The organism is Agrobacterium sp. FDAARGOS_525 (assembly GCF_003938925.1).
Taxonomy (GTDB): Bacteria; Pseudomonadota; Alphaproteobacteria; order Rhizobiales; family Rhizobiaceae; genus Agrobacterium; species Agrobacterium pusense.
Genome location: NZ_RKIU01000003.1, coordinates 1,653,809 through 1,711,479, shown reverse-complemented (window position 1 = coordinate 1,711,479; position 57,671 = coordinate 1,653,809). Strand labels below are relative to the sequence as shown.

Annotated in this window: 50 protein-coding genes and 1 tRNA gene (2 of these 51 running past the window's edge); 16 read left to right on the top strand and 35 right to left on the bottom strand. The window is 59.8% G+C overall.

All coding sequences use genetic code 11. From position 1 onward, the window contains the following. From EGT36_RS09665 to moaB, 4 genes are all read left to right on the top strand, one after another. A protein-coding gene (locus EGT36_RS09665; RefSeq protein ID WP_004440110.1) for a polyprenyl synthetase family protein crosses the window boundary here: on the top strand, positions 1–498 show its final stretch. The gene continues 519 nt to the left of window position 1, outside the view; only the last 498 of its 1,017 coding nucleotides appear in the window; its start codon lies off the left edge, out of view; it ends in the stop codon at positions 496–498. Positions 499–640: 142 nt separating this feature from the next. Next, on the top strand, positions 641–2,533 hold the full coding sequence (locus tag EGT36_RS09660) for a tetratricopeptide repeat protein (protein WP_037090857.1): 1,893 nt from the start codon (positions 641–643) through the stop codon (positions 2,531–2,533). A 6-nt stretch (positions 2,534–2,539) separates the two neighbouring features. Next, the gene (locus tag EGT36_RS09655) at positions 2,540–3,439 is read left to right on the top strand and encodes a 4-(cytidine 5'-diphospho)-2-C-methyl-D-erythritol kinase (RefSeq protein ID WP_037090858.1); all 900 of its coding nucleotides are present in this window, start codon (positions 2,540–2,542) and stop codon (positions 3,437–3,439) included. A gap of 26 nt (positions 3,440–3,465) precedes the next feature. After that, a complete protein-coding gene (gene moaB, locus EGT36_RS09650) occupies positions 3,466–4,011 on the top strand; it encodes a molybdenum cofactor biosynthesis protein B (protein WP_006699469.1) in 546 nt (181 codons plus the stop codon). A gap of 283 nt (positions 4,012–4,294) precedes the next feature. Here the strand turns inward: moaB and EGT36_RS09640 are convergent, their stop codons facing one another. The 5 genes from EGT36_RS09640 to EGT36_RS09615 all read right to left on the bottom strand — a co-directional run bounded on the left by EGT36_RS09640 (position 4,295) and on the right by EGT36_RS09615 (position 9,668). Next, positions 4,295–5,170: a dienelactone hydrolase family protein gene (locus EGT36_RS09640; RefSeq protein WP_037090859.1), complete on the bottom strand. Its 876-nt coding sequence runs from the start codon at positions 5,168–5,170 to the stop codon at positions 4,295–4,297. A 118-nt stretch (positions 5,171–5,288) separates the two neighbouring features. Further along, entirely contained in the window at positions 5,289–6,317 is a 1,029-nt protein-coding gene (adhP, locus tag EGT36_RS09635) for an alcohol dehydrogenase AdhP (protein ID WP_004440101.1), read from the bottom strand. 150 nt (positions 6,318–6,467) lie between these two features. Beyond that, entirely contained in the window at positions 6,468–6,869 is a 402-nt protein-coding gene (locus tag EGT36_RS09630; protein WP_034496309.1) for an MAPEG family protein, read from the bottom strand. A 112-nt stretch (positions 6,870–6,981) separates the two neighbouring features. Continuing rightward, the gene (gene guaB, locus EGT36_RS09625; RefSeq protein WP_037090860.1) at positions 6,982–8,487 is read right to left on the bottom strand and encodes an IMP dehydrogenase; all 1,506 of its coding nucleotides are present in this window, start codon (positions 8,485–8,487) and stop codon (positions 6,982–6,984) included. A gap of 179 nt (positions 8,488–8,666) precedes the next feature. Further along, a complete protein-coding gene (locus tag EGT36_RS09615) occupies positions 8,667–9,668 on the bottom strand; it encodes an MBL fold metallo-hydrolase (protein WP_037090947.1) in 1,002 nt (333 codons plus the stop codon). Between the two features lie 209 nt (positions 9,669–9,877). Between EGT36_RS09615 and EGT36_RS09610 the strand changes: the two genes are divergently transcribed. Then, positions 9,878–11,275, top strand: a complete 1,398-nt coding sequence (locus tag EGT36_RS09610; protein WP_004440092.1) for an MDR family MFS transporter — start codon at positions 9,878–9,880, stop codon at positions 11,273–11,275. On the opposite strand, the gene EGT36_RS09605 is transcribed toward EGT36_RS09610, so the two are convergent. The 3 genes from EGT36_RS09605 to EGT36_RS09595 all read right to left on the bottom strand — a co-directional run bounded on the left by EGT36_RS09605 (position 11,276) and on the right by EGT36_RS09595 (position 13,932). After that, positions 11,276–12,016 (bottom strand): RlmE family RNA methyltransferase, encoded by a 741-nt coding sequence (locus EGT36_RS09605; protein ID WP_037090861.1) that lies wholly within the window; start codon positions 12,014–12,016, stop codon positions 11,276–11,278. Then, positions 12,013–13,644, bottom strand: a complete 1,632-nt coding sequence (locus EGT36_RS09600; protein ID WP_037090862.1) for a Ppx/GppA phosphatase family protein — start codon at positions 13,642–13,644, stop codon at positions 12,013–12,015. The genes EGT36_RS09605 and EGT36_RS09600 overlap by 4 nt, the downstream gene beginning before the upstream one ends. A 211-nt stretch (positions 13,645–13,855) precedes the next feature. Beyond that, positions 13,856–13,932, bottom strand: a tRNA-His gene (locus tag EGT36_RS09595). A 314-nt stretch (positions 13,933–14,246) separates the two neighbouring features. Here EGT36_RS09595 and EGT36_RS09590 point away from each other — a divergent pair. Next, positions 14,247–17,990: an ATP-binding protein gene (locus EGT36_RS09590; RefSeq protein WP_037090877.1), complete on the top strand. Its 3,744-nt coding sequence runs from the start codon at positions 14,247–14,249 to the stop codon at positions 17,988–17,990. A gap of 79 nt (positions 17,991–18,069) precedes the next feature. Further along, on the top strand, positions 18,070–19,734 hold the full coding sequence (locus EGT36_RS09585; protein ID WP_037090878.1) for an ABC transporter permease: 1,665 nt from the start codon (positions 18,070–18,072) through the stop codon (positions 19,732–19,734). Positions 19,735–20,044: 310 nt separating this feature from the next. On the opposite strand, the gene EGT36_RS09580 is transcribed toward EGT36_RS09585, so the two are convergent. The 5 genes from EGT36_RS09580 to EGT36_RS09560 all read right to left on the bottom strand — a co-directional run bounded on the left by EGT36_RS09580 (position 20,045) and on the right by EGT36_RS09560 (position 25,739). After that, entirely contained in the window at positions 20,045–20,857 is an 813-nt protein-coding gene (locus tag EGT36_RS09580; RefSeq protein WP_004440083.1) for an ABC transporter permease, read from the bottom strand. 4 nt (positions 20,858–20,861) lie between these two features. Continuing rightward, positions 20,862–21,770: an ABC transporter permease subunit gene (locus EGT36_RS09575; protein ID WP_037090880.1), complete on the bottom strand. Its 909-nt coding sequence runs from the start codon at positions 21,768–21,770 to the stop codon at positions 20,862–20,864. Positions 21,771–21,781: 11 nt separating this feature from the next. After that, positions 21,782–22,939 carry an ABC transporter ATP-binding protein gene (locus tag EGT36_RS09570; protein ID WP_125270337.1) on the bottom strand — a complete coding sequence of 386 codons (1,158 nt, stop codon included), beginning with the start codon at positions 22,937–22,939 and terminating at the stop codon, positions 21,782–21,784. Positions 22,940–23,073: 134 nt separating this feature from the next. Next, positions 23,074–24,171, bottom strand: coding sequence for a polyamine ABC transporter substrate-binding protein (locus EGT36_RS09565; protein WP_037090882.1), 1,098 nt, complete (start codon positions 24,169–24,171; stop codon positions 23,074–23,076). Positions 24,172–24,323: 152 nt separating this feature from the next. Next, a complete protein-coding gene (locus tag EGT36_RS09560; RefSeq protein WP_037090883.1) occupies positions 24,324–25,739 on the bottom strand; it encodes a helix-turn-helix domain-containing protein in 1,416 nt (471 codons plus the stop codon). 256 nt (positions 25,740–25,995) lie between these two features. Between EGT36_RS09560 and aceA the strand changes: the two genes are divergently transcribed. Beyond that, positions 25,996–27,285 carry an isocitrate lyase gene (gene aceA, locus EGT36_RS09555; protein ID WP_022555644.1) on the top strand — a complete coding sequence of 430 codons (1,290 nt, stop codon included), beginning with the start codon at positions 25,996–25,998 and terminating at the stop codon, positions 27,283–27,285. Positions 27,286–27,369: 84 nt separating this feature from the next. Continuing rightward, on the top strand, positions 27,370–27,627 hold the full coding sequence (locus EGT36_RS09550) for an SMc00767 family acetate metabolism repressor (protein WP_004432604.1): 258 nt from the start codon (positions 27,370–27,372) through the stop codon (positions 27,625–27,627). A 65-nt stretch (positions 27,628–27,692) separates the two neighbouring features. On the opposite strand, the gene EGT36_RS09545 is transcribed toward EGT36_RS09550, so the two are convergent. The 4 genes from EGT36_RS09545 to EGT36_RS09530 form a co-directional block, all read right to left on the bottom strand. Then, complete coding sequence (locus EGT36_RS09545; protein ID WP_006698168.1) at positions 27,693–28,016, bottom strand: hypothetical protein; 324 nt, start codon at positions 28,014–28,016, stop codon at positions 27,693–27,695. A 142-nt stretch (positions 28,017–28,158) separates the two neighbouring features. Further along, positions 28,159–29,031, bottom strand: a complete 873-nt coding sequence (locus EGT36_RS09540) for a LysR family transcriptional regulator (RefSeq protein WP_037090884.1) — start codon at positions 29,029–29,031, stop codon at positions 28,159–28,161. A gap of 255 nt (positions 29,032–29,286) precedes the next feature. Continuing rightward, positions 29,287–29,421 (bottom strand): hypothetical protein, encoded by a 135-nt coding sequence (locus EGT36_RS30985; protein WP_257784217.1) that lies wholly within the window; start codon positions 29,419–29,421, stop codon positions 29,287–29,289. Positions 29,422–29,779: 358 nt separating this feature from the next. Beyond that, positions 29,780–30,964, bottom strand: coding sequence for a BaiN/RdsA family NAD(P)/FAD-dependent oxidoreductase (locus EGT36_RS09530; RefSeq protein WP_037090887.1), 1,185 nt, complete (start codon positions 30,962–30,964; stop codon positions 29,780–29,782). A gap of 123 nt (positions 30,965–31,087) precedes the next feature. On the opposite strand from EGT36_RS09530, the gene EGT36_RS09525 reads away from it, so the two are divergent. The 6 genes from EGT36_RS09525 to EGT36_RS09500 all read left to right on the top strand — a co-directional run bounded on the left by EGT36_RS09525 (position 31,088) and on the right by EGT36_RS09500 (position 39,675). Next, positions 31,088–32,527 carry a glutamine synthetase family protein gene (locus tag EGT36_RS09525; RefSeq protein ID WP_022555640.1) on the top strand — a complete coding sequence of 480 codons (1,440 nt, stop codon included), beginning with the start codon at positions 31,088–31,090 and terminating at the stop codon, positions 32,525–32,527. 12 nt (positions 32,528–32,539) lie between these two features. Next, the gene (locus EGT36_RS09520; RefSeq protein ID WP_037090888.1) at positions 32,540–33,826 is read left to right on the top strand and encodes an NAD(P)/FAD-dependent oxidoreductase; all 1,287 of its coding nucleotides are present in this window, start codon (positions 32,540–32,542) and stop codon (positions 33,824–33,826) included. 136 nt (positions 33,827–33,962) lie between these two features. Beyond that, a complete protein-coding gene (gene zwf, locus EGT36_RS09515; RefSeq protein WP_004440062.1) occupies positions 33,963–35,438 on the top strand; it encodes a glucose-6-phosphate dehydrogenase in 1,476 nt (491 codons plus the stop codon). Positions 35,439–35,448: 10 nt separating this feature from the next. Continuing rightward, a complete protein-coding gene (gene pgl / locus EGT36_RS09510) occupies positions 35,449–36,147 on the top strand; it encodes a 6-phosphogluconolactonase (RefSeq protein ID WP_037090890.1) in 699 nt (232 codons plus the stop codon). Between the two features lie 124 nt (positions 36,148–36,271). Next, positions 36,272–38,092 (top strand): phosphogluconate dehydratase, encoded by a 1,821-nt coding sequence (gene edd, locus EGT36_RS09505; protein WP_004440058.1) that lies wholly within the window; start codon positions 36,272–36,274, stop codon positions 38,090–38,092. Positions 38,093–38,310: 218 nt separating this feature from the next. Next, positions 38,311–39,675: a metallophosphoesterase gene (locus tag EGT36_RS09500; RefSeq protein ID WP_107340483.1), complete on the top strand. Its 1,365-nt coding sequence runs from the start codon at positions 38,311–38,313 to the stop codon at positions 39,673–39,675. Positions 39,676–39,695: 20 nt separating this feature from the next. Here EGT36_RS09500 and EGT36_RS09495 read toward each other — a convergent pair whose 3' ends face one another. The 6 genes from EGT36_RS09495 to EGT36_RS09470 all read right to left on the bottom strand — a co-directional run bounded on the left by EGT36_RS09495 (position 39,696) and on the right by EGT36_RS09470 (position 46,734). Beyond that, positions 39,696–40,052 (bottom strand): hypothetical protein, encoded by a 357-nt coding sequence (locus tag EGT36_RS09495; protein WP_034496014.1) that lies wholly within the window; start codon positions 40,050–40,052, stop codon positions 39,696–39,698. 237 nt (positions 40,053–40,289) lie between these two features. Next, a complete protein-coding gene (locus tag EGT36_RS09490; RefSeq protein WP_125270335.1) occupies positions 40,290–41,378 on the bottom strand; it encodes an ABC transporter ATP-binding protein in 1,089 nt (362 codons plus the stop codon). Between the two features lie 20 nt (positions 41,379–41,398). Continuing rightward, complete coding sequence (gene bglA, locus EGT36_RS09485; protein WP_037090955.1) at positions 41,399–43,054, bottom strand: beta-galactosidase BglA; 1,656 nt, start codon at positions 43,052–43,054, stop codon at positions 41,399–41,401. A 37-nt stretch (positions 43,055–43,091) separates the two neighbouring features. Continuing rightward, a complete protein-coding gene (locus EGT36_RS09480) occupies positions 43,092–44,252 on the bottom strand; it encodes a carbohydrate ABC transporter permease (protein WP_022555635.1) in 1,161 nt (386 codons plus the stop codon). Between the two features lies 1 nt (position 44,253). Next, entirely contained in the window at positions 44,254–45,267 is a 1,014-nt protein-coding gene (locus EGT36_RS09475) for a carbohydrate ABC transporter permease (RefSeq protein ID WP_022555634.1), read from the bottom strand. Between the two features lie 105 nt (positions 45,268–45,372). After that, positions 45,373–46,734 carry an ABC transporter substrate-binding protein gene (locus EGT36_RS09470; RefSeq protein ID WP_022555633.1) on the bottom strand — a complete coding sequence of 454 codons (1,362 nt, stop codon included), beginning with the start codon at positions 46,732–46,734 and terminating at the stop codon, positions 45,373–45,375. A gap of 274 nt (positions 46,735–47,008) precedes the next feature. On the opposite strand from EGT36_RS09470, the gene EGT36_RS09465 reads away from it, so the two are divergent. After that, the gene (locus tag EGT36_RS09465; RefSeq protein ID WP_004440041.1) at positions 47,009–48,034 is read left to right on the top strand and encodes a LacI family DNA-binding transcriptional regulator; all 1,026 of its coding nucleotides are present in this window, start codon (positions 47,009–47,011) and stop codon (positions 48,032–48,034) included. A 16-nt stretch (positions 48,035–48,050) separates the two neighbouring features. On the opposite strand, the gene EGT36_RS09460 is transcribed toward EGT36_RS09465, so the two are convergent. The 12 genes from EGT36_RS09460 to flbT form a co-directional block, all read right to left on the bottom strand. Beyond that, positions 48,051–48,950, bottom strand: a complete 900-nt coding sequence (locus tag EGT36_RS09460; RefSeq protein WP_022555632.1) for a bifunctional methylenetetrahydrofolate dehydrogenase/methenyltetrahydrofolate cyclohydrolase — start codon at positions 48,948–48,950, stop codon at positions 48,051–48,053. Between the two features lie 77 nt (positions 48,951–49,027). After that, on the bottom strand, positions 49,028–50,800 hold the full coding sequence (locus tag EGT36_RS09455; protein WP_125270333.1) for a GumC domain-containing protein: 1,773 nt from the start codon (positions 50,798–50,800) through the stop codon (positions 49,028–49,030). Positions 50,801–50,914: 114 nt separating this feature from the next. Beyond that, positions 50,915–51,589, bottom strand: coding sequence for a WecB/TagA/CpsF family glycosyltransferase (locus EGT36_RS09450; protein ID WP_037090895.1), 675 nt, complete (start codon positions 51,587–51,589; stop codon positions 50,915–50,917). Between the two features lie 208 nt (positions 51,590–51,797). Next, positions 51,798–52,337: a flagellar basal body-associated FliL family protein gene (locus EGT36_RS09445; protein ID WP_037090896.1), complete on the bottom strand. Its 540-nt coding sequence runs from the start codon at positions 52,335–52,337 to the stop codon at positions 51,798–51,800. After that, positions 52,337–52,705 carry a hypothetical protein gene (locus EGT36_RS09440; RefSeq protein ID WP_006698182.1) on the bottom strand — a complete coding sequence of 123 codons (369 nt, stop codon included), beginning with the start codon at positions 52,703–52,705 and terminating at the stop codon, positions 52,337–52,339. Before EGT36_RS09440 ends, EGT36_RS09445 begins: the two co-directional genes overlap by 1 nt. Positions 52,706–52,734: 29 nt before the next feature. Next, a complete protein-coding gene (locus EGT36_RS09435) occupies positions 52,735–53,292 on the bottom strand; it encodes a rod-binding protein (RefSeq protein ID WP_037090898.1) in 558 nt (185 codons plus the stop codon). 114 nt (positions 53,293–53,406) lie between these two features. Continuing rightward, the gene (locus EGT36_RS09430; protein WP_004440029.1) at positions 53,407–53,826 is read right to left on the bottom strand and encodes a hypothetical protein; all 420 of its coding nucleotides are present in this window, start codon (positions 53,824–53,826) and stop codon (positions 53,407–53,409) included. Positions 53,827–53,840: 14 nt separating this feature from the next. After that, positions 53,841–54,596: a flagellar biosynthetic protein FliR gene (gene fliR, locus EGT36_RS09425; RefSeq protein WP_125270331.1), complete on the bottom strand. Its 756-nt coding sequence runs from the start codon at positions 54,594–54,596 to the stop codon at positions 53,841–53,843. Then, entirely contained in the window at positions 54,593–56,680 is a 2,088-nt protein-coding gene (gene flhA / locus EGT36_RS09420; protein WP_006698184.1) for a flagellar biosynthesis protein FlhA, read from the bottom strand. Before flhA ends, fliR begins: the two co-directional genes overlap by 4 nt. Before the next feature lie 159 nt (positions 56,681–56,839). Then, positions 56,840–57,106 (bottom strand): flagellar biosynthetic protein FliQ, encoded by a 267-nt coding sequence (locus EGT36_RS09415; protein ID WP_003515115.1) that lies wholly within the window; start codon positions 57,104–57,106, stop codon positions 56,840–56,842. A gap of 48 nt (positions 57,107–57,154) precedes the next feature. Next, entirely contained in the window at positions 57,155–57,625 is a 471-nt protein-coding gene (flgD, locus tag EGT36_RS09410; RefSeq protein ID WP_004440022.1) for a flagellar hook assembly protein FlgD, read from the bottom strand. Continuing rightward, on the bottom strand, positions 57,616–57,671 hold the 3' end of the coding sequence (flbT, locus tag EGT36_RS09405) for a flagellar biosynthesis repressor FlbT (protein WP_004432543.1). Its footprint extends 394 nt past the window's final position; only the last 56 of its 450 coding nucleotides appear in the window; its start codon lies off the right edge, out of view; the stop codon is at positions 57,616–57,618. The genes flgD and flbT overlap by 10 nt, the downstream gene beginning before the upstream one ends.

Here is a 57,671-nt window from a genome sequence, read left to right as displayed (position 1 = left end):
GAGGACGATTATCTTCAGGTGATTCGCGCCAAGACGGCTGCCCTCTTCGCCGCCGCCGCCGAAGTCGGCCCCATCGTCGCCAAGACCGACAAGGCGACCCGCAGTGCACTGAAGTCCTATGGCATGAATCTCGGCCTCGCCTTCCAGCTGGTCGATGACGTCTTGGACTATGGCGGCAAGTCGGCTGATCTCGGCAAGAACACGGGCGACGATTTCCGCGAGGGTAAGATCACCCTGCCGGTCATCCTGTCCTATCGCCGCGGCACGCAGGATGAGCGCGCTTTCTGGCGCAATGCCATTGAAAATGGCGAGAGCAGCGACGAGAACCTCGAAAAGGCGCTCGGCCTGATCACAAAATATAACGGCCTCGGCGATACGATAGGCCGTGCAACGCATTATGGCACCATTGCCCGCGATGCGCTTGCACCGTTGCCGCAGAGCCCCTGGAAAAATGCGCTTCTGGAAGTGATCGACTTCTGCATCGAGCGTCTGAACTGACGCCGCAGGCCAGGCGAAAGGCGGATGGAACACAGCATCCGCCCGAGGTTGCGGGCCTTGCTCTCCGCGAGGCGTGATTGTGGCCGGGGCCATAATTTCTTGCGGGGTTGCTTCAAAAAAGCCATTCTGTAGTGACCAAACAATGGAAACTGATTTTTCCGTGCTTCTGCACAAAGGCAAAGGTTCCCTCATGCGGCGTAAACCAGCACTCCGTCTTCTCTGCAGCGCCGCTCTTGCCGCCGCTCTCGCAATCGGCGCGGGTGCAAGCCCCGGCTTTGCGGAGACGAAGGCGACACCGGAAGACAAGGCCGTTACGTTCGACCCCGGCAAGGTCAACACCTTCTCCGGCGCCTTCCTCGCCGGACGCAATGCCGATGTCGATCAGGATTATCCCACCGCAATTTCGCTCTACAAGAAGGCGCTGGAATTCGACCCTGCCAACTCGGAGATCCGCCAGCGGCTGATGATCGCCGAACTTCTGAGCGGCAACTTCGAAGCCGGCGCCAAGATTGCCGATTCGATGAAGGACGATACCTCGGTGGAACGCGTCACGACCATCGTGCGTGGCCTCGACGCCATCAAGGACAAGGAATTCGCCAAGGCCGAGAAAATCCTGAAATATTCCGGCCCGAACGATCTGGACCGCATGGTCAACACGCTTCTGACCGCCTGGGCGCGCGCGGGTTCCGGCAAGCCGAAGGAGGCTCTGGCGCTCGTCAACAACATGAAGGGCCCGGGCTGGATTTCGATCTTCCAGAAATACAATGCGGCAGCCATCGCGCTTGTTTCCGGCAACACCGAGGCCGCCCGCAAGAGCCTGAACGAAGCGGTAACCGACCGCGAAGGCGGAGCGACCGCCTCCGATACCTATATGCGCGCAGTGATGGCGCTCGCAAGGCTGGAGGCTTCCGCCGGCAACAAGCAGAAAGCGCTGGATGCGATCGCGGTCGGCGACACTTTCGCGCCGAATTACGCACCGCTGAAAGCGCTCCGCCAGTCCATCGAAAAGGGTGAGAAGCCGGAGCAGCAGATCACCAATGCCGTGGAGGGCGCCGCCAGCGTCATGTTCTCCATCGCCGGTGCGTTGAACCGCGAAGGCGCCGAAGAGATCGTCACGCTTTATCTGCAGACGTCGCGCGCGCTCGATCCGAAGAGCCCGGATACGCTCATTCTTCTCGGCGGACTTGCAGAAGCCATGAAGAAGCCGGAACGTGCCATCGCCTTCTATCGCGAAGTGCCGAAGGACTCGCCGATGTATCGCATCTCCGAGCTGCAGCTCGGACTGACGCTGGCGCAGACCGAAAAGGTGGAAGAGGCACGCAAACACCTCAAGTCGCTCCTCGAATCCGACCCCAAGGATATTCGTTCCTACCTCGCCTATGGCAGCGTGCTGTCCGATGCCAAGGACTACAAGGCCATGGCGGAGAATTACGACAAGGCCGTTGAAGTGATCGGCGCCGTGCCGCAGAAATCCGACTGGACGGTGTTTTTCCAGCGCGGCATCGCCTACGAGCGCCTGAAGCAATGGGACAAGGCCGAACCGAATTTCAAGCGGGCGCTGGAGCTGAACCCCGAGCAGCCGCAGGTTCTGAACTATCTGGGTTATTCCTGGGTGGACAAGGGCATCAATCTCGATGAAGGCATGAAGATGATCAGTCGTGCCGTCGAGCTTCGTCCGAATGACGGCTATATCGTGGATTCGCTCGGCTGGGCGCATTATCGCCTCGGCGATTTCGACGATGCCGTGACCGAACTGGAACGGGCAATCGAACTCAAGGCCGGTGATCCCACCATCAACGACCATCTGGGCGATGCCTATTGGCGCGTCGGCCGCAAGATCGAGGCGGTCTATCAGTGGAACCGCGCATTGATCGGCGACAGCGACGACGTGGACAAGGCCAAGGTGAAGGAAAAGATCGCCAACGGCCTGCCGCCAGTCGAAAAGGATGCCGAGAATACGGCCAAGAAGGACGTCGCGCCGCAGCCGCCGGCTCCTCCGGCCCCGGCGACCCCTGCTCCGGACAAGAAATCCTGACGCCACATGGCGATGCAGGGCATTTCCGGGGCGGCCGAGACAGTCGAGGCGGCCCCGGCCAAGGTTAATCTGGCACTCCATGTTACCGGGCAGCGGGCGGATGGCTACCATCTGCTTGAATCGCTGGTGGTGTTTACCGAAGCCGGCGACACGATCCATATCCAAGACGCCGATGTCGACAGCTTCTCCATCTCAGGACCGTTTGGCGATCTTCTACACGCCGGCGATGGCGGCGATAACCTCGTTACCCGGGCCAGAGATTTGCTGCGCAACGCGCTCGCATCAGTTGGTCAACCAGCGCCCCCGGTCGCCATTCATCTTGAAAAGAATCTGCCCGTTGCATCAGGTATAGGGGGCGGCTCGGCGGATGCGGCGGCAACGCTGCGGGCGCTTCTGCGCCACTGGCGTGCCGGGATAACACCGGATAGGATTTCGTCGATAGCGCTGAGGCTCGGTGCGGATGTGCCTATGTGTCTTGAAAGCCGATCGCTGATCGCGCGCGGCATCGGCGAGGACATCGAACCGATCAATGACCTGCCGGAACTGTTTCTGGTGCTGGCCAACCCGCTGAAGGCGGTCTCGACGCCGGAGATTTTCCGGCGATTGCAGAACAAGGCCAACCCGCCTTTGCCGACGCCAGCCAAGGTTGGCGAGGTGACAATCGGCTGGAAGGATTTTCTCGCGGAAAGTCGCAACGATCTGCAACCGCCGGCCCAGGCGCTTCTGCCTGACATCGGCGAGATCATCGGGTTGCTGTCTGAGGAGGGCGCCACCCTTGTGCGCATGTCCGGTTCGGGGGCAACCTGTTTCGGGATTTTTCATTCCTTCGATGCCGCCCAAAACGCGGAAACATCGCTTCGGAAGAAGCGCCCAGGCTGGTATTTTCAGGCAACGCGGACCATTTGAGGGCCGGATATTTCGAGGACAAAGCCATGGCAGGCGATAGACCCTTCATTCCCCTTGGCATTGCGGTTCTGACCGTTTCGGACAGCCGCACGCTGGAGAATGACAAGTCCGGCGATACGCTGGTCGCAAGGCTGGAGGAGGCAGGCCACAGGCTCGCCGCCCGCGCCATCGTGCCTGACGACAAGGCGGCGATCGCAGACACGGTGCGCGAATGGACGCTCACTGACGGCGTGGATGTGGTCATCACGACAGGCGGCACCGGCTTTACCGGCCGCGATGTGACACCCGAGGCGCTGGAACCGCTGTTCGAAAAGCGCATGGACGGGTTTTCGGCGCTGTTCCATCGCATTTCTTATGACAAGATCGGCACCGCCACCATCCAGTCACGCGCGACCGGTGGTGTGACGAATGCGACCTTCATCTTCGTGCTGCCGGGATCACCGGGGGCTTGCAAGGATGCCTGGGATGGCATCCTCAAGGCGCAACTCGATTATCGTCATCTGCCGTGTAATTTCGTGGAAATCATGCCGCGGCTGGATGAGCATTTGAAGCGTGGAGCTGGTGGGGTTTAGGGCACTTGATCGAGGGGGCGTGGGGCTTTACCCCCCTCTGCCCTGCCGGGCATCTCCCCCTCAAGGGGGGAGATCGACTTGAGGCGAGGTCTCGCCCATCTTAGGGCTTGAGAATAAAGTGGCGGTAGCGCCTCTTGCAGATCTCCCCCCTTGAGGGGGAGATGCCCGGCAGGGCAGAGGGGGGTGAGCCCGACGCGCCTAGGTTCGCTCTCAATGGACAACATCCAAAAGCATTTCCGCCTCCCCCACCGGCGAGAAGAACAGCTGCCCGCTCAAAACCCAATCACCCCAGATATTTCCTGAAAAATTCCACCGTCCGCCCCCAGGCGAGATCAGCAGCCGCCTTGTCATAGCGCGCCGCGGAGGTATCGTTGTTAAAGGCATGGTTGACGCCGTCATAGACGAAAATCTCGAAGGTCTTGCCGTTCTCCTCCAGCGCCTTCTTGTAAGCATCGATGCCGGCATTGATGCGCTCGTCGAGACCGGCGTAATGCAAAAGCAGCGGCGCCTTTATGGCCGGCACATCGGCCGCCGGGGCCTGCTGACCGTAATAGGCGACGCCGGCATTCAGACCTTCTGACTTGGTGGCGAAACGGTTGACCAGCCCGCCGCCCCAGCAGAAACCGATGGCGCCGACCTTGCCATTCGCCCCTTGCCTTGCCGCAAGCCAGACCCGTCCCGCTTCGGCATTGGCGACAGTTGCATCCATGTCGAGACCACTGAACATCTGCCGCGCCTTCTCCTCATCAGCGGGCGTACCACCCTGCGGCGAGAGGAAATCGACCGCGAGCGCCCGAAATCCGGCGAGCGCCACGCGTCTGGCCACATCACGGATATGGTCGTTGAGGCCACGGTTCTCGTGAATGACGATGACGGAACCGATGGGGCCGGACGCCGATTTCGGCGTGACGAGATAACCCTTCATCTCGCCGCCGGGCGCCGGATAGGTCACGTCTTCCGCGACAATGCCAGCATCGTCAGGCGCGACGATGGCGGCGCGGGCGCTGTTGGCGGAAAGAAGGGGCGCAATTGCCGCCGCCGCCGCGCCGGAGCCGGCCAGCACGGTGAGCTTTTCCATGAATTTGCGGCGATCAAGGCTGAGATGGGTATACTCATCATAAGCGTCGATCATGGCCTGCGTAATCTTGGGCTTGTCCATCGCTCTATCCTCCTTGGACGCACGGATGCGGGAGGATAACGCAGATCTAAGGGCGGGGAATAAGGCAGTCGGAAGGGGCGCCACACATTTGCGTGAGCGCCGCTTCCGGATTTTCACATCAGGCGGCGAGGTCCACGACGATACGGCCGTCGATCTTGCCCTCTTCCATGCGGTGGAAGATATCGTTGATGTTTTCGAGCTTATCCCACGAGAAGTGAGCAGCTACCTTGCCTTCGCCGGCGAAGGTCAGCGCCTCCTCCAGATCCTGTCGTGTGCCGACGATGGAGCCGCGCACCGTGATGCGCTTCAGCACGGTGTCGAATACCGGAATGGAGATGAAGCCCGGCGGCAGGCCAACAAGCGCCATGGTGCCCTTGGAGCGCAGGAAGCCATAGGCCTGTTCCATGGCCTTCGGCGATACCGCCGTCACCAGCGCACCATGGACACCGCCGGTCGCCTTCTGCACCTGCTCCACGGCGTCTGGCGCACGGCCGTTGACGACGACATCGGCGCCGAGTTTTTTGGCAAGCGCCAGCTTGTCATCGAAGATATCGGCGGCAACAACATGCATGCCCATGGCCTTGGCATATTGCACGGCCATATGGCCAAGCCCGCCAATGCCCGAGATGACCACCCATTCACCGGGCCTGACTTCGGTTTCCTTCAGACCCTTGTAGACGGTGACGCCGGCGCAAAGGACAGGTGCGGCCGGGCCGAAATCGAGATTATCCGGCAGGCGGCCGACGAATTTCGGATCGGCAAGACCATATTCGGCGAAGCTGCCGTTGACGGAATAACCGGAATTCTTCTGGCTCGGGCATAGCGTTTCCCAGCCCGTACGGCAGGGGATGCAGCATCCGCAGGCCGTATAAAGCCAGGGCGTGCCGGCGCGATCACCTTCCTTGATGCCCGTGACGCCAGCGCCGATCTTTGCGACATAACCGACACCTTCGTGGCCGGGGATGAAAGGCGGGTTGGGTTTGACCGGCCAGTCGCCGGTTGCGGCGTGCAGGTCGGTGTGGCAAATGCCCGTCGCCTTGTAGTTGATGAGAATTTCACCGGGGCCGGGATCCGGTATCGCCACTTCCTCGATGGTCAGCGGTTTTCCAAATGCGCGGACGACTGCCGCTTTCATTGTCTTAGCCATGACATACTCCCTAATCTCTGCTCGCCTGAAATCCTCGACGGCGAGGCAGAGATTAACGGGGATGGGGCATCATGGAATTGACCCATCGCAAATCGCACCATTTTGCAGGCCGGGATTGTCTCACTTATGAAGCAACCTCACGGTGCTGATTTACTCCAGCGCCAACCATATGGCGAGCCATCCCCACAGGCAGACGACCAGCGCAAAACCAATACCAAACAATGCGCCGCGCTGACGCAGGCGGTTGCTGGTGACGTGGACATAGGAATGAGCATAACGCGAAAGCACAAAAAGCCATGCCAGGACAACGGTCACGATATTGTCCGCATCCGTGATGTAGAGCAGCAGGCAGGCGATGTGGAACAGGACCGGCACTTCGAACTGGTTGGCGATGTTGCGGTTCACCAGACGGCTTTCGCGTGCCTCCTCGCCGTGATCCCGGAGGCGGATCGCCGATTCGCGATCCTTGAATGCATATTTGTTGCGCCGAACGATCAGAAGCGCGTAAAGCCAGAAGACCAGAACGACATGGGCGATCATCGGCCAGAACATTGCGGTCGTGGGTGACATGCTTTTCTCCAATCATGAAAACGCTCCCCGATCCGGCATGAATCGGGGAGCGCCAAATAACTAGCCTATCTTTTTACGGATTCGGCTCGAAAGATCAAACCGCGCCGGGGTAGTTCGGGCTTTCGCGGGTGATTGTCACGTCATGGGCGTGGCTTTCGCGCAGGCCAGCGCTGGAAATGCGCACGAAAGTGGCGCGTTCCTGGAATTCCTTGATGTTGCTGCCGCCAACATAACCCATGGCAGCCTTCAGTCCGCCGGCCAGCTGGTGCAGAACGCCGGAGACCGGGCCCTTATAGGGAACCTGGCCTTCAATGCCTTCAGGCACGAGCTTCAGTGTGTCGCGCACTTCAGCCTGGAAATAACGGTCGGCAGAACCACGCGCCATGGCGCCAACGGAGCCCATGCCGCGATAGGCCTTGAAGGACCGGCCCTGATACAGGAATACTTCGCCCGGGCTTTCATCCGTGCCGGCAAGCAGCGACCCGATCATGACGGCCGAGGCGCCGGCGGCGATCGCCTTGGCCAGATCGCCCGAAAACTTGATGCCGCCATCGGCGATGACGGGGATATCAGCCGCGTTGGCGACTTCAACCGACGACATGATCGCCGCAAGCTGCGGCACGCCGACGCCGGCGACGATGCGGGTGGTGCAGATGGAGCCGGGGCCGATACCGACCTTGACGGCGTCCGCGCCGGCATCGATCAGAGCCTTGGTGCCGTCGGCAGTGGCGACATTACCTGCGATGATGCGAACCGAGTTCGACATCTTCTTGACCTGAGAGACGGCATCCAGCACGCGCTGCGAATGGCCGTGCGCGGTATCGACAACCAGAAGGTCGACGCCGGCATCTATGAGGCGCTCGGCGCGCTCGATGGCGTCAGCACCAACGCTGATGGCGGCAGCGGCGCGAAGGCGGCCCTGCGCATCCTTAGTGGCATTGGGGTTCAGCTGCGACTTCTCAATGTCCTTGACGGTGATGAGGCCGACGCAATTGCCCTTGGCGTCCACCACGAGCAGCTTTTCAATGCGGTGCTTGTGCAAGAGGCGGCGTGCTTCCTGCTGATCGACGCTGCTTTCCTTGACCGTGACCAGGTTTTCGCGGGTCATCAGTTCGTAGATTTTCTGCTGCGGATCGGAGGCAAAACGAACGTCGCGATTGGTCAGGATGCCAACGAGGCGGCCGTTCTTGTGGCCGCCGGAACCGCCGTTTTCAACCACCGGAATACCCGAAATGCCATGCGCCTTCATCAACGCCTGTGCTTCTGCAAGCGTCGCATCCGGGCCGATGGTGACGGGGTTGACGACCATGCCGCTTTCGAACTTCTTCACCTGCCGGACTTCTTCGGCCTGTTCGATGGGGGTCAGGTTGCGGTGGATGACGCCGATGCCGCCGGCCTGGGCCATGGCGATCGCGAGGCGACCTTCGGTGACCGTATCCATGGCGGAGGAGAGGATAGGCAGGTTGAGATCGATATCGCGGGCGATGCGGGTGGCGATATTCGTCTGTCCCGGCATGACTTCGGAATGTCCGGGCTGCAGCAACACATCGTCAAATGTGAGAGCGTCCAAACCAGTGGGTGTTTGAATGATGCGTGCCATGACCAAATTCCTTCATACTGAAAATGCGTGGCCGCTCCGGAACGAAAAGTTCACCCCGGCGCCGTGCAAGGATTGCTTGGAAGTTGGCGAGGGCTGGTAACACGTTCATGACAGGAAGGGAATAGAAAAAACCCGGAATCGGCTTCCGGGCTTTTCCTGTTGCTGCATTGCAGCAGATATCAGATATCGAACTGGTAAGATTTCGGCACGAAACGATAACCCGTATCCAGCTTTTCTGCGTAACCGACAGACGGGAAAGGCATATGGTAGCCGAGGAAGGGCAGCCGGTCGGCGGCAATCATGTCGAAGACCTTCTTGCGGGTCGCAGCGGCTGCCGTCTTGTCCATGTCGAACTTAACCTCCCAGTCAGGTCTCTGCAGCGACAGGACGAAATGATTGGCCGTATCCGCCGTCAGGATCAGCTGCTTGCCTTCCGATTCGACACGGAAAATCATGTGCCCCGGCGAATGGCCGAAGGCTGCGATGCCTGTGATGCCAGACACCACATCTTGACCGTCGCCGATGAAGGTCGCCTTTTCGGCCAGCGGCTTCACGTTGGCGAGAACACCCTTGTGACCGCCCTCTGCCGGCGTGCCGACGCGCTTTTCATCCGTCCAGAAATCATATTCCGTCTGGCCGAAAACATAACGTGCCTTGGAAAAGGCCGGTGCGCCCTTCTCCATCAGGCCGCCGATATGGTCGCCATGCATGTGGGTCAGCACCACCACTGTCACATCTTCAGGTGCGTAACCGGCGGCTGCCATGCCCTCGATCAGGCGACCATTGCCCGCACCGCGCCCGGCCTCACCGAAACCGGTGTCGAACAGCACGAGGTCGGACCCTGTATTGACGAGGACGGGGGAGAAGGAATTGACGAACTGGTCCGTCGGCAGAAAATTGTCTTCCAGCAATTTACCGACCGTCTCGGCCGACTGGTCTGTGCCGAAGGTCTCGCCGGGATTGGGGGCCGCGCGCGCGCCATCCTTCAACACCAGCACTTCGAAATTACCGAGCTTGAAGCGGTTGGTTTCGGGCGGCATGGCGTGCTCTATCTCCATCGAGGTCTGCGGCTGGTTGGTCTGGGCATTTGCGCTGCGCGCCATCAAAAACGGCGCGCCGAGAACGCTCGCGCCGGCCGCACCGATGAGGCCGCGTCTGCTCATGTTCAAGGATTGGGTCATCATCTTGTCTCCGATATCGCCAACTGGCCGTGATTGCCAACTGAACTCACCCAACGGACAATAGAGCGAGAAAGTTGCAAGGAAACCGGCCTCACGCAGGTTTGATCGGAACATCAGAAATTGGTAATTAACGTGTTGGCAAGCCCGCTTATCAGGCGTAGGACGGACGGCGATATCCCTTGTCGCAGCGGAAAGCCGCAGGCAGCCTCATGAACCGCATCATTCCCCTCATCCTGGCAGTCGCTCTCTTTATGGAGCAGATGGACTCCACCGTCATCGCCACCTCGCTTCCGGCAATTGCCGCAGATCTCCACGTCGGCCCGATTACGCTCAAGCTGGCTTTAACGGCCTACATGGTGGCTCTGGCGATTTTCATTCCCATCAGCGGCTGGATGGCCGACAAATACGGCGCGAAGAAAATCTTCCGTTTCGCCATTGGCGTCTTCGTCGTGGGGTCGATCTGCTGCGCGGTCTCGTCTTCGGTGTTCGAATTCGTACTCTCGCGTTTCCTGCAGGGTATGGGCGGAGCGATGATGACACCCGTGGGCCGCCTTGTGCTTTTGCGCACGACGAAGCGCAGCGAACTCGTCTCCGCCATGGCGCTGCTGACAATACCGGGGCTCGTGGGGCCGCTGACCGGTCCGCCCATCGGCGGTTTCATCACCACCTATTTTTCATGGCACTGGATCTTCCTGATCAATGTGCCGATCGGCATCATCGGCATCTGGCTTTCGACGATCTTCCTGCCGGAAATCGAAACCACCAACCCGCCGCCAATGGACGGAAAGGGTTTCGTGCTGTCCGGCATCGCCGCCTCCGGCGTGGTGTTCGGCCTCTCCGTCGTCAGCCTGCCTGCGCTCCCGCCAGCCATCGGCATCGCGTCGACCATCATCGGTTTCATCTGCGGTTTTCTTTATATGCGCCACGCTGCGCACCACCCCGCCCCCATTCTGGACTTTCGAATTTTCCAGAACGCGACCTTCCGGGCAGCCTCCGTTGGCGGCACCATCTTCCGCATCTCCACGGGCGCCATTCCCTTCCTGATGCCGCTGATGCTGCAGATCGGTTTCGGATTGAACCCGTTCCAGTCGGGCATGATAACTTTCGCCGGCGCCATCGGGGCGATCACCACCAAGTTCATGGCCAAGCGGGTGTTTGCGGCGACCGGATTTCGCTCGACGCTGATCGGCGCGGGCATCGTCGGCGCGTTCACGACGCTCGCCAACAGTTTCTTCACGCCTGAAACGCCATACCCGTTGATCATGATCTTTCTTGTGACGGCCGGATTTGCCCGGTCCTTCTTCTTTACCGGATCGAACGCGCTCAGCTATTCCGATATCGAGGACAGTCAGGCGAGCCAAGCAACGTCCATGGCCTCCGTGCTGCAACAAATCAGCCTGGCGCTCGGCGTTGCATTCGCCGCTTCCATTCTGGAAGTCAGCAGCATGATGTCGGGCACGCATCTGCAGCTCGCCGATTTCCACATCGCCTTCACCATCGTCGCGCTGGTATCGCTCTTCGCCATCGTGCCGATCATCCGCATGGACGCACAGGCGGGTGCGGCCGTTTCCGGCCACCGCGGCAAGGTCTCGCAACCGGCGGAGTAATCAGTCTTTCGAGGCCTCTTCGGCTTCAGATGCATCCGCCGCCTCGGTCTTGCGACCCTTGAAGTGTTTGGCAAGCAGGAACATTTCCACCGATTCCGAGCGTGACGACGCCGGCTTGATGTGGAGAACCTGCTTGAAGTTCTTCTTCAGCATATCCAGCAGCTGCTTTTCCGTGCCGCCCTGGAAGGTCTTGGCAAGGAAATGGCCGCCTTCCGCAAGCACCTGAACGGCAAAATCGGCCGCGACTTCGCATAGGTGCATGGTGCGGATGTGGTCGGTTTTCTGGTGCCCGGTGGTGGGTGCTGCCATGTCCGACAAAACAAGATCGGGCGTGCCACCAACGGCCTCCATCAGCTTTTCCGGCGCGCTCGGGTCGAGGAAGTCGAGCTGCAGAATTTTCACGCCGGGAATGGGATCGATCTCGAGGAAATCGATCGCTGCAACGCGGATATCGTCCTCGGTCGAATCCGTCACCTTGGCGGCGATCTGCGACCAGCTTCCGGGGGCGGCGCCAAGGTCGATGATGCGGGTGGCCCCCTTCAAGATCTGGTGCTTGTCGTTGATTTCCAACAGCTTGAAGGCGGCGCGGGCGCGATAGCCTTCCAGCTTGGCACGCTGCACATAGGGGTCATTGATATGACGTTCGAGCCAGCGGCGCGACGAGGCCTTGAGCTTGGTCTTCTTGACCTTCTGGCCGATCTTGCGGCCGGTGCGATTGGTGCTTGTTGGCGCCTTGCTCATGTCAAACCTTCCGTCCTGTCCTGCCGTACCATCTGCATGCGCCTTATGCGGTTGCGCCGCCATGCGCCGTCATCCGCCATCATATCCGTCAGCAGGCCTTCGCGCAGACCGCGATCCGCCACGCGCATTCGGCGCGCCGGCCAGCGGCGGCGAATGGCCTCGAGAATCGCGCAGCCGGCGAGAACCAGATCGGCCCGGTCAGGCCCGATGCAGGCATTGGCGGCGCGGCCGGCGAAATCCCATGCCAGCAACTTGTCCTGCATCGCCGTCACCTCGGCATCGGAAAGCCAGAGACCATCCACCTTGCGGCGATCATATCGCGGCAGATCGAGATGAACGCCCGCGAGCGTCGTCACCGTGCCTGATGTGCCGATGAGGTGAAAATCCTCGTGATGCGTTTGCGGCGCGAGCGGCGGGCAATGGAAGGCGTCGAGCAGGCCTTCGACTTCCCGCACCATCGCGGCAAAAACGTCGGGCGTCACATCACGGCCGCCATGGCGTTCGGAAAGCGTGACAACGCCGACGGGCAGCGAGGTCCAGTGGGTGATGTGGTTGGCAAGCCGGTTCGAGCGGTTCTCCCCGACCTTGATGACGGCGATCTCCGACGATCCGCCGCCGATATCGAACAGCACGACGGAACGCGCTTCACGGCCGACGAGGGAGGCGCAGCCCGAAACCGCAAGGCGGGCTTCCGTCTCGCGGCTGATGATTTCGAGTTTAAGCCCCGTTTCCCGCGTAACACGCGCCAGAAACTCCTCGCCATTCGACGCAGCGCGGCAAGCCTCGGTGGCGATGAGCCGCATGCGCCGGATCGGGCGGCCGGAGAGTTTTGCGGCGCAGACCTTGAGTGCTTCAACCGCGCGGTCCATAGCATCATCGGAAAGCCGGCCGCTCGATACCAGCCCTTCACCCAGCCGCACGATGCGCGAAAACGCATCGACCACCCGGAACTGGCCGGGCCGCGTCGGCTGCGCAATCAGCAGGCGGCAATTGTTGGTGCCGAGATCAAGCGCGGCATACATATCCGCCGGCGCGTCCGGGCCATGCTCGTGCTGCCGCCCTGGGTGACGGGCTGATGTTTCCGATTGCTGCCGGTGCTGGTCCTGCGCGGAGCCGCCGGCGCGACCGTTCTGCTTGCCGACGTGTTTCGGTGCATGGCTGGGGACAAGCGGGCGGCCCTGCGGATCACGTCCACGCGGATCGCGATGCCCGCGTTTGCGGTTACGCGACTTACGCCCGCCACCGGGTGGTACGGAGGATGGATTGGCCGGGTCAATTGCAGCTGAAGCCTGGACCTGTGCAGGGGAAGCCGCAGATGCAGGCTGAGACGCACCCTTGCCTCGAGAACGCCTGCGACGTTTTCTCTTGCGCGGCTCGGCATCCGGCTCGAGCGCCGATACATAGGAGGAACCGGCCGGAACATCCGCGGCAACATCATGCAACAACACAGAGGCGTCACGGAGCTTACCGTCACGCTTGTGTTTCTTGCCACGACGGGAACGCTTCGCTTTCCCTTTGTTTGCCACCGACGCCCCTTGTTCCGACGGCTTTGGGCCGTTTCCGGGGTCGATCACTGTCTTGTCCATTTCGCCGCGCACAAGCGTAGACGCTATGCTGCAGGCTTTCATAAGGTTTCGTTGGGCAGACAATACCAGCGCAAGAGATTTTAGCCAAATGGTTTTTGCCGGACTGAAACCGCAGGGCCCCTAACACGACCCGCGCGCCGTGTGACCGCAAAGATTATTTTCCGGGAAAACGGGATATCTGACCAGCGGTGGAATAGACTTTCCCCTCTCCCGGTAAGTCCTTGTGACATATAAACTTACTGGGAGAGGGGAATGGTACGGTTGAGTGGGGTCGAACCACCGACCTCAGGTGCCACAAACCTGCGCTCTAACCAACTGAGCTACAACCGCACATCAAACGCCAAAGCGGCGCCACGGGGGGTCACATAAAAGGTGTTTTTCCCATTTGCAAGTCCCTATCCGAATTTTGCGAAAAAAGGCAGCGAAAGGCAAGCGCTTTTCCAGCGCGGGCTGACACCGGAAAGCCGGCATTGAGGCTGTTGATGTTAACTCTATTTGGTGATTCATAAGCCGGGCGGTGGACCCGGCGACCCTGTGAAGTTATTTAAAATTCTGTTAACGTGATGCCTCGGCGGGTTTACGTTTCGGTTTCATGAGGAAGCCGGGAGCCCGCAAGGTCCGGTAGTGCCAGAATAGGTTTCGACATGCCCGCCGTCCAGTATCCCTTTATCGATATCGCAGTGCATGAACGGGTGCGTGAAGGTTTCGGGCGCGGTGAAGCGATGGCTTTGTTCTCGCTCGATCTTGGACATGTTCTATGGGCCAATGGACGCGGCGCTGCCCTGTTTGGCACGCCGATGGTTTATGACTTTCTGGAACAGGGGCCGAAGCGGCAGGATGTGACATTCCGCCAACTGGCGGCCACGGCGGCGCGGCTTTCAAAGACCGGCGACAGCCTGCCCTTCACGATCCGCATCACCTCCGGTTTCCGCAGCATTGCCGCGACTGCGCGCGCGGAGATCATTGAGGCCGAGCCCGGCCAAACCGCGATACTCTTTTCTGCCCGCGCCGATCAGGCCGAGCCCGACATGGTGGAATGCGCCCGGCGCATGATCGAAGGTTTCGACGACCCCGATATCCATATGGCAGTCACCGATGGCGACAACCGGATCGTTGCCGCCTCGCCCGGCTTCTCTACACTCGGCATCACCCCGCATACGGCCAGAACACTGGTCGGAATGGCGGCGCGCCAATCGGGGCATCTCGTCAAACGCCCGGTACCCACCGGAAAGGGTTATCTGCCCGCAGCCGCCGGCCAAATCACCACCACGCCCGAACTCAACCTGATCTTCGTCGTCGAAACCGCACTGGGCACACTCGACCCCGATGGTTTTGCCGAGGACAAGCCGCAGGACGTCCCGGTCGCCGAACCTGCGTCGCCGGTTGCAGAGACGGCGCCTGTTGTCGCAACAGCCGCCTCTTTCGACGCCGTTCTCGATGCTGTTGCAGACATCGAAGAGGTGGAAGACCCGCAGGAGCAGCCGTCCGACGCGGAGGAAGAAGCGGTATCCGGACAGGATGAAGACAGGCTTCTGCCCTTTGCGGAAGAGAAGCCGGAGGCCCCCGCAGCGCTTTTCACGCAGGACGCCGATGCGGCTGCGGACGTGGCGATGACTGACGACATTGCCGATCTTTTTGAACTGGATGAGGATGAGGCGGAGGCGCCCTTCACCAAGAAGACGGACGACGAACCCGCCGAAGAGGCTCTCGATGCGGAGAGTTTCGTCGCAAAGGACGAGATAACCGAAAACGCGGCATCCCCGGTTGCGCCACCGGCGGACGAGGATGCTGCAATCGAGACCGAAGCAGTCGAACAGGCCCAGCCTTTTGCCTTCAACGCGGGCGCCCGTGCATCCCGTTTCGTCTGGAAAATCGACGCTGAAGGACGGTTCAGCTCCATCTCTCATGAATTTGCCGAGGCCGTGGGTGCCAGGGCGGCTGCGGTGGAGGGCATGGGCTTTGCCGACGTCGCCGCCCTGTTCAATCTCGATCCCGACGGCAAGATCCGTGAGCTTCTCGGCCGCCGCGACACGTGGTCGGGCAAGACAATCCATTGGCCGGTGGAAGGCACATCGCTGATGGTGCCGATCGATCTCGCCGCCCTGCCTACCTATACCCGCTCACGGGAATTTGACGGTTTTCGCGGTTTCGGCATCGTGCGCCTGGCCGACGCCACAGAGGACCCGCACGCCATCGGCCTTACCTTCTTGAAGGGCGAAGAGTCTGATCCGGCGGAGGCTTCTCCGGAGCCAACCGTCGACAGCACGAGCCATGAATTGCTGGCCTTCATCGATGAGGATGACGATGCGGAGGACACTCCCGGATCGGCTACTGACGATGAAATCCCGGCCGCGGAGGTCGGAGCGGCAGACGATGCAGCGGACGACGTTTCGACCGACGAACAGCATCATGATTACACCCCGCCCGAATTCGAAGCCCCGGCAACTGCACCGGAACCGTCTTCCTCCGACAAGATCGTTCGTCTGGAAGAGCGCCGTTCGCGCTCCCGCGAAGGCCTGACCGCCGGTGAGCAGGCCGCCTTCCGCGAAATCGGCCGCGCCCTGGCGCCAGCGGATACTGCTTTCGAAGACGGCCGGGAAACGGATGCGGAAACCGTTTCCATCGGTTCGGACACGCATGATATTAAACAGGACGTGGATGCGGATGCGCCTGACAGCGCACCTTCCGATACTGACCTCAAGGCCACGGCGCCAGCGCAGGACGACGATCTTTTTGCCGACTATGTTCGGGGTGAACAGCCTGCGGCCGTCAGCGAACCCGTAGCGGAAAGCGGTTCGGACGAAATGCAGCAGCAGGCCGTCGCCGAAGAGCGGCCGGTTGCCGAAGTCGCGGCAGCAATGGTCAGTCCTGTACCTCGCCCCGCCGACGCGCTGACGGCCGAGACGCTGGACCAGATGCCCGTTGCCCTTCTCGTGCATGCCGGCGACAGGCTGATCCATGCCAATCCGGATTTCCTGCGGCTGACGGGTTATGACTCTCTGGCCGAACTCGAAGAAGTGGGTGGGCTGGAAGCCCTGCTGCAGAGGCAGGAGCTCGAAGACATGCCTGACAATGAAGGCGGCATGGTGGTTGTCAGCGCCGAAAACGATATCATTCCTGTCAGAGCGCGGCTGCAATCCATCCGCTGGGAAGAGACGAAGGCGCTGATGCTTTCTCTCGTTCCGCTGGAAGAAAAAGCAGCGCCGGTTGCCGCCGCCAATGAAAACACTGCGGCGCAGAGCGCGCAAGCCGGCAGCATCTCCCTGCTTCAGGGCGAAGTCGAGGAACTGCACTCCATTCTTGAAACGGCCACTGACGGCGTGGTGCTTTTGGGCGACGAGGGCGAAATCCGCTCCCTCAACCGCTCGGCCAGCGCGCTGTTCAACTATGACAATGGCGAAATTGCCGGCAAGCCTTTCGTCGCGCTCTTTGCCCATGAGAGCCAGCGCGCCGTGCTGGACTATCTCTCCGGCCTCGCCAATAACGGTGTTGCGAGCGTGCTGAACGATGGCCGCGAAGTGATCGGCCGCGAAGCATCCGGCGGTTTCCTGCCGCTGTTCATGACCATCGGGCGGCTCAAATCCTCACATGGCTATTGCGCCGTAATCCGCGACATCACCCAGTGGAAGCGCACCGAAGAAGAACTGCGCAACGCCAAGCGCGCGGCGGAAACTGCCAATGCGCACAAGACCGACTTCCTGGCGCGCGTGAGCCACGAAATCCGCACGCCGCTCAACGCCATCATCGGCTTTGCGGACATGATGGCGACTGAACGTTTCGGGCCGATCGGCCATCCGCGTTATGTGGAATACGCCAATGATATCGGTCGTTCCGGCCGGCATGTGCTCGATATCGTCAACGATCTCCTCGATATATCCAAGATCGAGGCGGGGCAGATGGATGTCGACTTCATCGCCGTCCCGCTCAACGAAACGGTGGCCGAAGCGGTCTCGCTGGTGCAGCCGCAGGCGAACAACCAGCGCGTCATCATCCGCACGGCGCTTGCGCAATCGGTGCCGCAGATCGTCGCCGACCTGCGATCGATCAAGCAGATCGTGCTGAACATCCTGTCGAACGCCATTCGCTTCACCCCTTCGGGCGGGCAGATTGTCGTGTCCACCGCCTATGAGGCCAATGGCAGCGTGTCGCTTCGCATCCGCGACACCGGTATCGGCATGACGCGGGCGGAACTGGAACAGGCGATGAAGCCGTTCCGGCAGGTGGCTTCTTCCGGCAAACGTGTACGCGGTGACGGCACCGGGCTCGGCCTGCCGTTGACCAAGGCCATGGTGGACGCCAACCGGGCGAATTTCTCCATCACCTCGACACCCAACGAAGGCACGCTGGTGGAAATCACCTTTCCGTCACAGCGGGTCCTTGCCAACTGAGGTCATGCGGGCGTAGCAATGCGAAAGCCGCCGGCTGGAGAACCAGCCGGTCAAGGCCTATGCAGGACAGCAGGCTCGCATGCCCATGACGGTTCCCCTTCCCGCGACAAAACGCGTTTCTCTATTGCCGATTGCGGCCATCATTGTTTCGGCCATCGCCGCCATGCCCGTTCTGGCGATCTTCTGGCTGGCGCTGACCGGCAGCACGGAGGGGTGGCGACATCTTCTCGTGAACGTCCTGCCGCGAGCCGGATTTCGTACGTTCATGCTGCTCGGAGCAACGGCAGCGACGACCGCTTTCTTCGGCATTGTCTGCGCCTGGCTCGTCACCACGTTCGAGTTTCCGCTGCGGCGGCTGCTGTCGGCGGCGCTCGTCCTGCCGCTCGCCATTCCATCTTATCTCGCCGCTTATGCGTTCGGTGAGTTTCTCGACTTTACCGGGCCCGTGCAGAGCTTATTGCGTGCCGCTTTCGGTTATCACAGCATCCGCGACTACTGGTTTCCCGATATCCGTTCCCTCGGCGGTGCGGTCATCGTCCTGAGCTCGGTGCTCTATCCCTATGTCTATCTCTCGGCCCGTGCCGCCTTTTCCATGCAGGGGCGTTTTGCAGCCGAAGCCGCACGCACGCTCGGCGCAAAGCCTCTCAACGTGTTCTTCTCCGTACAATTGCCCATGGCGCGACCGGCGATTGCCATCGGGCTTTCTCTGGTCTTGATGGAGACCCTCAACGATATCGGCGCGGTCGAATATCTCGGCGTGCAGACGCTGACCTTCACCATTTACGAGACCTGGCTCAACCGCGGCAATCTCGCCAATGCAACGCAGATCGCCGCCGTCATCCTCATCATCGTCGGCGCGCTCATCGTAATCGAACGCAACGCCCGGGAAAAACAGCGCTTCGGCGCACCCAAGGCGACAAACATGACGCAGCGCCATCGGCTGAAGTCGCTGACCGGCTGGCGGCGCGGTGCGGCAACTGTTTTCTGCTTCCTGCCCGTGACGAGTGGCTTTCTCATTCCCGTCATCGTGCTGGGTGGTTACGCGGCCAAACGGTTCGATGCGCTGCTTGCGCCGAAACTTCTCAAGGCACTCGGGCACAGCCTCGAAGTTTCCTTTGCCACGGCCCTGATAACGCTGGTTGCGGCTTTCGTCTTTTCATACGCCATCCGCACGGGCCGGTCACGAACCTCGAAGTTTGCCGCCCGCTTCGGCTCCATGGGATACGGGGTGCCGGGAACGGTGCTCGCCATCGGCGTGCTCATTCCACTCGCGGCTCTCGACAACGGGGTGGACGGGTTCTTCCGTACACATTTCGGCTTTTCCACCGGCCTGCTGCTCTCCGGCACCGCCTTTGCCATCATCTATGCGCACGCCGTGCGTTTCATGACCATGGCGGAAGGCACGCTGGATGCCGGTTTCCAGAAGCTTTCGCCGCATATCGACATGGCTTCGCGAACGCTTGGGCGGAACCGGGCGCAGACGCTGTTCAGGGTGCTGTTGCCCAATATGCGGCCCGCGGCGTTGACCGCTTTCCTTTTGGTCCTGATCGAATCCATGAAGGAGTTGCCGGCAACCATCCTGCTGAGACCCTTCGGCTTCAATACGCTTGCCACGCTTGTTTACGAGAATGCCTCACGCTCCAAGGTGCAGGATGCCGCCGTACCGGCGATCATCATCATCATCGCCGGGCTTGTCCCCGTCCTTCTCGTTTCCAGATCGATGGATCATCCTGAAAACCGATGAACGTCCCGGCAATGAGACAAAAAAAGAAAGGCGGCCTTGCGGCCGCCTGGATAAGGTGTGCTTTTCAACGAGAGAAAGGGGGACAATCTCGCCAGATGGAAATTATCAATCCCGGCCATCAGTCATATGACGACCCTGCGTTGGGTTTACTTTCCGCCAACTCCCATTAACAAGCAGTTAAAACCAAAATCGATCAATCACCGACGAAAATTCCTATTCTGGAACCGTAAAGCCCCGAAACTAAATTACAGGTTTCTGATTTTATTGGCGTTTCAACAGTAACGCGAAGAAATCGGAGAATTCTCTCCGGTCAATTTCGCGCCGCGGCGTGTTCATCGCGCATCCGCTGCAACTCCGTGCGCTTCGAGGCGATTGAGGCGACGATGACGCCGACGGTCACAAGCCCGATCAGGATGGTGCAGATGGCGTTGATTTCCGGGGTCACGCCGAGGCGAACCTGCGAATAGATCTTGATCGGCAGCGTCGTCGCACCCGGTCCGGTGGCGAAGCTGGCAATGACGAGATCATCGAGCGACAGGGTAAAGGCCAGCATCCAGCCGGCAATAACGGCGGGAAAGATCAGCGGCAGGGTGATACGGAAGAAGGTCTTGACCGGTGGGCAACCAAGATCAAGCGCGGCTTCCTCGAGACTTCGATCAAAGGTCAAAAGACGCGACTGCACCACAATCGCCACATAACACATGGTAAAGGTGGTGTGCGCAATGACCACCGTCCAGAAACCGCGATCCACGCCGACGGCCACGAAGAGCAGCAGCAGCGACAGGCCGGTAATCACCTCCGGCATGACGAGCGGGGCATAGATCATGCCGGAAAACAGCACCCGGCCCGGAAAACGCGCAAAGCGCGTCAACGACAGCGCCGCGAGTGTCCCGAGGATGGTGCCGATGGTGGCGCTGAGGATACCCACGCGCAGCGTCACCCAGGCGGCATCCATCAACCCTTCATTCGACCACATGGACCTGTACCATTGCAGCGAGAAGCCGCCCCAGACGGTGACAAGCTTGGAAGCATTGAAGGAATAAACGATCAGGATGATGATCGGTATGTAAAGAAAGGCAAAACCGAGTGTGAGGACGGTGATGTCAAATTTTCCGCGCTTCATGGCCTCACCCCACCTTCTTTTGCTGGTTCTGGAAGATGGCGATAGGCACGACCAGCAACAGCAGAAGCAGCACGGCAACGGCTGATGCCAGCGGCCAGTCGCGGTTGCCGAAGAATTCCGTCCAGAGCGTCTTGCCGATCATCAGCGTCTGTGCGCCGCCGAGCAGATCGGGGATGACGAATTCACCTGTTATCGGGATGAAGCAGATCATCGAGCCGGCCACGACACCCGGCAGGGAGAGCGGGAACGTAATCTTCCAGAAGGCTTTCCAAGGCGGGCAACCCAGATCGGCGGCCGCTTCCAGCAGCGTATTGTCCAGCTTTTCCAGCGCGGAATAAAGCGGCAGTACCATGAAGGGCAAGTAGGAATAAACGATACCGATGAAGATCGCGGTTTCGGTGCGGAAGATGTTGACCTGCTGGTCCGGCCCGAGCAATCCAAGCCACTGGAACAGCACCGTCAGCAGGCCTTCCGGCTTCAAAATCCCGATCCAGGCGTAAACGCGGATCAGGAACGAAGTCCAGAAAGGCAGGATCACCAGCATAACCAGCGTCGGCCGCACGGAAGACGGCGCGCGGGCCATGGCCAGCGCCATGGGATAACCGATCAGCAAAAGCAGGAAGGTGGAAATGAAGGCGATGCGCAACGACGACAGATAGGCGTCGATGTAGAGCGGGTCTTCCGTCAGGAAGAGGTAATTTTCGAAATCCAGCTGCGAAAAGAAATCACCGAGCCTCGATAAGCCTTCGAAGACAGGGGTATAGGGCGGCATGGAGATCGCCGTATCCGACAGCGAGATTTTGAAGATGATGAAAAAGGGGGCCGCAAAAAACAGCAGCAGCCAGAAATAGGGAACCGCGACGACCAGCCAGCGCCAGGGGCTTTGCCGGTTTTCGGGAGTGGTGATCGCCATCGAAGCCTCCCTCAGCGCGTCAGGACGAGGCCGGAGTCCGGCTTCCAGTTCAGCCACACCATATCGCCGAAGATAATCGGGCGATCCACGAGACGCGAGACATTTGCCTGTGCGGCGCGGATGACGCGGCCATCGGCAAGCTTGACGATGAAGACCGAGAAGTCGCCCAGATAGCCGATATCCCATACCTCACCATAGGCGGAGTTGATGCTGCTATCGGCAGGCTGATCGAGCGAGATGCGCACCTTTTCCGGCCGGATGGCGAAAGCCACCTGGCTACCGGCGGCAGCGGCGCATTCCTGCTCAACCGCCACCTTCAGCCCGTCGCAATCCAGTGTCACGAGGCCGGGCCTGCCGATATCGGAAGCATTGGCGACGACATTGGCGTCGAAAATATTGATGTCACCGATAAAATCGGCCACGTAGCGGCTGTTCGGCGCTTCATATATCTCGGCGGGCGTCGCCACCTGCACGACAATGCCCTTGTCCATGACGGCGATGCGGTCCGACACCGTCATCGCCTCTTCCTGATCGTGGGTGACGATGAGGAAGGTGAGACCGAGATTGGTCTGGATATCCATCAGTTCGAATTGCGTTTCCTCACGCAGCTTCTTGTCGAGCGCGCCGAGCGGCTCATCGAGGAGAAGCACCTTCGGCCGCTTGGCAAGCGATCGGGCAAGCGCCACGCGCTGCCGCTGCCCGCCGGAAAGCTGGCTCGGCTTGCGTTTGGCGAATTCCGTGAGCTTGACGAGGCGCAGCATTTCCTCGACCCGGGCGACGATGTCCGCCTTGGGCAGGCCATCCTGCTCCAGACCGAAAGCGACGTTCTTTTCTACCGACATGTGCGGGAAAAGCGCATAGGACTGGAACATCATGTTGGTGGGCCGCTTGTAGGGCGGAACGCCGGAAATATCCTTGCCCTGCAGCAGGATGCGGCCCTCGGTCGGCTCCTCGAAACCAGCCAGCATGCGCATCAGCGTGGTCTTGCCGCAGCCCGACGGACCAAGCAGCGAGAAGAACTCACGCTCGTAAATATCAAGCGTCAGATTGTTGACGGCGACGAAATCACCAAAACGTTTGGTGACGTTTTCAAAGCGGATGAAGGGCACCGCATCGGGATTGTCCCAGGGGCTAAATTTGCGTTTGACCGGCCCTAGAGTTTTCGCCATTCACCCTACCCTCAAATCCCGTTGGTCTGTCGATCGATGCTTCGGGGCGGGCAATACCGGCAGGTAACGGACCTGCCGGCAAAGGATCAGAGGAACAGGCCCGCCGGCCGTTCCTCAACCAGCGGGCGGAGGTGTCAGCTGCCGGTCTTTATCTGCGTCCAGACGCGGTTCAGCACGCGCTGTTCCTTCGGTCCGTAAGGCGAGATCGTGAAGAGCTTCTTCATCGTCTCGGCATCGGGATAGACTGCCGGGTTCTTGGCGACAGACTCATCCATCAGCGCCTGCGAAGCAAGGTTGCCATTGGCGTACTGAACGTAGTTCGACGCCTTGGCAATGACTTCCGGCCGCATCAGATAGTTGATGAAGGCGTGCGCTTCTTCGACATTCTTGGCATCCGCCGGGATGGCAAGGTTGTCGAACCACATGTAGGTGCCTTCCTTCGGGATGACATAATTCACCTCGACGCCATTTTTGGCTTCCTCGGCGCGGCTCTTCGCCTGGAGGATGTCGCCCGACCAGCCGATGGTGATGCAGCTGTCGCCATTCGCCAGTTCATCGATATAGGCGGAGGAGTTGAAGGTCTTCACATAGGGGCGGATCTTCATGTAGACATCGCCGCCCGCCTCGAGATCGGCGGTTTCTTTGCTGTCCGGGTTCTTGCCGAGATAATTCATGGCAATGGCGAAGGTCTCGTCCGACGCATCGAGAATATTGATGCCGCAGGATTTCAGCTTTTCAGCATTTTCCGGCTTGAACAGAATATCCCAGCTATCGACCGGAACATCGCCCAGCGCAGCCTTCACCTTGGCGACGTTATAACCGATGCCGGTGGTGCCCCACATGTAGTTCACGGCATATTCGTTGCCGGGGTCGTATTTCGCCAGACGCTCGGAAACCTCGGGCCACATGTTTTTCAGATTCGGCAACTTGGACTTGTCAAGTTTCTGGAACACGCCGGCATTGATCTGGCGGGCGAGAAAGGGGCCGGTAGGCACGACGACATCATATCCGGAGCTGCCGGCCAGCAGCTTGGTTTCCACAAGTTCATTGCTGTCGAAAACGTCATAGACGACCTTGATGCCGGTTTCCTTGGTGAAATCGGCGAGGATCGATTCGTCGATATAATCCGACCAGTTATAGACGTGGACGACCTTTTCCTGGGCCATTGCCGAGCCTGCTGCAACGAGCGCGGTGGTGAGAGCCAAGGTCAGGCGGAGAGAACGGTTTTTCATGATGTCTCCTGTTAACGCATCCTCACGACGGGAGCGTGATCCCCTTTTTTCGGAGAGACTAGAAAGGAAAACAGAAGGGAGCAAGGGGGAAATGTGCAGCACAGCATTTTCAACCAAATGTGTTCCGATCGCAAAAAAGCGAATGAAAACACTTACTGGAAGTCGAAAACACTGAGGCCGGTGACCATTTCATCCAGCCCCAGCGGCCGCGTGAGCGGCGCTTCCGCCCGCGAAAGACAGCCCTGTCTTTCGCACAGCCGGCACGAAGGACCGACGGCGACGGGCGCAGCGCCCGAAGCGGCCGGGCCATAGACGGTCTCTGCCGCCTGAGCGAAATCGCAGCCCAGAAGCACCGCCGTTCGCCGCACCCTCTCGCCGAAACCAGCCTGCGGACCTTCCAGCGTGCGCGACACCGTGAGGAAAGCATCCCCGTCGGGCATCTCGACCGCTTCCACGAGCACTTGTCCCGGCTGGGCGAAAGCCGCATGAATATTGAGACGCGGACAGAGGCCGCCAAAACGCGCCCTTGGAAAACCGCCGGCCCCCGCAAGGCGAAAACGGTTACCGGCATTGTCGATTTCCATCAGGAAAAACGGGATCGCCGCGGCTGACGGCCGCTGCAGGCTGACGAGGCGATTGGCCGCCTGTTCAAACGATACGTTGAAGCGCGACCGCAAGACATCGAGATCGTACTTCGCCCGCTGGGCGGCGCCGAGGAATGCGCCATAGGGCATCATCAACGCATGAGCGGCGTAACGCGCCAGTTCGAAGCGGGCAATGCGTCTCGCCTCTTCCCCTTTCAGGCCAAGCCCTTCAAGCTCCGTACCGATTTCTTCGCGCAGCGCCAGAAGGCAGGTCTCCATCGCCATTTCCCTCAGCTGATCCGGCTGCGACAGGCGCTCGGATAAAAAAAGCCGCATGGAATGCCGGTCGTAACGTCGCCGGAGGTTCGGCATAGCGTGAACCGGCAGGGTGCGGACCACGATGCCGTGGTTTTTCTGGAGCCATGCGCGAACGCCGGAGGCGAGATCATCGCCCGTCGACAAATGTTTGTGGAGGTCTTCCGCAGCCGCATCGATGGAATGGAAGTAGGCCGGGCGGTTTTCAAAGACGTGTCGCACCTCGTCGATCGGCAGGCGGGTGGAGGAAAGCATCGTTTCATGACCCTCCCGCGCCAGAAGATCTGAGAGATCGGAGAGGCGCTGCGCCTGTTCCCGGTAAGCCCGGTATAGCTTGAGAACACCACTTGCCGCATTGGGCGCGGCATCGGCGACCTCAATCAGTTCCTGCGGCGACGGCACTTCGCCGACCAGCAGCGGATCGGCGAAGACCTCGCGCAGCTGCCCGGCGGAACCGGCGCTTTCGCCCTGCAGGTCATCCAGATCGACCTTGTACACAGAAGCGAGCTTCAAAAGCAGCTGCACCGTCAGCGGCCGCTGGTTGCGCTCGATGAGATTGAGATAGGACGGCGAAATCGCCAGCGCCTCGGCCATGGCCGTCTGCGTCAGCGCGAGACCATTGCGAATGCGGCGCACGCGCGGGCCCGCAAAAATCTTGTTTTCCGACACAGCCTTTCCCCTCCACCCCCGTCAACACATACAATTCCATTACAAAATCGACGGATCATACTCTTTTACAAAATTTACATTTTTACAGCGTCACTCTGTCATGCACACTACAGGATAACCTCTTTCAAGTCACTGTTTTTATGTTTGTTCTGGCGATCAAATCTCGAGAAATGTAAATGTAGTCACATCAAACGGCGCCATATGATGTTCAAGACGGCCCGCTACGAAAACCGCATTTATCATGGGAGAGAGAAGTATGACGGATTTTTACAAACTTGTTCCGGGCGCACCGCAGGGACGTTTCGACGGCATCGAGCGCACCTATACCGCCGCCGACGTGGAGCGGCTGCGCGGCTCTGTCGAAATCCGCCATTCGCTGGCCGAAATGGGTGCGAACCGGCTGTGGAAGCTGATCAACGAGGAGAATTTCGTCAATGCGCTGGGTGCGCTCTCGGGCAACCAGGCCATGCAGATGGTTCGCGCCGGGCTGAAGGCGATTTATCTCTCGGGATGGCAGGTTGCAGCGGATGCGAACACGGCCTCGGCCATGTATCCGGACCAGTCGCTCTATCCCGCCAATGCAGCGCCGGAGCTGGCCAAGCGCATAAACCGCACCCTGCAACGCGCCGACCAGATCGAGACCGCGGAGGGCAAGGGCCTTTCTGTCGACACCTGGTTCGCGCCGATCGTTGCCGATGCGGAGGCCGGTTTCGGCGGGCCGCTCAACGCCTTCGAGATCATGAAGGCCTTCATCGAGGCAGGTGCAGCAGGTGTTCACTATGAGGATCAGCTGGCATCGGAAAAGAAGTGCGGCCATCTCGGCGGCAAGGTTCTGATCCCGACGGCGGCGCACATCCGCAACCTGACGGCAGCACGGCTTGCGGCCGACGTTATGGGTGTACCAACGCTGGTCATCGCCCGCACGGACGCGGAGGCCGCCAAGCTTCTGACCTCTGACATCGACGAGCGCGACCGTCCCTTCGTGGATTATGATGCCGGGCGCACCGTTGAGGGCTTTTATCAGGTCAAGAACGGTCTGGAGCCCTGCATTGCCCGCGCGGTGGCTTATGCGCCCTATTGCGACCTGATCTGGTGCGAAACATCAAAGCCGGATCTGGAACAGGCGCGCAGGTTTGCTGAAGGCGTGCACAAGGTGCATCCGGGCAAGAAGCTCGCCTACAATTGCTCGCCGTCGTTCAACTGGAAAAAGAACCTCGACGACGCGACGATTGCGAAGTTCCAGCGCGAGCTAGGCGCGATGGGCTACAAGTTCCAGTTCATCACGCTCGCTGGCTTCCACCAGCTCAACTACGGGATGTTCGAACTGGCGCGCGGCTACAGGGACCGGCAGATGGCGGCTTATTCCGAGCTTCAGGAGGCGGAATTCGCAGCAGAGGCCAATGGTTACACCGCCACCAAGCATCAGCGCGAAGTCGGTACCGGCTATTTCGACGCCGTGTCTCTGGCGATCTCTGGCGGCGCGTCGTCCACCACAGCCATGAAGGAATCCACCGAGCACGACCAGTTCCGCCCGGCGGCCGAATAAATCAAGAAAACCGCCCTTCCCCATCGCGGGAAGGGCTTGCAAAGCAGATCAAAAACCCCTGACAATAACGAGAGGAGAAATGCCATGAACGCCCACAATCCCATCAAGACGCACGTCAAGGAACGCGCCGAGGAGCAATCCTCCGCCATGACGCAGGATCAGCAGGCTGCCATCCGCATGCTGGCCAATGACCTGCACCGCCTCAACCAGGCCGTCATGAAAGCCGTCGAGGCCGGCGTTTCCGTCGAGCTGGTCCGCTCGGCCCGCCACCATGGCGGCGGCGGCAACTGGGGTGATCTGCTTATCCCCGTCATCGTTGCGCAGGGGCGTGACGCCGCGTGAAACGAAAGACCGGAACATCATAATCGATGTTCCGGCCTTCAGTGCAAACGTCAGAAGTGGCCGCCTCAGAAGCTCGCCGACACGGAAACGCCGATGCTTACATTGACGCCCATCGCCTCCACGTTACCCTGGAGTTGGGGCGCATAGGGAGCGAAGCAGGCAAGTTGCGTCAGGGGAATCGGGTTCAGAACGGCCGGCGATTCCCACGCCAGATGCATCGCCACGCCTCCCACGAGCTTTTCCCAGCCTGCGATTTTGGTGCCTGAGGCTGCCGGCGCAATTGCCGTGACGGATTGCGAAAGAGCATCGGCAACAACTGCCGCGAGCCCCTTACTGACTGCTGCATAAAAGAGCTTTGCTGCTTCTTCCGGCGTTCCTGCTGCGGACATCGCATTTACGTATGATGCTGAAACTATCATGGCGGCCTCAACCTGAAAGGGTTAAACTTACAAAAGGCAACCTATGGATATTTTGATGCGCACGCAACTATAAATTATTAAAATTTATTTATACAACTGAATGTAATTTCATCTATGCCGGGCGGCTCTTGCGTCCGGCGTAGAGATCGGAATGGCTCTTGATCAGACGGGTCATCCGATCCGCCACTGTCCTGATATCGGGTCGGTGGCGATCGTCATTATTCATGACGATCCATTGATTGTGGCGCAGCGGTTCGATTTCGCCGCCCTCCCGGACGAGGCGCGCATCCGCATCGCCCACAAAACAGGGAAGCACCGCGATCCCCGCCCCTGACAGGACAAGATCGAGAAGCGCCGTTGGCCGGTTCACCGTTACGACGATCTCGTTGCTCCGGTTTTCATGCGGCCAGCGAAGATAGGTTGAAATGGCGTTTTCCTCGGCTACCGACAGCCAGCGGTCAGCGACAGTGGCGGCGGCATTGCGCAGCCTGTAGGGAGCGTAGGCAACCTCCCCCGTCTTGATGGCAGCGAGATTGCGCTCCTGCGGCTCGAAAGCGCGGATACCGATATCGTTTTCGCGATGCGCCAGAGACGCCCTCTGCTCGGCAATAAAAAGGTCGATGCGGAAATCATCGCGATCCGTGCAGATGGCGGAGAAGTTGCTGGTCAAGAGCCAGGCATTCCAGGTGCCCACGGCAATCCGCACGATGGACGAGGCCGATGACGCCTTCTGCCACCCCTCGATATCCCTGGCCGCATTCTCCATGGCCTGAAGTCTGTCGAACAACGCACGGCCGTCCACTGTGAGGGCGTATCCCGTCTGGCTGCGGTGGAACAGCGCCTTGCCGATCCGCTCCTCCAGCTCGACCATGCGCCGCCCTATGGTCGCGGGGCTTAAGCCCGTCAGCGCGGCGGCACCCGTCAGGCCACCGCTTCGTGACACATCGAGGAAAAGCTGGTAGGAATCCCAGGTGACGTTTTTCATAATTGAAAAACGTAGCGCATTTTCTTGCGCAGATAAATCAAAAAACGGCGTGCATCATGGCCCTCCGCAGTAAGAAGGAGAGCGAACATGCACGCGATTTTTGCAGCACGGGCCATTATTGAAAATCAGCGACCGCGCACACGGCGTGAAGCCATTCTGCAGGAAGAAAAGTTTTACAAGGATATGGCCGAGGCATCACGGATGTCACGGTTTTTCAGCGCGCTTATCAACTTTGTGAAGGCGAGAAGCCGTCGATCAATGGAAGAGGGCGATAAGGGCTGCGAGAGCACCGGCTGCGATGAGGCTCAGCCGAAAGGCCAACTGCCGGCTCCCGTTGTCAGTGCGGGCGATGGCAATGGCGCGAGGGCGGCGATGTGCAGATCTGTTCATGCGCGGGCTCCAGACGAAAAACTCAACCGACCCATGCCCTGTTAAGGGCTTCCAGCGTAACATCATGTGCAGCGGGATCATTGAGCGATCCGGCCTTGCTGGCATTTGGTCAGGATGACTCCTCCCCCGTTAACAGATTATTAAAAACGCGAGGAAGGGCCACAACTTTACCAACTGAAACTGGGTTGGCGAACAGGTCTCATCAGCTCCGTCACCCCGGACTAGTTCCGGGGTCGAGCGCGATCAAGTCCTTAATCGCGAAAGACTCCTTATGGCGCAGAAGCGCCATGGCTGGATGCCGGATCAAGTCCGGCATGACGAAGGAGAGAGATCCGATCTTTTCCACGGCCAGAGACGATCACGCGAATTCGCCGGCCGCCTGGCCGGACGCCCAGGCCCACTGGAAATTATAACCGCCGAGCCAGCCGGTCACATCGACACATTCGCCGATGAAATAGAGGCCGGGCACGGATTTCGCCGCCATGCTGCGGGAATCGAGGCCGGTCGTGTCCACGCCGCCGAGCGTGACCTCCGCGGTGCGATAACCTTCCGAACCGGCGGGCTTGATCTGCCAGTCCTGCACCTCTGCCGCCAGCTTCGCCAGAGCCTTGTCGGACATATCGGCAAGATGGCCGGTGAGGCCGGATTGTTCGACGACATGCTGGGCGAGCCGCTTCGGAAGGATCTCCGACAGGGCGGTCTGGGCGGACTGACGGCCGTTTTTCTGTTTGGCCTGCTTCAACACCGCGGCCAGATCGCGATGCGGCTCAAGCTTCAGGCGGATGGGATTGCCCTCGCGCCAGTATGAGGAGATTTGCAGTATGGAAGGACCGCTCAAACCGCGATGGGTGAACAATAGCGCTTCCTCAAACGAGGTTTTGCCATGGGAAACCTCAGCCGGAACAGCGACACCGGCAAGCGGGCTCAGCTTTTCCAGAAGACCGGGATCAAGCGTCAGCGGAACGAGGCCGGGGCGGGTTTCAATGAGCTTGAGGCCGAACTGTTCGGCGATCTGGTAGGCAAAACCCGTCGCGCCCATCTTCGGGATAGACTTGCCGCCTGTCGCGACGACGAGGCTCTCCGCCTCGATGACGCCACCCGAGGTCGACACCCGAAAACGGCCGCCGTCATGGGTCACGGCGGAGACTGACGTTTCGAGCCGAAGCTTCGCATTCACCGCCTGCATTTCAGCCAGCAGCATGCGGATGATATCCTTGGCGCTGTCATCACAGAAAAGCTGGCCGAGCGTCTTTTCGTGCCAGGAGATACGGTGTTTTTCGACAAGGGCGATGAAATCGCGCGGCGTATATCGGGCAAGCGCGGATTTGGCGAAATGCGGGTTGGCAGAGAGATAATTCCTCGGCCCGGCGTGGATATTGGTAAAGTTACAGCGACCACCGCCGGAGATGCGGATCTTTTCGCCCGGCGCTTTCGCATGGTCGAGAACGACGACGGAGCGGCCGCGCTGGCCGGCGCGGATGGCGCACATCATGCCGGCGGCGCCCGCCCCCAAAATCAGCACGTCACATTTATCTGCCATCATTCCATCCGTTTCGTTTCCTTTCCTCTTTTCCAAGTGCCGCCGCTTGTCAATGGCGCTTTCCCCCTCGCCAATTGCCAAACTACGGTTATGATGGCGACAGTCGAAACACAGACCCGGTGATACATGCCCGCCAAGAAAACCATGCTCCGCCCGAAAAAACAGGCAACCATGGCAAAGAAGACCCCTCCCCTCGACCTTTCCTCCACCCGTGGCGTTTCCTCCTGGCGCGAAGCCGCGCAATGGCTGAGGGCGCGTGGGATAGAAGACATAGAATGCATCACGCCCGACCTTGCCGGCGTACCGCGCGGCAAAATGATGCCGACGGCGAAATTCACGGGCGATACCTCGCTTGCTCTACCCTCGGCGCTCTACCGCCACACGATATCGGGCGAATATCCCGATGAGACCGCCAATTTCCGCTACGAGCCGCGCGACAGCGATCTGAAGCTGGTGCCTGATCTTTCCACCCTCTCCGTCGTGCCCTGGGAAACCGACCCGACCGCGCAGGTGATCTGTGACGTGGTGGATGCGGAAGGCAATTTCGTGCCATACACGCCGCGCAACGTTTTGAAGAACGTGCTTTCGCTCTATACCGAAAAGGGCTGGAAGCCGGTTGTCGCACCGGAGATTGAATTCTACCTCGTCGCCATGAATGACGATCCGGACTATCCGCTGCATCCGCCAAAGGGCCGGTCGGGACGGTCCATCGTTGGAGGTCAAAGCTATTCCATCGCCGGCATCAACGAGTTCGACGAACTGATCGACGATATCTATCACTTCTCCGAAAAGCAGGGTCTGGAGATCGATACGCTCATCCATGAGGAAGGGCCGGCACAGCTGGAAATCAACCTGCGCCATGGCGATCCGATCGAGCTTGCCGACCAGGTGTTCCTGTTCAAGCGCACCATTCGCGAAGCCGCGCTGAAGCACGGCATCTATGCCACCTTCATGGCCAAGCCCATGCAGGGCCAGCCGGGTTCGGCCATGCACATCCACCAGTCGGTGGTAGAAATCGATAGCGGCCGCAACATCTTCTCCAATGAAGATGGCAGCCCCTCCAAAGAATTCTTCTCCTTTGTCGGCGGCATGCAGCGTTACGTTCCGAATGCGCTGGTCATGCTGGCGCCCTATGTGAATTCCTACCGCCGCCTGACGCCTGACATGGCCTGCCCGGTGAACAATGCCTGGGGTTACGACAACCGCACGACGGCCTTCCGCGTGCCGATTTCCGGCCCGCAGGCGCGGCGCGTCGAAAACCGCCTGCCGAGCTCGGACGCCAACCCCTATCTGGCGCTCGCGGCCTCGCTCGGCTGCGGCTGGCTCGGCATCGTCAACAGCATCGAGCCGACCGAACCCACCGCCGATACGGCCAATGAGGGCTCTATCGACCTGCCGCGTGGCCTGCTTGAAGCGGTCGCCTTGCTGGAGGGCGAAGCACAGTTCGACCGGATCTTCGGTCACGAATTTGTCGGCCTTTATGCCGGTCTGAAGCGGGGGGAATTCGAGACCTTCATGCAGGTCATCAGCCCCTGGGAGCGCGAGTTCCTGCTTCTCAACGTGTAAGGAATCCCGAGCATGACATGGCAAAGCCCGATTGCGCCGGGACTATCCTGGTATCAGGCAACCATCGGTGAGCGGCCGGACTATCCCGCGCTCGATGGGTCGAAGCAGGTGGATGTCGCGATCATCGGCGGTGGTTACACCGGTCTTCAGGCCGCCTGTAATCTCGCTGAAAACGGCGTCTCGGTCGCCCTCATCGAAGCGCATCGTTTTGGCGATGGCGCTTCCGGCCGAAATGGCGGCCAGTTCGGCACCGGCCAGCGCTCTTTCCCCGATGAGCTTGAGGAAGAGATTGGCTTCGAACAATCGAAGCTGCTGTTCGACATCGCCGAAAACGCCAAAAATTATGTGCGCGATTTCGCAAGCAGCCGCGGCATCGACATGGATTATCTGCCGGGCCAACTCTATGTGGCGCACAAGGCAGGTTACGAGGACGACTATCGCCGCAGCGTCGATGCGATGAACAACCGCTACGGCTATCCGCATATTTCCTACATGGAGCGTGGCGAAGCGCGCAAACGCGTCGGCTCCACTCATTATTTCGGCGGCACCCGCGACACCGGCACCGGCCATATACACCCGCTTAAGCTGCTGGTCGGGCTTGCGAAAGCCGCGAAAGATGCGGGTGCTCAGATTTACGAGATGACGCCTGCGAAATCCATCCGGCAAGTGGGCGGCAAGACCATCATCGAAACCCCTTTCGGCACCATCACTGCGCCACGGGTGTTGATTGCGACCAATGCCTATATCGGCAATCTGGAACCGATAACGGCAGCCCATATCATGCCGATCCGCTCCTTCATCGGCGCAACCGCACCGCTGGATGCCTTCCCCGGCATCATTCCAGACCGGGAGGCCGTGGCGGATTCACGGTTTGTGGTGCGTTACTTCCGCAAGACGGCCGATAACCGGCTGTTGTTCGGCGGCCGCGAAGCTTACACGGCAGATACGCCGCGGGATATTTCCAGCCACATACGCCGGCAGATCGCGGAAATCTATCCCGAGCTGAAGGATATCGACATCACCCATTCCTGGGGCGGCTCCGTCGGCATCACTCTACCGCGCAAGGTCTTCGTGCGTGAGGTCATGCCAGGTGTCACCTCCATCGGCGGATATTCAGGCCACGGCGTGATGCTGTCGAATTATTGCGGCAAGCTTTATGCCGATCTGGTGCTCGGCAAAAAGGACATGCTGGCGCCATTCGCGCGGCTGAAAGTGCCGGCCTTTCCGGGCGGAAAGTCACTGCGCGCGCCGCTGCTTTTCCTGGCGCTTTCGTGGTTTGCATTGCGAGACAGGTTTTAGTCCAATGTTTACAGTCCATTACCGGCGGCAAGCACACCGGCAAAAGCAAAATTCATAATTTCACATAACTGAGTCTGGCATTTTTAAATCGATTAGATTATTGATGCCCCAACCCTTGAAGATCGAGAGAATCGATATGAGCAGTCAGATCATTCCTGTTGAACCTTTTGATTGTGTCGTTTTCGGCGGCACGGGCGATCTTGCCGAGCGCAAGCTTCTGCCGGCCCTTTATCACCGGCAGATCGAAGGGCAGTTCACGGAGCCGACCCGCATCATTGGTGCGTCGCGTTCGGTCATGACCCATGAGGAATATCGCAAATTCGCACAGGACGCCCTGAAGGAGCATCTGAAGGCCGGCGAGTATGACGACGCGCAGGTTGCCGTGTTCCTGAACAGGCTTTTCTACGTGCCCGTTGACGCCAAGGGCAACAATGGCTGGGACGTGCTGAAGAAGCTGCTGGACGAAGGTAAAGAGCGCGTGCGCGCTTTCTATCTCGCTGTCGCGCCCGGAATTTTCGGCGATATCGCCGACAAGATCCGCGAACACAAGCTCATCACCCGCTCGACCCGCATCGTCGTTGAAAAGCCGATCGGCCGCGACCTCGCCTCGGCGCAGGAACTCAACGACACCATCGGCCATGTCTTCAAGGAAGAGCAGATCTTCCGCATCGACCACTATCTCGGCAAGGAGACGGTGCAGAACCTGATGGCGCTGCGTTTCGCCAACGCGCTTTACGAGCCGCTGTGGAATTCCGCGCATATCGACCACGTGCAGATCACGGTTGCCGAGGCAGTCGGTCTCGAAGGTCGCGCCGGTTATTACGACAAGGCCGGCGCGTTGCGCGACATGGTGCAGAACCATATTCTCCAGCTGCTCTGCCTCGTCGCCATGGAGCCGCCGGCTTCCATGAACGCCGAAGCCGTGCGCGACGAAAAGTTGAAGGTTCTGCGTTCGCTGAAGCCGATCGACACCAGCAACGTCGAAAAGCTGACGGTTCGGGGCCAGTACCGCGCCGGCGCTTCCGCAGGTGGCCCTGTCAAGGGCTATCTGGAAGAGCTGGAAGGCGGCGTTTCCAACACCGAAACCTTCGTCGCCATCAAGGCTGAGATCGCCAACTGGCGCTGGGCGGGCGTTCCCTTCTACATCCGCACGGGAAAACGCCTCGCGACCCGCGTTTCGGAAATCGTCGTCACCTTCAAGCAGATCCCGCACTCGATCTTCGACGACGCGGCCGGCAAGATCGAGGCCAACAAGCTGGTCATTCGTCTGCAGCCGGATGAAGGCGTCAAGCAGTCGCTCCTCATCAAGGACCCCGGTCCGGGCGGCATGCGCCTGCGCCAGGTGTCGCTGGACATGAGCTTTGCCGAAGCCTTCAACGTGCGCAGCCCCGACGCCTATGAGCGCCTGCTGATGGATACCATCCGGTCCAACCAGACGCTGTTCATGCGCCGCGACGAGGTCGAGGCCGCATGGGACTGGATTGACCCAATTCTCAAGAGCTGGGAAGAGCTTGGTCAGGGCGTGCAGGGTTACACGGCAGGAACCTGGGGGCCGAGCGGCTCGATCGCACTGATCGAGCGTGACGGTCGTACCTGGCACGATGCCGACTGAGGGCGCGCGGATGAGCGAAACAATCCACGCCTTCGATAGCGCCTCCGATCTTGCCAATACGCTTGCGGCTGATGTCGCCCAGCGGCTCGACGCGGCAACCAAGGAACGGGGGACCGCAAGCATTGCGGTCTCTGGCGGCTCTACACCGAAGCTGTTCTTTCAGGCGCTTTCCCAGCACGATCTCGATTGGCCCAACATCAGCGTGACGCTGGTGGACGAGCGCTTCGTGCCGCCGGAAAGCGATCGCTCCAATCATCGTCTCGTCGCCGAGAATCTTCTGCAAAACAAGGCGAAGGCGGCTTATTTCGTGCCGCTGTTCCAGCCGGCGGCCTCGCCGGAGGATGCGGCAACGCTTGCGACCGTCAAGACCGAAGCGATCTGCGATCCCTTCGATGTTGTCATTCTCGGTATGGGAACGGATGGCCACACGGCCTCGTTCTTTCCCGGTGGAGACAATCTCTACGAAGCGCTTGATCTCGATGAGCCGCGCGGCGTTTTGACCATGGCGGCCGAGAATGCCGGCGAGGAGCGGTTGACCTTCAACTTCTCCAGCCTGCACGATGCCGATTTCCTGGTGCTGCATATCGAAGGCGCCGCCAAGAAGGCGACGCTGGAGAAGGCGCAGTCGGGCGAGGATGAGGAAGAAATGCCCGTCCGTGCCGTGCTGAACCGGGCAGAAACGCCAGTGGATATTTACTGGGCGCCATAAGCCGACGCGACGGCCGCTCCTGCGGCCCGCGACAAGCGCCCCGAAGACATGAAGACTGAAACACGACAACCGGCATTCGCCTCCCGGAACGCCGGTTGTCGCCCAACGAACAGGATGAACGCCCATGTCCGCCGATTCCCGCATTCAGGCCATCACCGCCCGCATCGTCGAACGTTCCAAGCCCTATCGCGAGACCTATCTCGAGCGGCTGCGGCTGCAGGTCTCAAAAGGCGTTCACCGTTCCGTGCTTTCCTGCGGCAATCTTGCACACGGGTTTGCGGTCTGTTCCCCCGCCGACAAGGACATCCTTGCCGGCGACCGGGTTCCCAATCTCGGCATCATCACCGCCTATAACGACATGCTCTCGGCGCACCAGCCCTATGAGACCTTCCCGGCAATCATCCGCGATGCAGCCAAGGAAGCGGGCGGTATCGCTCAGGTTGCCGGCGCCGTACCTGCCATGTGTGACGGCGTCACCCAGGGGCAGCCCGGCATGGAGCTTTCGCTGTTTTCCCGCGATGCCATCGCCATGGCTGCGGGGATCGGCCTCTCACACAACATGTTCGATGCGGCTCTCTATCTCGGGGTGTGCGACAAGATCGTGCCCGGCCTCGTGATCGCCGCACTCGCCTTCGGTCACCTGCCCGCGGTCTTCATTCCTGCCGGTCCGATGACATCAGGCCTGCCGAATGACGAGAAGTCGCGTATTCGCCAGCTTTACGCCGAAGGCAAGGTCGGTCGCGCGGAGTTGCTGGAAGCGGAATCCAAATCTTACCACGGTCCCGGAACCTGCACCTTCTACGGCACCGCCAATTCCAACCAGATGCTGATGGAGATCATGGGCTTTCATATGCCCGGTTCCTCCTTCATCAATCCCGGCACGCCATTGCGTGACGCGCTGACCCGCGAGGCTACCAAGAGAGCGCTCGCCATCACCGCGCAGGGCAACGAATTCACCCCCGCTGGCGAGATGATCGACGAACGATCCATCGTCAACGGCGTCGTGGGTCTGCATGCGACCGGTGGTTCCACCAATCACACCATGCATCTGATCGCCATGGCGCGCGCCGCAGGCATCATCCTCACATGGCAGGATATTTCCGATCTCTCTGACATCGTGCCGCTGCTGGCCCGCGTTTATCCCAACGGGCTGGCCGATGTGAACCATTTCCACGCTGCCGGCGGTATGGGCTTCCTCATCAAGCAGCTCCTGAAACAGGGCTTCGTGCATGACGATGTGCGCACCGTCTTCGGACAGGGTCTGGCCGCCTACACCGTGGATGCACTACTGGACGAGAAGGGCGCGGTCACCCGCCAGCCCTCCCCTGAACAGAGCCACGATCCGAAGGTGCTTTCCAGCATTGAAACACCGTTCCAGCCCACCGGCGGTCTCAAGATGCTGACCGGTAATCTCGGCAAATCCGTCATCAAGATTTCCGCCGTCAAGCCGGAGCGCCATATCATCGAAGCCCCCGCGATCGTCTTCCACGACCAGCAGGAGCTTCAGGACGCCTTCAAGGAAGGCAAGCTTAACCGCGACTTCATTGCGGTCGTCCGCTTCCAGGGGCCGAAGGCGAATGGCATGCCTGAACTGCACCGCCTGACACCGCCGCTCGGCGTGCTGCAGGACCGCGGCTTCAAGGTGGCGCTGGTGACCGACGGGCGCATGTCCGGCGCATCCGGCAAGGTACCAGCCGCGATCCATGTTACGCCTGAGGCTTCCGATTGCGGGCCGATCTCGCTCATCCGCGATGGCGATATCATCCGTCTCGACGCCGTTTCCGGATCGCTCGAAGTGCTGGTGTCCGCCGCCGAACTGTCAAAACGCGAACCGGCGCGCGCTGATCTCTCCGGCAATGAATGGGGTATGGGCCGCGAACTTTTCGCCCCCTTCCGCCGTAATGCCGGTCCTGCCGATCAAGGTGCCAGCGTCCTGTTTCATTGATTTCCAAAAGGCGAAGGCTGGATGCGGCTTTCGCCTTTAAACCCCGCTCTGCGGCATCGTCACACCGCACTTTCACGCCCGGGACGGGCGGACGCAGAAACAGCTTTATTTCCCATGCCTTAAACGCCAAACTTGTCATGCGGCTGCGATGATCGCCTCTTAAGGCGTTCCCGACCAGCCGTGGGATGACGGCGCAGTTTCGGATAATGGGACATGACATGACGATTTTTTCAAGCAACCGCCGCGATGTGCTGAAGCTTATGGCGGGCACCGCCATGCTGCCGCTGACGGTAGCGGCCATGCCGGCAACGGCGCAGGATGTAGCCCTGCGTGCCATCGTCATCTCCGATCTGCATTCGGCCTATGAGCGTATTGGCCAGCTTCTCGCGGCCATCGAAACGCGTATCGCGGCCGACAAGGCGCCCCACATCATCCTGCTAAATGGCGACCTTTTCGAACTCGGCAACGCCGTGGCCACACGTTCGGCCGGCGAAATCGAATGGACCTTCCTTGCGGCGCTCGCCAAGCTTGCCCCCACGGTCATCAATATCGGCAATCATGAGCCCGATATCGACAATGACCTCGCCAATTTCGTCAGCCGTGCTCAAGCCCTCGGCATCACCGTGCTTTCCAACATCATCGACAAGCGAAGCGGCAACCCCTATGCGCCGTCCAGTGCCGCGGTGAAGGCCGGCGAACGGGCGGTCATCGTCGCGGGCCTCGCGACCAATGCGATCAATACCTATCCGAAGGCGACGCGCGAGATGCTGGACATTCCTCAGCCGGTGGAATGGGCGAAGGCCAATCTGCCCGAAATCGTCAAAGCGGATGCGATCAATATTGTTCTGAGCCACGCCGGCGTTGTCGCCGACCGCGATATTCTGCCGGTGCTGCCTGACGGCACGCTGCTGGTGGGCGGCCATGATCACCTGAATTTCGTGCACGAAGAGGGCGCGACGCGCTATGTCCACACCGGCTCCTGGTGCACCTCCATGACGGTCGCGACAATTACCGGTCCCGGCAAGGCCGCCGCCATTGAGACGGTCACCATCGATCGTGATGCTCCCGCCTCGCCGGCTCTCAAGACTCTCATCGAGCAGACGCTTGAAAAGCACCTGACCGCAGAAGAACGGGAAGTTGTCGGCAAGGCCGCCAAGGCGATGACCGTCGACGAAGCAGGGCGCCATGTGGCGCATCTGATCGCCGCGAAGACCGGCGCCGATGTCGGTTTCATCGGCCACACCTCTTTCGGCGCAGGCCTGCCTGCAGGCGATATTCGCCGTTATGATTTCAACGCCTCGCTGCGCTTCGACGGCAAGCTGATGGTGACCGAAGTGGACAGCGAAACGCTCGTCCAAATCCTCAAGCGATGCAATCAGGACAGCAACATTCCGCTCGCCGCACGCACGGGCGACTATCTCTACGCCATGCCGGAAAAGCCGGAGAAGAAAGGCCGTTACAAACTGGTCTGCAACGACTGGTCCGCCACCAACCAGAAATCCTATTTCGGCCGCAGCGATCTCGCCTTCATCGAAGTGCCGGATGTGAAGCTGAAGCAGACGGTTCTGGGCGGGCTTTCCTAAAGCCGCAAATCGTCAGGGTCTTAGAACGACCGGATATCCAGCTTGCGGTCCTTGTGGGCCGGGTGCGTGCTGAACACGAAAATTCGATCCAGCTCCTTCTGTGTCAGCATACGCAGGAAGCGGACATGGATGGTGTTGTTGGCGTTGACGCGCAACATCACGCAGCCGATCTTGGTGATGCGGGCATCGGGGATATCGAGATAGAACTGGTTCGGCAGGTTGTATTTGGTCAGTAGCGCCAGCACGGCCTCTGTCTGGGAGATGCGAATGACGTCGCAGCGGCGTGCCGCCATGTGCATCACGGCCTTTTCGGTATATTCGATGCGCGCCGCGTTCATGGTGTCTTCCATGCGGAACCGGCTTTCGCGGTCATACATGAAGGACTCTTCCTTGCTCAGATAATGATTTCTGATGACACCCGCACCGCTCTGCACGCCCGAACTCCCAATGCTTACCAATAGGACGAGACTAGGCCATAGTCTTTAACAATTCATATCAGCGTCAGCTTAAACAGGACGGAAGCGGGACATTTCCGACGTTTTTCCACACGGCTGATAAGCAGTAAAAAGCCCCGGAACAGACAGTTCCGGGGCTTGTTTCAGTATCGCCACTGTTTACTTGCGGTAGGCTTTGCCTTCCGCATCGAAAAGATGAAGCTTCTCCTGCAGGGCGGCAAAGCGCAGGGTTTCACCCTTACCCACGGAAACAATGCCCGGCACCTTTACGATGATCGGCTCCTGGCCCTTGGGCGCTTCGAGATAAAGCAGGGTCACCTCACCCAGGGCCTCCACGATCGCGACTTTTCCCTCGAATAGATAGTCGTCGCCCGTCGCGATGCTCAGGTCTTCCGGCCGAACGCCAAAGCTTGCGGCCTTCCCCTGCTCAGATGCGGATGTGGGAACATCGACGACCAATGTCTTGCCGCCGGCAAGTTCGATGGAGGTCCGTTCACCCGTGCCGGTCGCTTTCGCACCGATAATATTCATGGCGGGCGAGCCGATGAAACGCGCCACGAAAAGATTGGCCGGCCTCTCATAAAGCTCAAGCGGCGCGCCGACCTGCTCCACCCGCCCCGCGTTCAAAACGACGATGCGGTCAGCGAGCGTCATCGCCTCCACCTGGTCGTGGGTAACGTAGATCATCGTTGTATCGGCCATCTGCTCGTTGAGCTTGGCGATTTCAATGCGCGTGGCAACACGCAGAGCCGCATCGAGGTTCGAGAGCGGCTCATCGAACAGGAAGACCTTGGGGTTGCGGCAGATCGCGCGACCGATGGCGACACGCTGACGCTGGCCGCCGGACAGCGCCTTTGGCAATCGCTCCAGATATTGCGTGAGCTGCAGGATTTCGGCGGCGGCGCGAACGCGGCGGTCGATCTCCTGCTTGCTTTCCCTGGCAATCTTCATGCCGAAGGCCATGTTGTCGTAGACAGTCATGTGCGGATAAAGGGCATAGGACTGGAACACCATGGCGATGCCCCGACGCGAAGGCGGGATTTCGTTGACAAGCTGGCCGTCAATATACATCTCGCCGCCGGTGATTTCCTCCAGCCCGGCGATCATGCGCAGCAGGGTCGATTTTCCGCAGCCGGAGGGGCCAACAAAAACGATGAATTCGCCCTGTTCGATATCGAGATCGATGCCGTGCAGCACCTTCACCTGCCCGTATGATTTACGGATATCCTTGAGAACGAGACTTGTCATGGGTGTTCCTCCCTCATCTGTCAGGCGTAACGGGCGAAGAAAGCGCCCCATGCCGGAAGTTCGACGCTTCTGCCCTTTAGTCCGCTTGCAAAGCCATGGCCTTCAAGAACCTCCCAGTTCCCTTCCGGCAGCGTGGCCTCTGCTGGCGTCGCTGATAAGTTAAAGACGCAAAGAACGGTTTCGTTGCCCAGCTTGCGGGTATAGCTCAACACCTCACCCTGCACGGGCTGAAATTCGATGCCGCCTTTTGCCAGAGCCGGGTGCTGCCTGCGGAACGCGAGAAAGCGGCGGTAATGCTCCAGCACCGAAGCCTCATTGCCCTGCTGGGCGCTCACGGCGCGCTGCTTGTGCTCGGTCGGAATCGGCAGCCACGTCTTGTCGGCCGTCGAGAACCCGGCCTGCGCATGGCCGGCGTCCCATACCATCGGCGTACGGCAGCCGTCGCGGCCCTTGAATTCAGGCCAGAACTGAATGCCGTAAGGATCCTGCAAATCTTCGAAAGCGATATCGGCTTCGGTGAGGCCGAGTTCTTCGCCCTCATAGATGCAGACGGAACCGCGCTGGGTCATGAGAAGTGCCGACAGCACCTTCGCGAAAGCATCCTTGTCCTCGACATGCTCGCCCCAGCGGCTGACATGGCGCACGACATCATGGTTGGAGAAAGCCCAGCAGGCCCAGCCTTCCGGTGCAGCTCTCGCAAAATCCGCCTGTACATCGGCAACACGCTGCGGGGTCAGCGCATCGGGCGCGAGGAATTCAAAGGCGTAGCACATCTGCATCTTGTCATCGCCGGACGTATATTCGCCGACGATTTCGAGGCCACGCTGGCTGTCGCCCACTTCGCCGACGGCGGCGATATCAGGGAATTCGTCCAGTACGGCGCGGAAGCGCTTCAGGAAGGCGATGTTTTCCGGGCGGTTCTTGTCGTAGAGATGCTCCTGGAAGTTATAGGGATTGACCGCAGGCGCGGTGGAGGCATTGCGCCGTTCCGGCGCCAGCGCCGGATTATCGCGCAGCTCAAGGTCGTGGAAATAGAAGTTGATGGTGTCGAGGCGGAAACCATCGACGCCGCGCTTCAGCCAGAAGCGTGTGATATTCAGCAGCTCTTCTTGCACTTCCGGATTATGCAGGTTGAGGTCCGGCTGCGAGGTCAGAAAGTTGTGCATGTAATATTGCATGCGGGTCGGATCCCACTGCCAGCCCGAGCCGCCGAAAATCGACAGCCAGTTGTTGGGCGGCGTGCCATCCGGCTTGCTGTCCGACCAGACATACCAGTCGGATTTTGCATTGTTGCGGCTGGCGCGGCTTTCCACGAACCAGGGATGCTGGTCCGAGGTGTGCGACAGAACGAGATCGATCATGACGCGGATGCCGAGACGGTGGGCTTCGGCAATCAGCCCGTCAAAATCCGCAAGCGTGCCGAACATCGGGTCGACATCGACATAATTCGAGACGTCGTATCCAAAATCCTTCATCGGCGAGGTGAAGAAGGGCGAAATCCAGATCGCATCGGCACCGAGGCCTGCGATGTGATGGAGGCGATCGGTAATACCCTTGAGATCGCCGATGCCGTCGCCATTGGAGTCCTGATAGGAGCGCGGATAGATCTGATAGATAACAGCGCCGCGCCACCAGTCCTTGTTGGGCGTCAAAGCGGAAGTCACCGAAGCGGTCATGGAAGTGTCCTGTGTGGTATGGGCGTTCATGGAATGATCAGCCTCCCTTGACGGAGCCCGCCAGCAGGCCACGCACGAGATAACGTTGAAGAGCGAAGAAAACGCCGAGCGGCACGACGATTGTGACGAAGGCCGAGGCAGTGAGAATTTCCCAGTTGCCGCCGCGCGAACCGAGCAGCGCGTTTAAGGCGCCTGTCAGCACCAGCTCATCCTTCTGCGTGCCGAGGAACACCATGGCGACGAGCAGGTCGTTCCAGGTCCACAGGAACTGGAAGATGGCGAAGGAGGCGAGCGCGGGGAAAGAGAGCGGCAGGATGATCTTGACGAAGATTTCGAAATCGCTTGCGCCATCGACACGGGCGCTTTCGATGATCTCTTTCGGCAGGCCGGAAATATAGTTGCGCAGCAGATAGATGGCGAGCGGCAGGCCGAAGGCGGTGTGCGCCAGCCAGATGCCTGCATAGGTCTTGGACGGCACGCCGAAAATGGTGCCAATTTCATTATACAGTCTCAGAAGCGGGATCAGCGACATCTGCAACGGCACGACGATCAGGCCCACCACCATGGCGATCAGCAGATTGCGGCCAGAAAAGTTCATCCATGACAGGGCATAGGCGGCAAAGGCGGCGATGAGTATAGGGATGACGGTTGCAGGTACGGCGACCGTCAGCGAGTTGACGAAGGACTGGCCGATGCCTTCCGATGTTAGAACCGTACGGTAGTTGTCGAGGGTGAAGACGGGCGGCGTTGCGACAGAGATGTAGACGCGCTTGCCGCGCGAACCCTCGAAGCTTGCGGCTTTGCTATATTCGTAAGTGCCGTCTTCATTGATAAGCAGCGTCTCGCCATCGCCGATGTCAGCGGCTTCACCTGCCTTGAAAGCTGTCGGCTCCTGCACGCGCACACCGAAGGCCGCAACCTTTCCGCCCTGGCCGTTTTCGAAGACATTGCCTGATATGACGTAGCGGCTGCCATCCTGCTTCTGAGCCGAGGCATCGGCCAGACGAACGGCTTGCGTTTGTTCGGAGCTCGAAAACGCGGTCCACCAGCCCGACACCGTGATCTGATCCTTGTCGCGCAGCGAACTCACGAGAATGCCGAGCGTTGGCAAGAGCCAGAGCAGCACGACGATCAGAACGCTGGCGTGAACGATGAGCCGCGGCAGGCCGACGCGGCGGAGGCGTTTGACAATATCCATCTCAGCGGCCCTCCATCTCGCGGTTTGCCTGGCGGATGTTCCAGACCATGATCGGGGTGACGGCCGCCATGATGATGAGCGCGATAACAGCACTTCGGCCGCTATCACCGCCGCCGCGGAACATCCAGTCGAACATGAGATTGGCCAGAACCATGGTGTTCCATTGCCCGTTGGTCATGGTCAGCACGATGTCGAAGACCTTGAGCACGAGAATGGTGATGGTCGTCCAGACGACGGCGATAGTGCCCCAGATCTGCGGAACCATGATCTTCCAGAAGATCTGCCAGCCATTGGCGCCATCGATGACAGCCGCCTCGATGGTTTCTTCCGGAATACCGCGCAACGCCGCCGACAGGATGACCATGGCGAAACCGGTCTGTATCCAGATGAGGATGACCATCAGGAAGAAGTTGTTCCAGAAGGGCATGGAAATCCAGACCTGCGGATTGCCACCGAAAAACTCGACGATGGCGTTCAGCAGGCCGATCTGCACCTGACCTTCGGCGCGGTATTCATAGATGAACTTCCAGATGACGGAAGCGCCGACGAAGGAGATCGCCATCGGCATGAAGACGATGGACTTGGCGATGTTGCCCCACCAGATGCGGTCCGTCATGACGGCGATGACGAGGCCAAAGAAGGTGCAGGCGGCCGGCACGACGGCGAGCCAGAGAATGTTGTTAAAGATCGACTGGCGGAAACCGGCGTCGAAAAACGCCCAGCGATAATTGGCGAGACCGACGAATTCACTGCCCGTCCGGTCGTAAAAGGAGAGGATCAGCGTCGCTATGACGGGATACACAAGATAGACGAGCAACAGGATCAGCGCCGGGCCGATGAACAGCCAAGGCCGGACGGCGGCACGGCGATTGAGATTGCGGGATGCGTGAATGACGTCTCCCGAGCGGACTGGAAAGATTGCCTGCAACGCCTTGTCGGATAGCCAGTAATAGGCAGCACAGGCAAAAACGCCCGCTACCATGACGCCGATGGCGGACACCAGTTGTTGAGCCATGTTCCCTCCCTGATCCTCTCCGCGCCGCGTTGATTTATGCGGCTGTCGGGCCGTTCCTGCGGAAGAGGCCCGGCAGCGAGCCGCCAGGCCTCGTCTTAATCCGTGTTACTTCAGGCCGTCCCAGGCCTTCTGGATATCGGCGGCGACCTGATCGGCAGACTTGCCACCGACGAAATCGATCATGCCGGTCCAGAAAGCGCCGGCGCCGATCTTGCCAGGCATCAGGTCGGAACCGTCAAAACCGAAGGTCGTCGCGGTGGTCAGGATTTCACCCTGACGCTTCATCTGCTCATTGGCATAGGTTTCGACGTTCACACCCTTGTACGGCGTCAGGAAGCTGGACTGCGCCATCCACACTTCATGGGCGATCGGCGTCTGCAGGAATTGTACGAATGCCTTGGCAGCGGGCGCTTCCTTAGTGATGGTGACGAGCGTGCCGGCACCGAGAACCGGCTTGCCGAGGTCAGGCTTTGAGGCATAGGTCGGCATGTAAAAGAAATCCGCATCCGTTCCGACCTTGGTGCCCTCAGGGAAGAAGGAGGGAATGAACGATGCCTGATGGTGCAGGTAGCACTTCGGCGGAATGTCGAAGAGGCCCTTGGGGCTGTCGCGGAAGTCGGTGGAGGCTACGGCCGCAACGCCGCCACTCACATATTTTTCGTTCTTGGCGAATTTGCCGAATTCGTTGATCGCGGCAACCACGGCCGGATCGGTGAATTTCACCTCGTTGGTCGTCCACTTCTGGTAGACATCCAGCGGCTGCGTGCGCAGCATCAGGTCTTCCACCCAGTCGGTTGCCGGCCACCCGGTCGCACCACCGGAGCCGAGACCAATGCACCAGGGCGTGCCGCCATCAGCGACGATCTGATCGGTGAGCTTGAGCAGGTCTTCCATGCTCTCGGGAACTTTATATCCCGCTTCCTCGAAATTCTCGGGCACATACCAGACGAGCGACTTCACGTCGGCCTTGAAGGGGAAAGCGAAATAGGCCTTGTTGCCGTCCTTGCCCTTATAACTGCCGAGATCGACCCAGGATTTACCCGCGCCGTAATTTTCCTCGACCCATTTGGCCGTGTCGTCGCCGAGCGGCACAAGAAAACCCTTGGCGGCGAGATCGGCGAGAAGGCCAGGCTGCGGCAAAATGGCAATATTGGGCGGCGAGCCGGCCTGTGTGTCGATGACGATCTGCTGCTCGTAGTTTTCCGACGAGGAATAACGGACATTCACGCCCGTCGCGTCAGCAAAATAGGCGAGTACGGACTGGAACAAAGCCTCGTCCTCACCACGCCACGGGCCAAAAATCGTCAGCGTCTGGCCTTTAAGGTCAGCATGGGCCGCTTTGAAATCTTCGTAGCTTTTCCAGTTGAACTTGGCGTCCTGGCCCGGCGCGAATTTCAGATCGGCGGCAATGGCCGAACCCGACAGCAGCACGATTGAAGCAGCCGTCGCCAAAAGGGTCTTCCGCATGTGATTTACCTCCCATCACATAAAAGGCTCAAAGCGTCCTCTCCAATCAAAGCGCTTTGGCTGCCTATTCATCTCATTGTCATCAAGATGGAGTCAAGAGGCTCTTTATTCGGAAACGCTGCCTAACCTTCAAAATAGTCATATTGATTTAGGAAGGCGGCTATCATTTTCGATTGAGAAAAGCGGATGGGGCTGTTAAAAATCTAAAGCGCTTTGGGAAAATGAGGAGTGGCTTTTGGCCTTTTCCGGGCGCGCGCATGGAGGAATGACAGACATGAACCTGAAACAGCTGTCGCAACTGCTGGGCATTTCGCAGACGACCATCAGCAGGGCGCTCAACGGCTATCCCGAGGTCAGCGCGGAAACGCGCCGCCGCGTCATGGAAGCCGCGGAGAAGACGGGATATCGCCCCAATGCCGCGGCACAGCGGCTGGCAACCGGCAAGGTCGGCTCCATTGGGCTCGTGATGCCGATTGGCGAACATCACCGTTCGGATGTACATTTCGGCGAATTCCTGAGCGGCCTTGGCGAGGAAGCCTCGCGCAGCGGCTTTCATCTCGTCATCATGCCCACCGAGCCGGAAAAGGAACGCGAAGCCCTTCGCGGGCTCGCCGCTAGCGGCAGCGTCGACGGCATCTATCTCGCTTATATGAAGAATAACGATCCGCGCATCGCCATGATGCAGTCGCTTTCCCTGCCCTTCCTCGTGCATGGCCGCTCCATCGGCGTGGAGGAGGATTATCCCTATCTCGATGTGGACAATGAAGGCGCCTTCCGTGACGCGACCCAGCTTCTGCTTCAGCTTGGCCATACGCGCATCGGCCTGCTGAATGGCCCGGAAGGCTATGATTTCACCTATCGGCGCTGTCTCGGGGTGGAAAAGGCGCTGGCGGCAAACGGCCTGGCCTTGCATGCGAGCAATAAGAGACACGGCAGCATGACCGACGAGGAAGGTTATCTCGGCATGGAGGCCCTGCTTTCACGCCCCGAGAAACCGACCGCCATTCTCTGCGCCAGTACCGCGCTCGCACTTGGCGCGATCCGCTCGCTCAACCAGCGAGGCCTGAAACCCGGCAAGGATATTTCCCTCATCGCCCATGACGATGTGCTGCCGCTTTTGAAACCCGATAATTTTTCCGTGCCGCTCACCACCACGCGCTCGTCGCTGAGAGCGGCAGGCGTCCGCGTGGGCCAGCGCCTGATCAATCGTATCAAGAACGACCAGACGGAGCCGTATCAGGAACTCTGGAAGGCGGAACTGGTGGTCCGCGCCTCGACGGGGCCGGCTCCGAAAGCGTAGCCGGCCGTTTCAACGCCTAGAACTTCGGTGCCGCCAGGCCTTCGGCGCGATGAGCGGCGATGACGGTGTTGGCCATCAGCATCGCGATCGTCATCGGGCCGACACCACCGGGAACAGGGGTGATGGCCGCGGCAACGGCGCTTGCTTCATCATAGGCGACGTCGCCCACCAGCTTGGTCTTGCCTTCACCCTTTTCGGGTGCGGGAATGCGGTTGATGCCGACGTCGATGACGGTCGCGCCGGATTTCACCCAGTCACCCTTCACCATCGCCGCGCGGCCAACCGCCGCCACCAGAATATCCGCCGTCTTGCAGATGCCGGCCAGATCCCTGGTGCGCGAATGCGCCATCGTCACAGTGGCGTTGGCATTGAGCAGGAGCTGGCCCATGGGCTTGCCGAACAGGTTGGAGCGGCCGATGACAACGGCGTTCAGGCCGGAAAGGTCGTCTCCGTGAATGCCGCGCACCAGAAGCATGGCGCCTGCGGGCGTGCAGGAAATGAGACCGGTGGCAAGATCGCCGGTCGCGAGCTTGCCGGCATTTAGCACGCTGAGGCCGTCGACATCCTTCTCGGGCAGGATCGACTGGATGATTTCATCGGAATTGAAATGTTTCGGCAGCGGCAGCTGAACCAGAATGCCGTGGATGGAGGTGTCGGCATTCAGTTCACCGACCAGCTTCAGGAGGTCAGCCTGTGTGGTCTCCTCCGGCAGCGTGTGCTGGATGGAATTGAACCCGCATTGCTTGGCCATCTTGCTCTTGGAGTTCACATAAGCGTGGCTGGCCGGATCATTACCGACGATGACGACCGCGAGACCGGGCTTGACGCCCTTTTTCGCCTCAAGCCCTTCTGCCGATGCGCGGACCGCCTCCGTTACCGAGGCCGCCTTCGCCTTCCCGTCAATCACAACTGCCATGCGTCCTGCTCCTCATGGGTTACGTAGGCTCCGTATGGTGCCCCCGTCGCAGGAATGCAAGCTAAAATGCGGCGTTTTCAGGCGGTTTTGAGGTAGTCTTCTTGGTGGTCGGCATAATCGACGAGACGCTCCCTCAGGAGCGCCAATTCCCGTCGCAATTCCATCAGCTCCTCCGCTTCCGCCTGGGCATGATCGGCATGGCCGGCAAGCGCATCAGCCAGCAGCGGCGGCAGCGCGGACGGTGCCTGACCGGCGATCCCAACCGTGCGGTTGCCCATCAGAACCTGCCTTACACGCTCGTCGAGCGGCATGCGCTCATCGTCGTTAACCGCACCGCCGTAATAATCGGCGAAGCTCTCCTCGTCGTGGCCAGCATCCAAGCCGGCCGTTTCGGCATCAGGAGATTGCAGATCGTCAAACACAGCCGGTTCGATTGGCTCGAATTCCGAAAATTGCGCGGGTTCCTCCTCGGGGAGCCGGATTGCCGATTCCGGTTCGAAGGCGGAGGCATCCTGCTCTTCCTCGTCATGGCGACGATACGTCAGAAGATAGAGACTGCCCAGCAATCCGATCAGGCCGCCGCCGCCCGCCATCATGGCGGCCTGGGCAAGATCACGCGATAGTTCTCCCGGACCTGCCTTTTTCGCGAGGCGGGTCTCAAGGGCAGGCGTCGCAGCAGAGGAGAGATCGCGGCGTTCGCTCGCCTCCAGATAGGTGTTTCTCGCCGTTTCGAGCTCCCCCTGCAGTCTGGAGAACTCTCCCGGAGCAACACCGAGACCATTCAGGCGATCAAGGTTCTTTTTCCGCTCGGCTTCAGCATCGGCGATCTCCTCAGCGAGGCGCTTCTCGTCCGCTCGCAGTGCGTCGAGCAGTTGGCGCAATGCTGGAGCAGCGAGTGCCTGTACGGCATCCACCGCGTTCCGGGCGGCGATGTGTCGGGGATGTTTCGGGCCGTAATCGACCGAGATGCTGGAAAGCGCCATACTGGCGGCGGCATGTTTCTGCCTGATATCCTCGAGTGCAGAAAAGGCGATGCCGGAAGGAAGCGGTTTGGAGAACAGATCGTTGGGTTTCAGGGCCGAAGCCGCCGCCATATCCGCCTGCAGCGACTGCTGTTGTCGGGTCGCCGCGGCGATTCTGTCGTTCACGTCACCCAATTGCTGCTCGAGCTGCTGCACCTCGGTCACCGCATCGCCATGGCGCATCTGGAAACCGCTTAGCGCCGCCTCGGCCTCGTCCATCCTTGTCCGCGCCCGCTCCATCTCCCGCATAGCGGGCGTCATGGTGCCGGCCTTGCCGTCCGCCATGATACGCATCGAAAGATAGTCGGTAAGCCGCATGGCCGCTTCTGGCGTCGCAGCCCTCGAAGTCACGATCAGCGTCGTCTCGTCGGGCGACAGTTCAAGCCCTATCCCATCTCCGACCGCGCAGTTAAGCGCCTCACGCGGGGAGAGCGGACGCGCATCCGCGCCGGTCAGAAGATCGACAAGCAGGTGAAATTCACCCTGTTTGCGAACGCCGACCAGATCGGCAGGCTTCAGCTTGAGATCGCTGCTGATCCGGTCCAGCCCGCCAGGTGAAAGCAGGGTGCGCCGCGCCATCGCCAGAAAGCGGGTCGCATCTGGTGCATCATAAGCGGTCTGTGATACCTCGATCTGCGCCTGCGAAACATAGCCGCGAAAACCGGAATCAACGAGCAGCAGCGGCAGGGCTGCGCCGGTTACCGTGGCGGCCGCAACGCATCCGGCGGTCAAAAGCCGAAGACAATGCCTGCGCCACTGCGACGCGGGCGCGGCAATCTCATCCCCTTCCGGGCGGGTCGCCGTCATATCTGGACTGTGATCAACCATCTGAAGCCGTCTGCCACCTTCGCCGCCGCCCGCGGACGGACAGCTGTCAAAACCTTACGAGAGGTTAAAGGATCGTGGCAAACAAATGGTTAACGGACCTTCGCCGAAGCCGCTTCAGCCCTTGCCGAGGGCGATATGCCAGGGTTCGGCGCAAAGGCTGTAAAGCCAGCTCATATGCAGCCTGCGGAAGATTTCAGGCATGCCTGCCACTTCGGACGATAATATCTTGAAAAGCGGCCCGACTGCGATGGCGACTCGCGCGTCCTCGCGGTTGACGGTGCGATGCAGCCACATTTCCTGATTTTGCTTGGTCATTCCCGCCAGCAGCATATCCACTTTCACGCCGGACGTCTCGCCGCTCAGCATGACGAAGTCGTGCCAGGGCGCATGGCTACGCAGCTTCGTAAGAACGACACCGAGCTGGGCTGCATCGTCACCCGCAACGCCGATCCGTTTCGGTACTGCCATATAGGTGAGAAGCGCCATGACAAAGGCGACGCCATCGATCACGACCGGCAGAGGCTCACCATGTGCGCGCCGCGCGGCAGCGTTCAACGCCTTGCCCTGCGGGAAAAGCAGGCAGCTTTCGAGGACCTGCCGATAGCCGATGTCCTTGAGTGAAAGCTTTGCCTTTTCAAGGGTGAGAAATGAGAGCGACGTGTGGCCCTCAGAGGCGGAAGCCCTGTCGCTCACATGTTCCAGCGCTGCGTTCCAGTCGAGGTCGCAGAAGTGCAGCCCGTAAATGTCCCGCTGCTGTCCCGGTCGTGCAAAACCCGTCGTTACGTTCATACCCAGCCCCCGATGCAAGCCCCGCCCGTCACGCGCAGGTTTCTGCGGGTTCGCGGTTCATGGACCGTTTATACATGTGCTGGTTGAATTTACGCTGAAAGCAATCAATAGAATTCCAAGGCCGACGCAAAGGAATGATTAACCACGTGGATCACGCGACCGTCCCTTGCCTCTGGCCATGCCGAAGGCACGAAGCGGGGCGGCGCTATCAGTGGCCTGGCGCGGCGGCCGCTTCCTTGCCGGCGTCGGCTTTTTCACCTTCGACGATCTTGATGGAACGGGGTGTCCCATTCCCGTTCTGCTCACGAATGTCGGCTTTGGACAGATAATCGAGTTGCTCGATCAGCACGTCCTCGACCACCTCGTCATCAAGCCTCTTGTTCAGCCCCTCGCGGATGCGATGCTTGAAGGCGTCGGGATCGAAGGTAGAGATATTGGCGATGTTGACCATGGAAGAACCCGCCAGGAGCGTGAACAGCTCATCGGTCATCAACTGGGTTGCCGGCAACTCGATTTTCGCCATCTTGTCCTTGTCGACGCGCAGCGAAATACGGCTTAGGAAGTAACCGTTTACCCCGCCATCATTGATGACGGGAATGGTGATGCTTTCGCCCTTGACCAGTTGCAAGCTGGCCTTTTTTGCGCCCGCCTCATCCGGCGCGGGCGCCGTCGCCATCTGGACGGAGAAATACACCGCGCCGAGCGTGACGGCGCAAACCCAGACGCCGGTGAGAAGAAGCTTCAACATCAGGAGGCTGCGCCGTACATGAACTGTTCCTGGGAGTAGGTACCATCCGTGTCGGCTTCCTGGATTGCGTTCTTCAGGAGGTCGGCGACCGCACGAACTGCATTCAGATGTGCCTCGACGCGGCTGGCATTGGTGGCGAGCTTGGACTTGATGCCCTTGACCTGCTCCATGTAACCGGCAGCGATTTCCTCGCGCGGGGTATCCCGGAACAGCATCGTCAGCTCATAAAGGCACCGGCTCTTATGGGCATTGGAGACCTTGAAGTCGAACCGCGGGTCCTTACCGATATTGTCGTTCTCATGGTCGATGATCATTTCAAGGCGGCCGAGAACGGATTGGATACGGTGGTCGTTCGACATAAGGTCCATGCTTGTCTCCTCGTTAGGGTTTTTCATTCTCAAGCCTCGTCCGTTTTCTCATTGGAAACGCCGAGGACCTGCCGCTCGAACTCCGCCACCATCCGAATTGCAGCATTATGGTCTTTTTCATTCATCGATACGTCGGTTATGCCTTTGCTTTCGGCCTTCCGAAGCGCATCCTTGTATGCCTGCTCTGCAATGCCGACACCGCCATTTCTGGAGATCGTGTCGGCAAACTGTTCGGCCATCATGCTCTTCCAGATTTCGCCGGCATTACCTTTGCCGTAAACTTCCTCGCTGTCTTTCGGCAGCATGTTGGCTACGAAGGTCTGGAGGACAGAGGCCTCATATTTGCGATATGTTTCAGGAATTTCGGTGCGAGCCGCGCGAATATTCGTATTGCCGAGGCCCGCCTTCGAGGAGGCGCCATCCAGCATATCCACCGCGGCGCCAAAGCCCTTGCCGGCATCTGCAAGGCTGGTTGCGGCAAAAGCCGCCTTATTGGCCTTGAGTTTCTCCTGGGCAACCTGGACTTCCTGGGGGTCCGCAGCACGCACCACATCCATCACCAGATCACTTACAACCGATATCGCCACGTCCCGATCTCCCGAGCTGACGAACGCGCGGCACGAACCGGCACGTTCACCCAATCAAGAAACATCGCTTTAGGCGTCCTCAAAAAAACGCCCGCGATGCAACAATGGAGCAGACTATGAATCGCCAACCTTGCTGGAGGCTGGTGTCCGGGAAGCATTCGTAATTTCTAACAAATCATAGATTGCATTGTCGTCGGCCTCACGATCCTCGAGATCACGGGCCAGGTGCATCCTGTCCTCCAGCCTGTCGGCCTTGGTTTTTTCTTTGAGCACCCTGTTTTCCTGCAATTGCTGCACGCCGGAGAGCTGACGGTCCTTGACGACCAGACGGCCGTAACGATCCGAATAATGCCTCGAGAATGTCTGATGCACCGGCTCCATCGAACTCATGGCTTCCAGCACGCTGTCCATCGATTGCGCCACCTCGCTTCGCGTGCGGGTGGTGTCGGCCAGTTCGACCTCGGCCATTTTTTCCATGTGGCGCTGGACCGTGACCAGACGCTTGAGTTTCTCCGACCGCTTGTCTGAGGCCACCGCGTTTCTCCCGATCAAAAGCCGATGAAGACCGGGCCGAAGCCATCCACGAACTGGCGGATGAGGGCCGCGACCGACAGATAGAGCATGAAGATGCCGCCGGCGAGAACAAAGGGCGTCGATATGAAGTAGACGGGGATTTGCGGTGCAAGCTTGTTGATAAGGCCGACCGCGACGTTGAACATCAGACCATAGATCACGAAGGGGCTAGCAAGCCGAAGCATGATCGAAAACGACGCCCTCAGCGTGTCGGTCAGCGTAATCAGCATCTTCTGGCCGCTGATGAGCGCGCCGACCGGCGTGGCGGTATAAGAATCCACAAGAGCCTTTAGGACGATGTGGTGAAAATCCAGCATGAACAGCACCAGCAGTCCGCCGAAGGTGATGAAGTTGGATATCTGGTTTTCCTGGGCGTCTTCGATGACATCGGCGCCGCCGGGCGCACTGAGGCCGACCGATGCGCCGATAAGGGCGCCGGTGAACTGAAAACCAAGCGTGTAAAAGCGCGCGATCAGCCCGTACATCGCACCGATCGCGATCTCCGTGGCGATGAGGCCGACGACAGTGCCCTGATTCGCGCCGGAAATTTTCGGATAGATCGTATCCCACAACACCGGCAACAGGGCCATGGACACAGCCACACACAGCAACATGAGAATCTGCGGCGAAATGCGCGAGCTGGAAAAGCCCGGCATGGTCATGAAACAGGCGCCGATACGGCAGATGGCAAGGAACAACGCGATAATGGTTCCCTGCGGGTCGGTTATCATGAAATGGCGCCCAGGATCTTGATCTCCAGCCCCTTGGCAAGTTCCACATGCGAGAGAACCGGCAGGGTCGCGAAGAGTCGCTCGATAATCATGCGCACATAGGACCGCGTTTCCGGTGAGGTTACAAGCACAAAGGGCAGGCCGCGATCCATGAATTCACGGATAACTTTCGACGCCTGTTCGGAAAACTCCTCGAGATGGCGGGGATCGATATCGAATTCGACGATTTCGCCCTTCTGGTCGCGCTTGAGCGCCTGATGGAAGACCATGTCCCACTTGTTGCCGAGACGCAGGACGCGGAGTACGCCATTGTCGGCCAGATCACCGCAGAGCTGCTGCGACATGCGCACCCGCACATGTTCGACGATCTGTTCCGTCTTGCGCACATGCGGCGCAAGTTCGGCGACGGCTTCGAGAATGAGATGCAGGTTGCGGATCGACACACGTTCGGCAAGCAGCAGTTTCAGCACGGCCTGCAGGCCGGAATAGGACATGTGCGACGAACAAATCTCGTCGGCGAGCTTCTTGTATTCGGGATCCAGCCTGTCGATGAGTATCTTGACGTCCTTGTAGGACAGAAGCTGCGGCAGATTGTTGCGAATGACTTCGCTCAGATGCGTCAGCACCACGGAGACGTTATCGATCGGATGGAAGCCTTCGCGCTTGAGATCCTCGGTGAAGGTTTCGAGGATCGATACCGCCGGCATGCCGAAAGCGGGTTCGCGGATTTCGTCGCCCGGGATGCTCGGCTTGCGCCCTGCCCCTGTCACGACGAGAACATCTCCGACGCGCAGACTGCTCGATGCGATGGTCGTGCCGTGAACGCGGATCTGATAGGCCTTCTCCGGGATCATGATGTCGTCGGAAACCTTGATCTCCGGCACGACGAAACCGTATTGCGTTGCGAATTTCTTGCGCATCTTGCCGACGCGGAAAGCCAGTTCCTGATGCGCACCGAGAAGGCGGGTCGAAACCTGTTTGCCGAGCGCCAGTTCGATCTCGGCGGTTTTCAGAACCTGCTTGACCGAGTCTTTTTCCGCCTCTGTCGTCTGGAGAATCTTGCTTTCCTCCTCCTGGCGACGAAGCGCGCTTTCGGCTTCAGCCTGGCGCGGAATATACCAGCTGCCGAACGCCATGATGCCACCGAGGAACATGAAAGGCAGGAAGGGCAGGCCCGGAATAATGGCAAGCAGGCCCATCAACATGGCAGAAACCATCAATGCGCGCGGATAACCGCTGAGCTGATTGACGACCGCCTGATCCGTGGACCCCGCCGTGCCGCCACGCGACACAAGCAGGCCGGCTGCCAGCGATACGATGAGGGCTGGAATCTGCGAGACGATACCGTCACCGACGGAAAGCTTGACGAAAACATCGGCCGCTTCGCCGATCGGCATGCCGTGCCGGAAATAACCGATGATGATGCCGCCGAAAATGTTGATGGCGGTGATGATGAGGCCCGCAATCGCATCGCCGCGGACGAATTTCGAAGCGCCGTCCATCGAGCCGAAGAAAGAGCTTTCCTCTTCCAGCTCGCGGCGGCGGCGCTGCGCCTCCTTCTCATCGATGATGCCGGCGGACAAGTCCGCATCGATCGACATCTGCTTGCCGGGAATGGCGTCGAGGGTAAAGCGTGCGCCGACTTCAGCGATACGCGTCGCACCCTTGGTGATGACGATGAAGTTGACGGTGATCAGGATCAGGAAGACGATCAGACCGATAACGAAATCGCCTGACATGACGAGACTGGAGAAGCCGGCGATTACACCGCCGGCCGCCGTCGGACCCTCATTGCCGTGGGAGAGGATGACGCGCGTCGTCGCGATGTTCAGCGACAGGCGGATCATGGTCGCGATCAGCAGCACCGTCGGGAATGACGAGAAATCCAGCGGCCGTTGGATCCATAGCGCCACCATGAGGATGAGGACCGAAAGCGCGATGGAAAACGCCAGGCCGATATCCACCAGAACGACCGGAATGGGCAGGAACAGAACGCAGAGGATCGCCACGATGCCCAGTGCGAAGCCGATGTCACGCGTGCTCGGACTGACCTTGGGCAAGGAAATGACTGGTGGTTGCGCCATAAATTTCGTCCTGTCTCTTCATGAGAAGGGCGACGGAAAAGCCGCCGCACGGTTCCGCGGCATCGTTTCGCGAAATCGCTCACGCAATTCGGCCCGATGCTTCAACCTATCCCTAGCCGCCGAAGCTTGCGCGAGGATGGCATCCTGGCCGGATCGATATCAGAAGCCCGATTGCACGCGTGAAAAGACGAGATTGGAAAAAAGCGCTATCTGCGCGCCCACAAAGGGGGCGGCGACGCCGAGGACAATCATGATCGTGACGATCTTGGGAACAAAGGTCAGCGTCATTTCCTGAACCTGCGTCAGGGCCTGAATGAAGGCGATGGCGACACCGACGATCATCGCGGCGAGAACCGCAGGACCGGCCGCGACGAGAACCGTCCACACTGCCGCCTGCATGATATCAAGCGCATCGGCCTCGTTCATCGTCGCATCCCTCGTTCCGGAAAGGCGGCATATACCGCCTTATCAATATCAAGAACCAGCTGGCGTATCCGAATCGGTTCCGCTATCAGATTTATCCGTGATCGGGCCGTTGGAGAAGGTCACACCGGCCTGCAGCAGCACCTTGTCACCAGCTTCGGTGATGGCAACGACGCCGTCTGAATAGACTTCGACTTCCTTAACCACGCCCGTGACGGTATCGTCGGCGCTCTTCACCGTCTTGCCGACCAGATCCGACGCACGCGTCAGTGCTTCGGCCTGCAGCATGCTCTTCAGATGGGTGTTCGTCTTGATGGTCTGCTCGACCTGCGAAAAGCTTGCAAGCTGCGACATCTGCTGACCAGCATCCATCGGGCTGGTCGGATCCTGGTTCTTCATCTGGGCGATGAGGAGCTTCAGGAAGCTGTCATAGTTCAGCGAGGCCGCGTTCTTGTCGTTGCTGCTCGCCCCGGCATTCGCCCAGGGGTTTGCCGCCGCCGCATTGACTGCATCTACCGCCATGGTGCGATCTCCTTGCGAATCTGTTCGATCGTTGCAGGGGTCATTT

Bases quoted from the DNA above. Each gene is read 5' to 3' on its own strand.
- EGT36_RS09660 (WP_037090857.1), top strand. From the start codon at position 641: ATGGAAACTGATTTTTCCGTGCTTCTGCACAAAGGCAAAGGTTCCCTC.
- EGT36_RS09655 (WP_037090858.1), top strand. From the start codon at position 2,540: ATGGCGATGCAGGGCATTTCCGGGGCGGCCGAGACAGTCGAGGCGGCC.
- moaB (WP_006699469.1), top strand. From the start codon at position 3,466: ATGGCAGGCGATAGACCCTTCATTCCCCTTGGCATTGCGGTTCTGACC.
- EGT36_RS09640 (WP_037090859.1), bottom strand. From the start codon at position 5,170: ATGGACAAGCCCAAGATTACGCAGGCCATGATCGACGCTTATGATGAG.
- adhP (WP_004440101.1), bottom strand. From the start codon at position 6,317: ATGGCTAAGACAATGAAAGCGGCAGTCGTCCGCGCATTTGGAAAACCG.
- EGT36_RS09630 (WP_034496309.1), bottom strand. From the start codon at position 6,869: ATGTTCTGGCCGATGATCGCCCATGTCGTTCTGGTCTTCTGGCTTTAC.
- guaB (WP_037090860.1), bottom strand. From the start codon at position 8,487: ATGGCACGCATCATTCAAACACCCACTGGTTTGGACGCTCTCACATTT.
- EGT36_RS09615 (WP_037090947.1), bottom strand. From the start codon at position 9,668: ATGACCCAATCCTTGAACATGAGCAGACGCGGCCTCATCGGTGCGGCC.
- EGT36_RS09610 (WP_004440092.1), top strand. From the start codon at position 9,878: ATGAACCGCATCATTCCCCTCATCCTGGCAGTCGCTCTCTTTATGGAG.
- EGT36_RS09605 (WP_037090861.1), bottom strand. From the start codon at position 12,016: ATGAGCAAGGCGCCAACAAGCACCAATCGCACCGGCCGCAAGATCGGC.
- EGT36_RS09600 (WP_037090862.1), bottom strand. From the start codon at position 13,644: ATGAAAGCCTGCAGCATAGCGTCTACGCTTGTGCGCGGCGAAATGGAC.
- EGT36_RS09590 (WP_037090877.1), top strand. From the start codon at position 14,247: ATGCCCGCCGTCCAGTATCCCTTTATCGATATCGCAGTGCATGAACGG.
- EGT36_RS09585 (WP_037090878.1), top strand. From the start codon at position 18,070: ATGCCCATGACGGTTCCCCTTCCCGCGACAAAACGCGTTTCTCTATTG.
- EGT36_RS09580 (WP_004440083.1), bottom strand. From the start codon at position 20,857: ATGAAGCGCGGAAAATTTGACATCACCGTCCTCACACTCGGTTTTGCC.
- EGT36_RS09575 (WP_037090880.1), bottom strand. From the start codon at position 21,770: ATGGCGATCACCACTCCCGAAAACCGGCAAAGCCCCTGGCGCTGGCTG.
- EGT36_RS09570 (WP_125270337.1), bottom strand. From the start codon at position 22,939: ATGGCGAAAACTCTAGGGCCGGTCAAACGCAAATTTAGCCCCTGGGAC.
- EGT36_RS09565 (WP_037090882.1), bottom strand. From the start codon at position 24,171: ATGAAAAACCGTTCTCTCCGCCTGACCTTGGCTCTCACCACCGCGCTC.
- aceA (WP_022555644.1), top strand. From the start codon at position 25,996: ATGACGGATTTTTACAAACTTGTTCCGGGCGCACCGCAGGGACGTTTC.
- EGT36_RS09550 (WP_004432604.1), top strand. From the start codon at position 27,370: ATGAACGCCCACAATCCCATCAAGACGCACGTCAAGGAACGCGCCGAG.
- EGT36_RS09545 (WP_006698168.1), bottom strand. From the start codon at position 28,016: ATGTCCGCAGCAGGAACGCCGGAAGAAGCAGCAAAGCTCTTTTATGCA.
- EGT36_RS09540 (WP_037090884.1), bottom strand. From the start codon at position 29,031: ATGAAAAACGTCACCTGGGATTCCTACCAGCTTTTCCTCGATGTGTCA.
- EGT36_RS30985 (WP_257784217.1), bottom strand. From the start codon at position 29,421: ATGAACAGATCTGCACATCGCCGCCCTCGCGCCATTGCCATCGCCCGC.
- EGT36_RS09530 (WP_037090887.1), bottom strand. From the start codon at position 30,964: ATGATGGCAGATAAATGTGACGTGCTGATTTTGGGGGCGGGCGCCGCC.
- EGT36_RS09525 (WP_022555640.1), top strand. From the start codon at position 31,088: ATGCCCGCCAAGAAAACCATGCTCCGCCCGAAAAAACAGGCAACCATG.
- EGT36_RS09520 (WP_037090888.1), top strand. From the start codon at position 32,540: ATGACATGGCAAAGCCCGATTGCGCCGGGACTATCCTGGTATCAGGCA.
- zwf (WP_004440062.1), top strand. From the start codon at position 33,963: ATGAGCAGTCAGATCATTCCTGTTGAACCTTTTGATTGTGTCGTTTTC.
- pgl (WP_037090890.1), top strand. From the start codon at position 35,449: ATGAGCGAAACAATCCACGCCTTCGATAGCGCCTCCGATCTTGCCAAT.
- edd (WP_004440058.1), top strand. From the start codon at position 36,272: ATGTCCGCCGATTCCCGCATTCAGGCCATCACCGCCCGCATCGTCGAA.
- EGT36_RS09500 (WP_107340483.1), top strand. From the start codon at position 38,311: ATGACGATTTTTTCAAGCAACCGCCGCGATGTGCTGAAGCTTATGGCG.
- EGT36_RS09495 (WP_034496014.1), bottom strand. From the start codon at position 40,052: ATGTATGACCGCGAAAGCCGGTTCCGCATGGAAGACACCATGAACGCG.
- EGT36_RS09490 (WP_125270335.1), bottom strand. From the start codon at position 41,378: ATGACAAGTCTCGTTCTCAAGGATATCCGTAAATCATACGGGCAGGTG.
- bglA (WP_037090955.1), bottom strand. From the start codon at position 43,054: ATGACCGCTTCGGTGACTTCCGCTTTGACGCCCAACAAGGACTGGTGG.
- EGT36_RS09480 (WP_022555635.1), bottom strand. From the start codon at position 44,252: ATGGATATTGTCAAACGCCTCCGCCGCGTCGGCCTGCCGCGGCTCATC.
- EGT36_RS09475 (WP_022555634.1), bottom strand. From the start codon at position 45,267: ATGGCTCAACAACTGGTGTCCGCCATCGGCGTCATGGTAGCGGGCGTT.
- EGT36_RS09470 (WP_022555633.1), bottom strand. From the start codon at position 46,734: ATGCGGAAGACCCTTTTGGCGACGGCTGCTTCAATCGTGCTGCTGTCG.
- EGT36_RS09465 (WP_004440041.1), top strand. From the start codon at position 47,009: ATGAACCTGAAACAGCTGTCGCAACTGCTGGGCATTTCGCAGACGACC.
- EGT36_RS09460 (WP_022555632.1), bottom strand. From the start codon at position 48,950: ATGGCAGTTGTGATTGACGGGAAGGCGAAGGCGGCCTCGGTAACGGAG.
- EGT36_RS09455 (WP_125270333.1), bottom strand. From the start codon at position 50,800: ATGGTTGATCACAGTCCAGATATGACGGCGACCCGCCCGGAAGGGGAT.
- EGT36_RS09450 (WP_037090895.1), bottom strand. From the start codon at position 51,589: ATGAACGTAACGACGGGTTTTGCACGACCGGGACAGCAGCGGGACATT.
- EGT36_RS09445 (WP_037090896.1), bottom strand. From the start codon at position 52,337: ATGTTGAAGCTTCTTCTCACCGGCGTCTGGGTTTGCGCCGTCACGCTC.
- EGT36_RS09440 (WP_006698182.1), bottom strand. From the start codon at position 52,705: ATGGACCTTATGTCGAACGACCACCGTATCCAATCCGTTCTCGGCCGC.
- fliR (WP_125270331.1), bottom strand. From the start codon at position 54,596: ATGATAACCGACCCGCAGGGAACCATTATCGCGTTGTTCCTTGCCATC.
- flhA (WP_006698184.1), bottom strand. From the start codon at position 56,680: ATGGCGCAACCACCAGTCATTTCCTTGCCCAAGGTCAGTCCGAGCACG.
- EGT36_RS09415 (WP_003515115.1), bottom strand. From the start codon at position 57,106: ATGAACGAGGCCGATGCGCTTGATATCATGCAGGCGGCAGTGTGGACG.
- flgD (WP_004440022.1), bottom strand. From the start codon at position 57,625: ATGGCGGTAGATGCAGTCAATGCGGCGGCGGCAAACCCCTGGGCGAAT.